Here is a 57,533-nt window from a genome sequence, read left to right on the forward strand (position 1 = left end):
CGCGCAGCCTTTGACCCGGAGGACAATAAATCATGTCTGAGACAGCTTCAGCATCCAAGTCAGGCAAGTACCAACACAGAACCCCTAGGTTTGAGTCAACAGGAGGATGTTGACGGCGGTGTATGCCGTCGAGATGCACGCCATGGCCACTATCCTGAACTAGCCTTATGCTGCGCTCATTGGGGGCGAAGGAAATTTGGCCTTCTTGCTGCTTGAACTGCTGCAAGGGCATTGCGAGCTTGTTCAGCATTTTATTTAACTCTAGGTGCTGTTTTGAAAAACGATTTTAGATATCGACTGCCTTGCCAACTCGAGTACTTGAACGACCATGACTTAATAAGACTAGCAGCAGCATGGCGAACTCGAGTCGACGGCGGATGGGTTCAGGCCGAGCCTATTGCATATTTGTTTGAGAAAGAGCAGCGCCGGCGAAAAAACATGTTTTCACTTACGACAAGATCAATTTCCCCAAATGGCCCACTAAAACTGCTCAGTCAGTTTTGGCGCCTGTTGAGGCTCTCAGTCGTGCTAATTTTGACAAATAAGACAGCAGAATATTTTTTCATTCTCTCTTAATAAAATTATATTTAATAATAGATTACATAATCATTATACGTTTTTGGTGCAAATAAAGGCGTTGTTTGTTTCAGCATAAAATTTGATCTAAAAGAAGCCGCTGTTTTTTCTAAACAGGAGTCACATACTCTCCACGCGCCAACCCATGGCATGTGGAAAGTTTTCGAATCTGATCAAAGCTAATGGCTGGTAAGGTGGCGGTACACAAGCCTTCCGGTGTTCTCAAGATGCTCTTGAGCTAAGCAGCGACAGCGTGTCGCACGTTGCTCGTCGGACAGTTCCTACATCACGGTCTGATTGACGCAAGAAAGCTTTGGTTTTCTTCAAAAGGAGACCAGCCATGTCCACACAACGATCGCCCGCATCAGGTGCTGACGAAGCCGCCAAGGCCAGCGACATTGAGCAACTGTCCGGCCACGGAGGCAATCTGCGCGACGCAGGACCAGGCGCCTAAGCACCGATGCGCAGGCCCGTGGTTGGAAGCAGTGCGCACATTCCAGGACGCGAAGAAGTCATCGGCTCCAGTGCCGCCGATCAGACTGCAAGTCCGGGCGCCGACGCCGACCGAGCCGTCGGCCAGTAGCCAGTCGAGACGGATTCTTGGAGCATTTCACATTGAGCAAACATGTGTCTACGCCCGCGTGCTGATTCGACGATTTCAAAGGTATACGTTCATCCAAAGCGTCCCAGCGCTCATGCATGTAAGAGGTTTATATGAGTTCAGAGATCGAGTTCAAGTTTGAGATCCCAGGCGACCGCATCCAAGCGGTCATGGAGAAGTTGGAGGCACTGGATGCCTCGCAGGTTGAGTTGCGTGCTCACTACTTCGACACGCCCGACGCACTGCTCGCCTCGAAGGGCGTCGTCCTGCGCGTGCGCCAGGAAAGCCCTAGGTGGTTCCAGACGGTCAAAGTCAAGACAGATGGACCCTTGGAGCGAGCCGAAGACAACATCGCGCTGGGCTTGTTGGCCGAGGAACCCGCACCCGACATCACACAGTACAAGAACACGCCAATCGGCGACCTCTTGGGCGACCTGAAAGACACCCAGGCTCGCTTGATTCCTATGTTCTCCACTGAGATCACGCGCCGGCGCTGCGTCATCGAGCATGGCCGCAGCCAAATCGAGATCGCCTTGGACGTGGGCCAGATCAACTTGCCCGATCGCTTGGGCGTCGATCCTCAAAGCTCGCCAGTGCGCGAACTTGAAATGGAACTGGTCGAGGGTCGGGTCTCTGACTTAGCGGTGCTTGCCAAGGAGTGGCTTGCTCGTCATCACCTGTCCGTAAGCACGACGTCCAAGGATGCCCGCGGTCGCAGGCTGCTGGCGGGAAATCCGACGGACGTGGCCGTGAAAGCGGCACCGGTTTTTCGCTCCAAGCCAAAGACTCTGCTGCGAGGTGACGAGATTCAACGGCTGGTGGTCTCGGGATGCCTGAACCAGATCTTGCCCAATGCGACCGAGGTCGCCGCGGGCAACTTCGATCGCGACGTGGTGCATCAGCTGCGTGTGGGCATAAGGCGCTTGCGCACGGCCCTGCGCGAGCTAGATGATCTGCACCCCGGACGCCTTGATTCCCGGTGGGAAGCACCCCTCAAGCAAGCGTTTGATGCCTTGGGCAAGCGCCGGGACTGGGAGTTGTTGGCGACCAAGACGCAGCCGGGATTGGAAAAGCACGGAAGTCCCGAAGTGGATCTGGGCGAAAGGCCAGCGGGTGTGGCGCTCGACACGGCCGTGCGTGAACCGGAACTTCAAACTGCTTTGGTGGAACTGCTCGCTTTTTGCTCGTCGGACACTTCAGACGACGAAGATGAGGTTGGAGCGCATGCGAGTGACGCCAACAATGAAACGCAGGAACCGCCGGTCACTGCCAAGGCAGCTCGGAAGATCCTTGCCAAGCGGCTGAACTCACTCCACAAAAAGATGGTGAAGGGGGGGGTGAATCGTTCGAGTCACTCGCCGCCGAAGAGCAACATCGGGTCCGCAAGCAGCTCAAGCGACTGCGTTACCTTGCAGAGTTCGTCGGGCCCGTCTTCGACAGCAAGGCAGCGGTGCGTTACCTCGAACACCTGACGCCGGCCCAGGATGCGCTGGGCGAGTTCAACGACAAGCACGTGGCCCTGGCGACTTACAAACAGAGCACCGCACACGACCCCAAGGCGTGGTTCGCGGTCGGATGGCTGAGCGCCACAGAAGCGGGCGAAGCCAAGGCTTGCAGGAAATCACTTCTGAAAATCGCAGACGCCAAGAAATTTTGGGCCGCAAAGAGCTGAGATTCTTCGACCCAATCTAGAGGAACGCAACGTGGCTGCACGATCCTGCAAGGCCGGTTTGGAAACATGCATCAGACCTTGCCGCGCGCGAAGTAACGGCGTTGCCGGCTCCTGAAGCCATCGCCATAGTGCGCTTGGGCCCAGGTGCAGTCTTCGTTCAATGGGTTGGCCACGAAAGGCCGATTCGCCTTGCGCGCCGACGCGACGGCCTCTCGAAACGCGTAGTGCGAGTATGAGCGCATGAACTCGCCCAGGTAGATGTCGGCCACCTCATCGTCACCCGCAACGATCAGCATGTTCTCGTCGTTCTGTGTGCACGAGGCCAGGCTGAAATTCGCGGAGCCTGAGATGACTAGCGGCCTGACGCCCAGTGGGTCCACCAACATGAACTTGGTGTGGATGAACTGGACGTGCGTGGCCAGTGTGTTGCTGCGTTCGAGCAGAAACTGATCGAGTGCATTGCCGCGCAGGTAGGCACCGATCGACACGCGCGCCGCTTCAGTGGCACGGATGTCCTTCACCGCTGCGGCGATCTTTTCGACCTGCTTCTTGTTGCCGTTGATGCCGTCCATCAGAACGTAGCGCAATCCATCCGATTCGGTCTTGAAGCTCGCTGCCAGCTTGTCGTCAAGGGAAAAGGCCAAGGTGACGAACACGGCTTCAGCGCCATCAGCACTGCCGATGTAGCGGTCCAGGCCATTGCGAAGAGGCTGCGGGCTGAAGACGGTGGTGCAGCCGTCAGGCCATGCTTCGGGAATGGTGAAGCCATTGTCCAGCGCCTTGCGCAGGTCCTTCGCCTCTGGATCGCCCTTCAAGAGCTTCCAATACGCTAGGTACTGCTTGGCAACGTCGGCGTTCCAGACCTCATGTCCGGCGTTGAGCTGACCGAAGAAACCGTTGGGCGACCAGTTGGTTGAGCCAGAGAACACGGCTTTTGGCTGGCCCTGCTTCACCAGGACGACAAACTTGTTGTGTGCGATGTAGCCAGGGTTGCGGGTTCGGCCTACTGCGCCCTCCAGCAGTTCGTTGTCGTCCAGAAAAGCCACGTTTTCATCGCGCTGGAAGGAAAGCTCGGCGGTATCACCGTTGTCCTTCGCGTCGTAGACGATGTTCACGGTGACACCTCGGTCTCGAGCGCGCCTGAGTGCGTCCAACGGCCCGTTGTGCCGGGCTTCATGGATCGCGACGTAGAGCTCGTCACTTCCCTCCGCAGCGTCGATGAACTTGACAAGGGCTTGGAACAAGCCGCGGCTCAACCACTCGTAAGCGCCGCCGTTGGGCACCTCTTCGGGCGGCACGTTCTTGAAGCGGCGGGCGTATTCCTGTGCCGCTACTGCGCCTCGGTTGAAGTGCACCAGGTGGCCTGTGGTAGTGCGCACGATGGTGGTCACACCCACCGTAGCCTCGGCCAGTTCGACCAACCGGTCCAGCTGGCCGCCCAGCGCCAGCACACGGTTAGGTGTACTCGACCCGGGGTCCACCGTGTAGTCCGCCCACAGGAAGGTCTGCACCGGATGCTGGCGCGTCGAGACACGCTGGCCGATGTCCGTGCCCGGGTCGGTCGATCGATAGCGCTTTTGCGCCTCGATCCAATCGGCACGGCCGGTGCGGTGGTTGGTTCGATGCAGCGCAAAGCCTTGCAACTCGCTAGCCCGCTTCTCGGGCCAATCGAGGCCGAACGTCACCACATGGCTTCCGGCCACTGCGTGAACGTGCAAATCTCCGCCGTCGACTTGGACTCGCATGCTGGTTTCTCACTGGCTTTTTGCATGTCAAGACCGCGTCAGAATTTCACCGAAAACCCGGGGTTCGATGCATGGGCCTGGGTGTAGCTGACGCCATCGACCCGCAGCCCTTGCGCGTTTAGGAGCGTGATCAACCCACCCTTGTTCGGCAGCACGACCGGCGGTGCCAAGGTGATGCGCAGGGTGTCCCCAGCGGCGATCGCGCCTTGCAGCGTCATGGCGTTCTTCTCACGGTCCAGCAGCTTCCAGCCGGCCAGATCGATACGCTGTGCCGTCACGTTCAGCAGGGTGACCGTCTCCACCTCAGGCGTCAGGGTGGCATTGACCAGGGCCGAGACAATCCGCACGCCACCGTCAGGTGCCTCCGGCGTCGGCTGTGCACCGGGCGTGAAAGGGTTAGGCGGATCGGCCGGGTCAGACGGGGGACCGCTCACCCCGCCGTCGAGTCGATGGCCTGTGCGGTCGTCGCTGTGCCAGCTCTGCGACTGGAATTTGAGGAAGATGCCAACCCACTGGTTCTGCGACGGGAACTGGAGCAGCAGCGCACCGTCCTGGTACACGCCATCGTCTTGCGTGAAACGGCCGGAATTGGCCTGGTTCATGTGGATGTCGTGCACCCCGTTGCCGGGCAAGAAACCAAAGATCTTGTCCTTCTTGCCAGCCTCCGGCCCCCAGCGCTCGCCGAACGCATAGATGAAGGCATCCTCGTCGGACATCGCACGCTGAATGTAGTGGTCAATCTTTTCGTTCAGGTCGTTGTCGGGACCGGCCACGCTGAAGGGCAGTGGCACCAGCTTGCGCGGATCGAAAAGGTTCGAGCGAATGAAGTCAAGTGCTGGGCCACCGGGCTTGGCAGGCAAGGCATGCCAGCCCGCCGGCAGTTTTTCTAGTTGCGCGAGGAAAGGATGCTGGAATTGCGACTCCACCAAGTACTCGACCTCGGAAGGTGCCATCTGGGACAAGACGTTGACGGCAAGGCGGTAGTCTCCCGCCTCGTCGATGACGTGCACCTGGTAGTGCGGGTTCTGGCCAGAGCCCAACTGCCGGTTGATGGGACGTCCCTTGAGGACACCGTAGTTCTTGAGCGGCATGAGGTTCTCCTGATTGGCGAAGCTCTTCTTGTCCTCCGGAACCATGACGCGCGGATGACGAACGACGTCTGTGACACGACCTCACACTGTGCGTTGTCTAAATAAGAAGTGCCTCCTTTGATTTAAGGAGAGATCGATATCCAAACTAGCAAACACCCGCAATGAAGCATTTCGTCAATAATGACAGAATCCGCTGATTTCAAATTTCAGCTTTCGCCTCGTTTGCTTCATCGATGTAAGCTCGAATCACGCCTCCACGTCTATGCTTTTCAAAATCTCTTTCTGGTGCCAGTCGCAGGCCTCGAAGATTTCAATCGATCCTCTAAATTCGTGTACATTCAGCATGATATCGTTACTAAAATTCCATAAATTCTTATGCTCCACGACAGAAATTTTATTTCTGAAGAATTAGTGTTAACGCAAGTCGAGGATTCTGTCTTTGGGATTCAAAAGATCCATCGGGCAAACGCAACAGGGCATCACCACTGGTCGCGGAATAATAAGAAGATGATCCGTTTTCCGATCCAAAGATCCGACCGCTGGCACCAATGTTGTGAATCACCGAAATGCGTTCGATCAACGTATGCTGAATACCATGCTGATCCACTGCTTCGAGTCGATTGACCTCTCTGGTGGATTTTCGACGCTTAAAATAGTATTTCATTGGAAATGGTATCAAGCTACTAGCAAAATTGAAAAACAAAAGATTATTTGAGCTTTTCATCCTCACGTTTTGCTTCAGCCATCGCCTCGGGCTCCAACTCTTCGGCATATCGGTTGAGTCGCACGAAGAGTCCCCAAGCCGCCAGTAACACGCCCACGGCCGTAAGGGTGGCAGCCGCGTAAAGCAGAAGCTCAGGATGCTCACGTGCTTTGAAAGTCGCAACCAAGGCTTCGACGGCCACCGCCACGACGATGACCACCATGAAGCGTGAGAGAAACCGGCGCACACGCGTGGGCGCGCTGATCTGGGCATTGCGGACCACTTCTTCTTCGGCGATCGTCTGTGAGATCTGCAGTGCCACCACAGCAGCCGCCAGCAGGCCCATGGCTTCGATGATGATCTCGGCCGCCGACGCGTTCAGATCGGCAATGAAGGCTGACCAGGCCACGCGAGCGGCAATCACGATCAGCATGACTGCGGCCATGCCGAACAGCGCTGCGATGACCGCATGGACCCAGGAGTACAAACCGAGCAGACGTTTCATCCGAATGATTGTCGAGACGTGGTGTCGAACGAGATCTTGGCCACTACTGCTTCTTTCTTAGGCATCGGCGCTCAAGCCAAGCTGGACAACGACTTCGATACTCAGCAGGACCGTTATCCACAACGTTGTGCCCTGCATCGGGGGATAACTCGCCACGGTGATTCAACCCGAGCACTCAAGCGAGCTTGTCGCAAAACACGACATAGTGAGAGCACAGGAGGGACCTGAAGGGGTACATGTGGCGTTTGTGCGCCAGCGACATTGGGTTGCGGGTCAGCCGGACGTAGAGGCTCTGCACGGGATGAACGATCAGTGCCAGCGGCAGCAGCAGCCAGTCCTTCCAGCCCGCCGAGACATACTGAAGGCTGCGCACGCGAAATCCTGCCATCTGCAAGATCCTCAGCAGGTTGTAGAGCGGGATGACTTTCCAGGTCGGCGCCTCCAGGTCCACGAACATCTGAAAACGTCGAGTCTTCCCTAGGAAAAGATACATGAGCCGGTCCCTCATCGCCACGACGTTGTCGTTGGTGACGATGAAATGACCGTCGTCATGCAGGTGCGCGTGGCAGGTCTCGAAGAACTGCAGCGTGTTGTCGAACTCCATGACGCCGCTGACAGAAAGGATGCGGTCGAACTTGCGCTCCGGAAAAACCTGGAACGGTCGGCTGGCATCCACCACCGCGAACTCGTCGTCAGCCAACGCGGTCGGCTTGGCTAAGTCGCATCCGCGCAGCTCTGCATCAGGAAAGAAGCTTCGTAAGGACGACATCAGATCCGCGTTGCCGCAAGGGATGTCAAGGATGCGCTTCTCGGACTTGGGACCGTCCTCGTGCATCAGGTGCTGGATGACGGCCCGATGCACACCTGCACAGGTCATGCCCGTTGGAATCGACGCCATTTCCATCGTGCATCCCCAAAGTTTGTGAATACCATCTTCTTACATAGCGGCTGGTTTCACAACCCATGAATCTGCCGACCTTGGCGAGACGAGATTGTTATGTGGCTGACATGAACACGTGCTATGGCGATTCGAAAGCCGGGCCTATGTCGTCATTCGGAAGTCATTACGGTGGCATAGGGTGCCATCGCCATACCTCAATCCCTTGAGCAAGACTGATGAAATTGATGACTTCCGTATTTGTCGTCGTCTTGGTTGCCGTCTAGGGAAGGTCTGCATAACTTGGCGCGCGACGTGCTTGCAATCTGAGCCATGAAGCGAACTGATCTGGGCCTGAACCTGACGACCAAGCGCACCCGCAAGCGGGAATTCCTCGCGCAGATGGAACACGTCGTGCCCTGGGCGGCATGGGTCGAATTGGTGGCGCCTTACGCACCTGAAGGCAAGAGGGGTCGCCCGCCCTTTGCCGTGGAGACGATGCTGCGCATCCACTTCATGCAGCAATGGTTCACCCTCTCGGACCCGGCGATGGAAGAAGCACTGCACGACGTGCCCTTGTTCCGGGAGTTCGCCAGCCTGGGTTGGGACAGCCGCTTGCCTGATGAGAGCACCATCCTTCGATTCCGTCATTTGCTGGAGAAGCACAAGCTGGCCGATCAGATCCTGGCGCTGGTCAACGATTTGTTGAGCGGCCAAGGCTTGCTGCTCAAGGCCGGCACGGTGGTCGATGCCACGCTGATCGCAGCGCCCAGCTCGACCAAGAACAAGGAAGGTCAGCGCGATCCTGAGATGCACCAGAGCAAGAAGGGCAACCAGTGGTTCTTTGGAATGAAGGCCCACATCGGCGTGGACGCCGACTCGGGCCTGGTGCATACGGTGCGCGGCACCGCGGGCAACGTCAACGACGTGATCGAGGCCAACAGCCTGCTGCACACAGGCGAGAGCGTCGTGTTCGCCGACGCGGGCTACCAAGGCGCAGCAAAACGGCCTGACGCCAGAGCGGGCGTGCGCTGGCGCATCGCCATGCGCCCGGGCCAGCGGCGGGCGCTGGACAAGAACGACGAGATCGACGCCCTGATCGACCAGATCGAGAAGCTCAAGGCGAGCGTGCGGGCCAAGGTCGAGCATCCGTTTAGGGTCATCAAGCGCCAATTCGGCCACGTGAAGGTGCGCTACCGAGGGCTGAAAAAGAACATTGCGCACCTGGTTACGCTGTTCGCGCTGTCGAATCTGTGGATGGTGCGCGGCAAATTGCTGACTGCCCAGACATGAGTGCGTCTGATGCACAGCCAAGACTGCCTGCGTCGTATGCAAAGTCCTCAGGCTGACCTTGCAAAGCGGTTCATCGAGCGCTGAAACGATGACCTGTCAACGTTTGCCATATCAATCGCCCCGGATGCAGCTCTGACATCGCTTTGTTCAGACCATCCCTAGGTCAGTGCATATGAATATTAGCATTTGGCTGAAGCCACAGTTTCTCCAAATATCCAAAGCGAGAATTTGCGAGCATCTAGTAGTTGAGATTTTCTTAGCGCTGCTTCTTCCGAGTCAGTGCCGGTTAGCAAAAGCGCGCACAGCCATTGTCTCTCGGCCATGACAACCTCCTGCTCGGCATGTCCCCAGGCTTGGAAAAGAACATTGAATGAAGACAACGAAACATTTCTTGTCGTGCAGTTCGATATGAGTGCGTAGCTGACCCAGATTGCATGCTCGACAAATACTGGATCAGATCTTACGCAACGACAGTGTTTTTAGTCGTCAGTTCGGCATCATCGTCGCACAATCTATGTCCCGCTTTGCCGTCATGTCGTTGCGGCGCATGTTTTGCGTTCCGATCATGGCGCTTTGTTGACGGCACTGCTCCCGGGTCGACGCCGAAGAACTGCTTGAATTGGAAGAACCACTGGGCATCATTGAACAACCGGCAACGAAAAAACTCGTTGCTGCGACAAACAAAGATGTTGAAAGCAAGCGCTTCATAGAAATCTCCTCAATGATTGATAAAACTTAAAGCAAATAAGGACTGTTATTTTTAGTCCGACACTTTGCACCTGGCTTCGAAAAGCAACGATGGCAGGTCTTTATTGCGCTGCTTCGCGGTCGGCGTCTGCACCGGGACTGGCGCTTTGGTCCGCCACGCCCGACGGAAGCACCACTTCGCTGCCTGGAATGTGGCCGCTGCTGCCGATCACGGGTTTGGGTAATGGATCCCCTGCACGGCCATCGCGCAAGTTGCCTCCATGACCCGTTTCCTGCTCGATATCGCTTGCTTGAGCGACGTCTTCTCGCACCGGCGTTGATGCCTGCTTGATCGTCATGATTGACTCCAATCGTGATTGAAAGCTGAAGCGTTCGTCTAATTACCTAAGTTCTATGTAGGAGCGCACCGCACAACCTTCGTTGAGCCAAGCGCTCTCAACGTTCTATGCAGTCAAAATCGCCTGTTTGATATTTCCGTCCTAACGGAAAGACGTTTCAAAATTATGAAAACTCAGGAGTTTGTTATCCTCTAGTCACAGTCAAGGACGAAATGTTCTCGAATGCACGACGCATGAATCCGAATAATGAGACGGCGCATCAGAATGCGCGTTTTGCTGTGCGTTTTTCCCCTGCCATTGGCAGTCCTTGGTGGGATTTCGGCAGCCGCTGGTTGGGCCAATGCGCGTTCACCGGGGAAACTTTCGTACAGCACGTCATCGAGCACTTGCCCAACGCGCTGCATGAGCGTCTGACGGCGGGTCCACGGCGTCATGGCTGGCATGCCACCCTAAAAGCGCCATTCGAGTTGGCGCGTGGCATCAACACAGCCATCCTGGAGCATGGCGTCGACGCGATCGCCCTGATGTGGCACCCGACCGTAATCCCATCGTTTCGCGTTGAAATCTTCAAGGACATTCTGGCCCTTGTGCCGGCGACACCCTGTGCAGCCGTGGATGCGATCGCCGGTGCCTGCGTCACAGGCTTGCATCCTTACAGCGCGCCCTTGCCTCCTGAAAACCTTCGTCGGTGCCGCGCCTCAGGATTGACAGCCAGGGAAGATGCCTTGCTGCTACGCTGGCGCCACCCTTTTGTCCTGGATCAGTTTTGTTTTCACCTGCCGCTGACAAGCTCACTGCGGGGGTCACGCCCCTTCAGGTCAAGGCACTGATAGACGCTGCCCAACATGCCGTTGAGGATCTGCCTGCTTGTGTTTTTGACGCAATAAGTCTCTTCAAAGAACCTGCACCAGGAGAGAACTTTATTTTCTTGTCCAGATTTGAACTGTCATCCAATCTGGATGTAATTTAGCCAGCTTTTTCGCTTGACGGAAGATCGCGCACTTGCAAAGCCATGTCGAACAATTTGGCCTTGCCCGCATAGTAGCGATCCAGGCGCCACTCCTTCAAAACAGCAATGGCAAGATCGAAAGACTCGATGTCGAGTTCATACAAACGGGCAATATTCAGATTGCCTTCGGATTCGACGGCCAAGACCAAGTCCGAAAGTATTTTTGCGTTGTTGCTCGATGGGTGTTTCGAGATTAGTCGACGTGCTGATTTGATTGCGTGCATGAGATTGCCTTGGGTACAGTGAAAAGCTTGCCGAATTGCGTGCACGGGTAGGTGCATGCAGCCATGGAGCATCATGCCGGGTAGTAATTCCGTTTGCTTTTCACATCATCAGCGAGCGCGTTGCGATGCGAAGTGAGTGAGAAGACGGCGACTCAGATCAATATGCTCTGAGGCTGACCGATCACAGAATGGGTGTAATCAAGGATCAGCAGTCTCACTGCTGGCATGGACGTCACAAGAACGTCTCAATGCAGGTGTTCAATGATGACCAAGCCGACAAAACTGGCACGCACCTTGCACCATCGTTTGGAAGCAGCGGGGTGTCAACCGATGTCCACCGTAGACCTTCTTGACTGCAACTTGCAGAGCGTGATGACTTCTCTCTTCTCTTCCCTCCAAAAACAGGCCATGCGCCACTCCTTTTTCTATCTTCAGCGCCAAGTTGAAGTCAACGTCATGGAGAACGGCGGCACATGGCGCTGGGCGTTCATCATCGATGGATCCAGTCCTTCTGTGACCGACAAAGGACTGACGGACACGGCCGTCCAGGGCCTGCAGGCCGCCTGTCAGGCAGCGCGAACGGTCCTTGCACAGTCCTGATCCAAGCAGTGCAAAACCATGTTTAAAGGCATGTTCAGCATCCGAGTCAGGGCAACACCGGCTCAGGACCACTATGCCTGGGTCATCATGAAGTGGTTGACAGCGGTCGATGCCATTGAGATCGATGCATCACCTGCCATTTTTGATCGACCTTCGGAGGCCTTGATAGCGGGCGAAGCAAGGCTGCTTGCATTGCGGCACTAGGATTGGCGAAGTCCGGTTGAGGAACACCTCTGTCCTCATGCTTGGAAGCTGGGCTACTACTGCTCGATCAGACCGACCGCATGGCGTATCGCGAACCCATCGATGGCTGACTTCGCATCGTGCTTCGCGGCAGTGGCTTCGTTCGCAACGTCCTCCGCACGTCGATACAAACCTGGCCTGATGCACACGGCGCCGATCGCCACCGTCGTACACGGGAAGAACCGCACGACGCCGTGCCGGTCCGCGCCCTCGATGCCACCTGCTTCCTTTGCATCGTCGTCGTACAAGGTCAACGCTTCGGCCGCAAAGGTTTGCATCATGCATGTGCAACGCCGCTGCCAATCCGAGCTTTGAAACAGCAGCATGAAGTCATCGCCGCCGATGTGCCCGACGAAGTCGTGATACGGGTCCACTTGATCGAGTGCCGTGCGAGCAAACAGGCGAATCATCTCGTCGCCGCGCCAGTACCCGTAGTGGTCGTTGAAGACCTTGAAGTTGTTCAAGTCCGCGTAGCAGACAACGAAGCTGCCACCCCCCGTCAGCAGCCGATCAATGTGCAGACTGATGGGAACGTTGCCCGGCAGGAACGTGAGCGGGTTGGCATGTCTGGCGGCCTCAATGCGGGCCTCGGTGACCGTGCGGACCAGCTGTTCACCCGTGCCTAGACCGACGTAGCGTCCTTGGTCCAAGACGATGAAGCCGTCCTTCAGGTAGCGCTGGTCGTTTGACTTTAAAATTTCCAGAAGGCCTTCGACGTTGTCATCGAGTTCCACCACCCGCGGGGACTGGTTGGCATACCCCAGGCAAGCTCGCCGCCCATGCACTTCCCGGAAGTAAAGACGTGCGTAGTCGTCCATGAACGACTGTCGATTGATCAGCGCTACAGGCTGCTCATTTCGCAGAACCGGCAGTGCATGCAAGGTCGGATGTGCCTGAAAAAGCCGTGACACGTCGTCGTTGAGTGTTCGAGGATCGATCGTTGGTGCTTTCGTCAGGATCAAATTCCGCAGCACACCACGTCCAGCCTGTGCCCTGGAATGTGGCCTTACCGCGACCGCATGGTCAACAAGCGACCAAGAAGCGCTTGGAGCAACTGACGCTGCCAGTTCCATCGACGGCCGACCCAGCAGATAGCCTTGCCCGTGACGGATGCCCAGATCACGCAGCACACGCAAGTCTTCTGCCTCTTCGATGCCTTCGGCAATCAGTCGAGTGCCCAGTGTCTGGCCGAGCGTTGCAAGGGCGCGCAAAAACTCCACTTTCTGTGGATTAGACGAGATGTCCTGGGTGAAGAACTTGTCGGTCTTGACGAACTCGGGCTTGAGTTCAGCCCAGAGCCGGAAGTTGGAATGGCCTTCCCCAAAGTCGTCCAGCGCGATCGACATGCCGAGTTCGCGCACTTTGCCAACGGCATCACGCAGCATGGCGAGATCGTTGGTCTTTTCCTGTTCCGTAAGCTCGACCACGATCGAACTCGCGTTGACCTGGGAGCGGACCACGGTCGATTCCAGCCACCTCGGCGCGTTGCCAGCCACGGCTTCAACCAACGCGCCGGCACTTAAATTCAAGAACAAGCATCCCCGGCCGCCGGCCTTGACCCAGCACGAGAGGACCGTCGCGACACAGTGCAACTCGAAATCTACCGAACGCGAGACCGTCGCTGCCAACGCCAGCATGGCCAGAGGAGGATGCCACGGGGTATCCACCGGACCACGGATCAACGCTTCATGTCCCAGGACCGTGCCTTGATGGAGGTCGACAATAGGTTGGAAAACAGCGAACAGAACGTCCTCGCCCATCAAGAATTGCATCCAGTCATCAGGAGAACGCGACGAACTGTCTAGTTTCTCTATTATTTGTTTTCTATGACAAGAAGAGTTAATCATACAACGAGCGCCTTGTATTTGCGGAATAACCAGGCAGCTTTGAAAAAACCCCGTCAACTGCAGTCAGCTTGTACATCGCGATTCCGTGGAGCATGGAAAAAAACCTATGGCCACACGCCTTGCACTTTAGCGACCAGAACTGTGGAGCCTGCGAAAGAACAGCGGCGAAAAAGGCCGCCCTTCTCGCACGCAACCCAAAGTGGCTTGAATGCAAGCTTCTCGCACGGAAACGATGCCACGGATGTTCATAAGTAAGTCCCAATTTAATGAAATTTGACTACTTCGACATGACCTCGCGATGACATGCTTTTTTATACTACTTTGGTAGTATCAAAAGTACTTTGTCCACATCAATCAGAACATATTGAAACACACCGCGCAAATAAATGCCGCACTCAACAGTATCTCAAATGTATTAATACAATACATCAAATTCAAATAACCATCCGATCCCATGCGTTTCTTTATAAACTAAAAAATTTTTGTGATCAGCCATACTGACATCTTCACAAATAAGCCTGGAGAAAATTCAGAATAGCCATTGTTTCTCTCGTAGATATCAATGCCCAGATCCAGAAACTTGAAGCTCAACGCCTCCAGTTGCAAGCCGAAGCCGAAAAGCAGCGCAAGGAAGCCATGGCTTCCGTCATCCAGGAACTGATCGAGAAAATCGACGCCTACGGCATCACGGCCAAGGACCTCGGCTTGCGCGTTGGCAAGGCAGGCGAAGTTGCCAAGCCGCAGCGTGTTCGCAAGCCGTTGGGTGCCAAGGTCGCCGGTACGGGCAAGACCTTCACGGGTCCCAACGGCCAGACGTGGAGCGAAGGCACACGTGGTCGCAAGCCGGCTTGGTTGACACAGCAGTTCGCCGAAGGCGGCGCTTCGGACAAGGCCGAAGGCAAGTGATTTCGCACTCTTGAGGAAATGGCCGCGCAGCTTGCCCTGGCTGGCGCGGCCCGTGCCGTCTGACTAGCCGGCGACTTTCCGGGCGTTGTAGTCCAGCACGCGCGCCCGCAGCCAGCTGTCGAAGGTGCCCTGGCGGGACGATGCCGGCCCATGCCGCAGCATGGCCGCCAGCATCGCGATGCCCTCTTCCTCCGATTTCACCAGCACGGCCGAGCAACCCAGCATCAGGTTCAGCGGCATCCCGAAGTCCTCAACGGCCATCTGGCTGTCGCACTCGCGCAGCATGCCGAGCGGGTCGCGCTCGCAATCCCGGGTCTGCGCCACGCGATCGGCGTAGCAGTCCACCGGCGCACCGTATCCCACGATGGGCAGTTCCAAGGCAGCGGCAAAACCGACCTCGAAAGCGGTGCCCGAGTCGGGTTCGTGGCCACGCCACTCCTGCAAGTCCGCCAGCACGCCATCGGCGCTGCGCAGCATCTGGGTGTTCGATTCGTAGATGCGCCGCGCGAGCGGCGCATCGGCCGCGCCGGCGCAATCGTCGGTCGGCAGCAGCGGTGTCAGGCCGTGTCGCTCGCACAGGGCAGCGAGGCTGGCCAAGTGCGCCTTGGCATTGGGTCGGAACACGCTGGGTCCGGCGAGGTAGACCCGGGGTCGTCGCGTCTGCAGGTTCTGGATGTTGGTCGTCACTGTTTTTCCTCCACTTCAAAATTCTTTGCCTGCTCGCTCGATGCGGGACTGGGTACCCTGCGAATCTCTCGTTAGGTGTGGACCTAGTCTAGAACGGCGTCGGCACGCATCCCCGTTCGCGCGATCCCACCGGGCGGGAGCGCCATTGCGCCGAGCGCGGCGGCGCCGGGTAGATCTCGCGACGCACGACCTCCGCGGCGGCCGTGCCCGTGCGCGCGCGGACGTAGACGGTCTGGCGGTAGCTCGGCCGTCACGGTGGCCCGGCCTGGACGTCCACCGCCCCGGTCTTGAACTCTCGCCCGCGCCAATAGGCGATCGCGTCGCCTTCGTTGGGGAAAAATGAGGCGCTGTGGTGTGAGGATCATTGGGGTTCCGCGTCCGTGAAAAACTCGCATGCAGTCTGGTTGCAGCGCAGTTTGGGCCGATGCCTCATCAGGCCTTCAGACGGCGCAATTCCTCGGCCAGCATCCACTGCGCCCGGCTGACCTTCACCAACGAATCGATTCCAGCCTCGGCCCGCGTGCTCATGGACCGACCGTTTATAGATTTCATAGTCAATCCATCTCGCAATCATTTTTATATATGATTCATACATGTTTCATATAAAGCACGTTCAATGGGCATCGTCAAGATTTCAGACCTCATGCACGCCAATCTGCGCACTGCCGGCAACGCACTGAGCCGTTCAATCAATGCACAAGCAGAACACTGGATGCGCGTGGGCATGTTGTCCGAGCTCCACCCGGACCTCAACCATCGCGACATCAGTTTGCTTCTGATCCGTGCAGAGCAGTCAGGCGGCTTCGATCTGGAATCGCTGGTGGATCTTGCGAAAGCGCCTATGCACGCGTCAACAGGCGTTCAATGATGAACAGCAAGGTCGTTGTAAAAACACCCGCACAGATCGCACTCTCCCGCACTGCAGGCCGGTTGGCTGCAGAAGTGCTCAGCGTGGTGGCACCGCACGTCAAGCCGGGCGTCAGCACCGAGGAGCTTGATCGCATCTGTCACGACCACATCGTCAATGTTCAAGGTGCGATCCCCGCCAACCTTGGCTATCTCGGCTACCCCAAAACGATCCTCACGTCAGTCAATCAAGTGGTGTGCCACGGCATTCCATCTCCTGACAAGATTCTTAAGGACGGGGACATCGTCAACATCGACGTTGCAGTGATCAAAGACGGCTGGTTCGGCGACACGAGCCGGATGTACTTCGTCGGCAAGCCCGGCATCTTGGCGCGTCGGTTGGTGGCAACGACTTACGAGGCTCTGGTGGCGGGCATTCGACAGGTGCGTCCGGGCGCGACGCTTGGCGACATCGGTTATGCCATCCAAGCCATCGCAAACCGTGAGAACTTCGCCGTGGTGCGCGAGTTCTGTGGTCACGGCATCGGCCAGATCTATCACGAAGACCTCCAGGTGCTTCACTATGGCCGTCGTGGTGAGGGCCTGCTGCTTGAGCCTGGCATGGTTTTCACAATTGAGCCCATGCTGAATGCGGGCCGGCGCGAGACCAAGACCCTGGCCGATGGCTGGACCGTGGTGACCAAGGACCGGTCTCTGTCAGCGCAGTGGGAACACATGGTGGCTGTAACAGCCGATGGCTTCGAGGTATTGACACCCTGGCCCGACGGCCCCTGTGACTACGCTGCCATCCATTCAAGTGGTTGAGCTTGCACCATCGAGTCAATTACTGGGGGGCGTGAGCATCACGCCTCCCACGTCTGTAGCACCACAGGCGCTGCCTGTTCCGAGCGGCGCGCTGATACCGCCATTGGCTCCGAATTCAGGTGCTGCCTGTCGATCTGCAATCTACTGTCCTCGCAGCCGCGCCACCACATCGGCTGCGAACCAGCCGTTGCACGACCAGGGCGAAGGCCACATGGGTGTCGCGGGCCAGCGCGGCTTGCAGGGCCGCCGTGCGATAGGCCCTGAGGTCCAGCATCAGGCGCGCGGAATGCACAGCGCGTTCACCCTTGGCCGCGTCGGCACCTTGCAGGCTGGCGGGGACGGGCTGGCCGGCCTCCTTCAAGCTCTGGACGTGGGCCTTGCGGTCCTCTGGCCGCATAAGGCCACGCCGGACGTCGATGCGGCCCTGGTGATCGATCGTCATAATCACACCACACGTCGCGCGCCGTTCCGGTGCCCATTCGACCAGCAACCCTTCCAGCGCGGTCTTCATTTCGCTCAGGTTCTCGGTGGCCGTCTCGGCGTCGTCCAGTTGCGATGCCAATGCGGCTTATTGGGCCCTCCCTTAATCTGCAGCCGCAGACGCACGCGACAGGGCCTTCATCGGATTTTCAAGGGTCCTTGCGGCAAGTCTTCATGGATTGAGCATATCTTCCATCCATGTATAGATGCCAACTCCAAAATGGGCCCAAACCTCCTGAGCCGCGTATCACGCTCAACCCGTTTCACGTTCCAATGATCAAAATCTGCGCCCGCATTACTCGACGCTCGTTTCCCCACTAGCTTACTTTTATGCGACAATTCAACAATAATTGAATTATGGAAGAAGAAACCGTTGTGAGGTCGCTGGCAGCGCTGGCCCAGGCCAGCCGCCTGCGCGTGTTCCGCGCCCTGGTCGTGGCCGGTCGAGAAGGCGTGACGCCCGGTGCGCTCAGTGGAGCCCTGGACTTGCCAGCAACCAGCTTGTCTTTCCACCTCAAGGAATTGACGAACGCAGGCTTGGCCTCTCAGGAGCGCCAGGGGCGCTATCTCGTCTATCGGGCATCGTTCGACCAGATGAACGCGCTGCTTGGCTACCTCACTGAGAACTGCTGCCAAGGCGAGGCCTGTGCGGTGGATGGCGGGCCCTTGGCTTGCGACTGCTGACGGCTTCGCTTCATCTTTTCCCGCCACGACATGCCCATGCTGACGGCGCTTCTGATCTTCATAGTCACCCTGGTGCTGGTCGTCTGGCAGCCGCGTGGCCTAGGCATCGGCTGGAGCGCATCGCTGGGTGCCGTGCTGGCGCTGCTGACGGGGGTCGTGCAGGTCGCCGATATCGCGGTGGTGTGGCATATCGTCTGGAACGCCACGGCGGCTTTCATTGCCGTGATCGTCATCAGCCTGCTGCTGGACGAGGTGGGGTTCTTCGAATGGGCCGCCCTGCACGTCGCGCGCTGGGGCCGAAGCACCGGCCGAGGCCTTTTCGCCTGTATCGTGCTGCTGGGTGCGGTGGTGTCGGCCCTGTTCGCCAACGACGGCGCTGCACTGATCCTCACGCCGATCGTGCTTGCGATGCTGATCGCTCTGGGGTTCTCACCTGCCGCGACGCTCGCTTTCGTGATGGCGGCGGGCTTCATCGCCGACACCGCCAGCCTGCCGCTGATCGTCTCCAACCTTGTCAACATCGTCTCGGCCGACTTTTTCGAGATCGGCTTCGCCGACTACGCCTCTGTCATGGTGCCGGTGAACATCGCCTCGGTGGTGGCCAGCCTGGTCGTCCTGCTGCTGTACTTCCGCCGTGACATTCCGGCGCGCTACGACATGGCGCAACTCAGAGCCCCCAAGGATGCCATCCGCGATCCGGCCACATTCAAGGCCGGTTGGGTGGTGCTCGGGTTGCTGCTGGTGGGCTTCTTCGGCCTGGAGCCGCTGGGCGTGCCGGTGAGCGCCGTCGCTGCGGTGGGTGCGGTGGTGTTGCTGGCGGTCGCGGCGAGCGGCCCGGCCATCGACACCCGCAAGGTGCTCAAGGGCGCGCCCTGGCAGATCGTCATTTTTTCGCTGGGCATGTACCTGGTGGTCTATGGCCTGCGCAACGCCGGCCTGACCGATCAGCTCGCGTCCCTGCTCGACGTCTTCGCCCGAAGCGGTGTCTGGGGAGCCGCCCTGGGCACGGGTTTCCTGACGGCCCTCCTCTCGTCGGTCATGAACAACATGCCCACCGTGTTGATCGGCGCGCTGTCCATCGATGCGTCCGGCGCGACCGGTGCCGTCAAGGAAGCGATGATCTACGCCAACGTGATCGGCTGCGACCTCGGCCCAAAGATCACGCCCATTGGCAGCCTCGCCACGCTGCTGTGGTTGCATGTGCTCTCGAAGAAGGGCATCACCATCGCCTGGGGTGCGTACTTCAAGGTGGGCATCGTGCTGACCGTGCCCGTCCTCGCCATTACCTTGGCCGCGCTGGCGATCCGACTGAGCGTGGGCTGAGCGAGGTCCGACTTCACAACGCTGGAACCGACATGAGCGACATCACGATCTATCACAACCCCGACTGCGGGACCTCGCGCAACGTGCTCGCGCTGATCCGCAACACTGGCGAGGAACCTGCTGTCGTCGAGTACCTGAAGACGCCACCCGACCGCGCGACGCTGAATCAACTCATCGCGGACATGGGTGTGCCTGTGCGCGAGTTGCTACGTCAGAAGGGCACGCCCTATGACGAGCTCGGCCTGAGCGATCCAAGGTGGAGGGACGAGCAGCTTATTGACTTCATGCTGCAGCATCCCATCCTCATGAACCGGCCGATCGTGGTAACACCCGTCGGCACCCGACTGTGCCGGCCATCCGAAGCGGTGCTCGACCTCTTGCCGGCGCTGCAGCGAGGCCCGCTCACCAAGGAAGACGGTGAAGCCGTGATCGATGAGAAAGGTCAGCGTGTCGCCAGGCCGTGACCCGTCCGACCTGCCCAACGTCGATGCTGGGCAGTTTCACCAGCCCGACCTTCAGCGCTTGCATCCCAAGGCACGGACAACCCACCCGCCGCGCATCCTGCTGCTCTACGGGTCCTTGCGCGAGCGGAGCTACAGCCGGCTGCTGACCGAGGAAGCGGCCCGCCTGCTGCAGGCCTTGGGGTGCGAAACGCGCATCTACGACCCGAGCGGCCTACCAATGCCTGACGCCGCACCGGAGGACCATCCGAAGGTGCGGGAATTGCGCGACCTCGCGCAGTGGGCTGAGGGCATGGTGTGGACATCCCCGGAGCGCCACGGCGCGATGACGGGAATCCTCAAGGCGCAGATCGACTGGATTCCCCTGGCAATCGGCTCGGTGCGACCCACGCAAGGCAAGACGCTGGCGGTGATGGAGGTCTCAGGCGGCTCGCAGTCCTTCAACGCCGTCAACCAGATGCGCGTGCTCGGGCGCTGGATGCGAATGATCACGATCCCCAACCAGTCGTCCGTGGCCAAGGCATTCCTGGAGTTCGAGGAGGACGGGCGCATGAAGCCCTCGCCGTACTACGAGCGGGTGGTGGACGTGATGGAGGAGTTGGTGAAATTCACGCTGCTCACGCGCGACTGCGCGGATTACCTGGTGGACCGCTACAGCGAGCGGCGGGAAAACGCGGAAGCCCTGTCGAAGCGGATCAACCTGCGCAGCATCTAATCAGGACGACAGGGCGCTGATCGAGTGAAGGTCGTTTCGCGCTCGGACCGGTCACCAGGGGATGTCACGGCGAAGACACCGTTTGCTCCTACCCTGCAACGTTGCCAGACATCGACACCGCCATGCGAACGCCTTTCACCGACCGTCCATCTCCCGCCGCCCTCGGGCACCTTAGTCTGAGGGCGTTGTTACTCGGCGCCGCGTTCGCCGTCACCGCCTGTGGCGGGGGGGAAGACGACGCCGTGGCCGCGACAACGCCGACCTCGCCGGCCGTGACGACACCGGTCACGCCTCCGACGACCGGCGCCGTCGCTGCGGTGCCCCTCGGCGTGCCGGCGCTGTCCTTCGTCTCGCCACAGGAGAGTCTGGACCTTGCCAACTACACGCTGACGAGCCGGGTGACCCTGCCGATCAACGGTGCGCCCGGAGCCAACCAGATCGCGGCGGAAGTCTCGGCCGTCACCTACAGCGAGGCCACCGACAGCCTTTTCATCGTCGGCGACGAAGGCACCTACATCACCCAGCTTTCAAAAGCCGGCACGGTCATCGACACGATGAACCTGCCCGCTGGCCTGTTCGGCGACCCGGAGGGTCTTACGTGGGCCGGTGGCAACACCTTCGTGGTAGCGAACGAGCGCGAGCGCACTGCCAACCTGTTCACCTACACGGCTGGCACCACGCTAAGCGCTGCCAGTGTGCGCACCGTCAAGCTCGGCACCACGGTGGGCAACATTGGCTTGGAGGGCGTCACGCGCGACCCAGCGACGGGCGGCTACATCTTCGTGAAGGAAATGACCCCGCAGGGCATCTTCCAGACCGGGATCGACTTCACGGCGCAGACCGCCACCAACGGCTCGGCCACCACTGTCGATTCGACCAACCTGTTCGAGCCCGCGCTGATGGCCCTGGACGACATCGCCGACGTGCATGCCCTGTCCAACACGCTGGCGCCCTCCGCGCCGGACCATCTGCATCTGATGGTGCTCGGTCAGGAAAACGGTCGCATCCTGAAGGTCGACCGCACCGGCAGGGTCTACGGCCGCCTCGATCTGCCCAACGCGCCGCTGAACCTGGGGCACGAAGGCATCACCTTGGACAAACAGCTCAACCTGTACGTCACCAACGAAGCCGGTGGCGGCAGTCAGCTGTTGCCACAGTTGTGGGTCTACACCCCCACCCGATCGGCCGCACAGGTGGGCCTGTCCAGCAACCTGTACCTGACCTTCACCGGCGCCGTGGCTGCAGGTGCCGGCAACATCATCCTGACGGGTGGCAACGGCGACACCCGCACCATTGCCGTCACCGACGCCACCCAGGTAAGCATCACCGGCAGCACCGTCAGGATCAATCCCACGGCCGACCTGAGCCCCGGCATTACCTACCGCGTGCAGTACGCCGCCGGCGTCTTCAAGGACGCTACCGGCGTGGCGGCCATGGCGGTCAACGGCGCACTGAGCTTTACCAGCGTGCCCGACACCACCGCGCCGGTGCTGCAGCGTTCGACACCGGTCGACAACGCCGCCGGCGTCGCGCTGGGCGCCAACCTGTCGCTGACCTTCAGCGAACCCGTACGCGCCGGCACGGGCACCGTCACCGTCACCAATGGCTCGAATGACACGCGGGTGATCAACGTGGTCGATACCTCCCAGATCATCATCAGCGGCGCGACCATCACCCTCAATCCGGCGCTCGACCTGGCTGCCGGCTCCCCGTATGCCGTGCAGATCTCCCCCGGTGCCTTGGTCGATGCCGCCGGCAACGCTTTCGCGGGGATCACGGACAGCACCACGCTCAACTTCAGCACCGAAGGCACCGCGGCGAGCCCGGCGCCCATGTTGTTCATCACCGAGGTCAACTCCAACGCTGCAGCCGGTCCCGACTTCTTCGAGATCTACAACTACGGCGCCACCACTGCCAACCTGATCGGCTGGAAATGGGACGACGACTCGGCCAGCACCACCGACGCGGCGAGCGTCGCGCTGCCCAACATCACCATCCCCGCCGGCGCGCGCGTCGTGGTCGTGGCGGATGCCGACAGCACTGCTTTCCTCAACGCCTGGGGCCTGCCCGCGACCTTCCCGGTCGTGGCGGCGGGCGGACCGGGTCTTGGCCAGAGCGACGCGGTGGTGCTCTTCAACGCGACCGGCATGGTCGCGGCCAGCTTCAGCTACAAGGCCACGGCCATTACCGCCACCGACGGCACAGTGATCAATCGCGCCGCTGCCGTGACCGACGTTACACCGCTCGCGGCTGGCCACGCCGGTGCCGTGTTCGGCGGTAACGCGGCCTCGTCGGTCGTATGGGACGGCATATCGACCTCCGCGCCGACGTACCGCGCTGCCGCGGTCGGCGTTTCAGGGGGCTTCGCCCAGCCAGGGTCGCCGACATCGGTCGGCTCTCCCGGCCAATGAGAGTGATGGAAGTCGAATCCGAACGCAACTTGACCACTACCCGAAGCTGCACCGGGACCATCGACTCTCCTGATATCGCCATCGGCGGCTGGACGGGCCAGCACCGCAAGTGATACGGCGGGAGCGAGCTTGAGAACCGTGTTCGAACCGGCCAGACGGACCAACTGCGAACGCGCGGCTACTGTGGACGCTCACGGGTCGGCACGCGTGTCTCAAGCGCACCGGGCGTGTAGCCGGATGCGAAAGAGCAACCCATCCCAAAACGGGCTTCATTGGCAGGGCATGCCGCAGCGATGCTTGCAGGTGTTGGCTTGTTGCCCTGCTCCACCCAGCCCAGCAAGGCCGAGACCAAGGTGGGATACGTAGGCCCGCTGATGTAGCTGTGGGTACCGCTGGTTGTGAAGGTCTGCACCAGGCGATCGCCGCTGCCGCCTTGCTGCATGACAGACTTGAAGTGTGAATCCAGTTCGACGAAGGCCGTCGGATCGCTGATCCATTTGACCGTGAGCACCGGCACGGGAATCCTGCCGGTCGGATCGCTGTCGGCGGAGAAACGCCGGTATGCCGCGGGATCTGCGGCATACCGCGCGACCCCAGCGTTCAAGGCGACGTCGTTGCTTGATCCCACATAGGCAACGCCTGTGTTGCCAAAGGGGCTCGCCCCGCCCGTACGCTTGCTCGTGATGTCCTGGAAGTGAAACGTTCCCCAGTTCAAATGCGACTGGATCGCGCTCGACGGGATCCTGATCACCTTCTCGATCGTCTGCACCCGTGCCTGCTGTTCCGGGGTGCGATCCCCAACTGCCTTGTTGAGCGCGAGACATTCATTGACGCGCGATGTGAGGTCCGCCTGGGTCATCGTGCGATCGCCAGGCAGGCCCAGGTTGAGTGCGTACGGCGTCTCCGTGGGCCGTGGATGGTTGTTGCACAGGTATTGATATACCGCGCGAAGGTCGGTTCGGAAATCGTAGGAGCGGGTACCGCCAGCCAGCACGCCACTCGAGAGAAGCACGCCGTCGTACGGCTGCTCGCCCACGGTCTCGGCAGTAAACATCTCAGCTGCCTTCACGGCAACGCCAGCACCCCATGACTGCCCATGAAGAATCGTGCGCGTCGGCTTGCCGACATGCTGGCGGAAGATGCCTCTGAGCCGCTCGGTGTCTTCGGCGGCGGCCGTCACTTCGACGCCGCCTTGGCGGAAGGTGGAACCGGCCCATGCATAACCTGCATCGACCATCACCGCCCAGCGCGTGAGGTCCTCCGTCGCCCGTTCTGCCGTCGGTGCATCCAGGCTGGGGCCACCGTGGGCGTGCAGCACGAGCCGGCCGTTCCAGACTGCCGGCTTTGCAATCAGATAGTAGGCACCCTTCGAATCGACGCCTGCCAGACAGCCCGCGGTGGCAGGCACTGCCTCGGGACAGGCCACTGGTTTGGGCGCTGCCTCGGTCGACCCAGGTATCGGGGCGGCAGGTGGCGCTGGCACGGGCTGCGCAGGGGTAGACGCGCTGGCGGGCGCAGGACCTTGCACAGTCTCGTCAGAGCCACCGCCGCACGCCGAGAGCGCCAACAGCGCAACCACAGCCAAGCCGACCGAATCAGAACGTACTTTCATTCCATGTCTCCTTCTTTAGGTATGCGGTCGATTTTGGGAACACCTGGGGAAGATGGCAAAGATGTTTAAGATCTCGGCTGCATACGAAATGAATATAGAGATCCGTCACCTTCGGTACTTTCTTGCGGTGGCGGAATCTGGACACATCACACGGGCCGCTGAGACCCTCGGCATGCAGCAGCCGCCTTTGTCCCAGCAGATTCGCGCGCTGGAGACTGCACTCGGCACGGCACTGTTCATTCGTCACCCCAAAGGCGTGGCACTCACCAGCGCGGGCCGGGTTCTGCAGGTCGAGGCCGAGCGTTCGCTGAAAGAGTTCTCAGCCATGCAGGAGCGGATGGTGGCCTTTGTTCAGGGCAAGCGCGGTCGCATTTCGGTTGCTTTCACCACCTCTGCGGCAGCACACGCTTTCACACCGGCTTGCCTTCGTCAGTGTCGCAATCTCCACCCCGACATCCAGATCGATGTCAGCGAGAAAAACGCCGCGGAGATCACTGACGCCGTTCTGTCATCGCGCCTCGACTGCGGTTTTTTGCGCGTACCCGTGGCACGCCCTGCTGGCATCGCCTTCGAGCCGGTGCTCACCGAAGAATCGGTCCTTGCCATACCCATGGATCATCGGCTCGCAGCAGATGAAACGGCGCGCGTGGCACTGAAAGAGCTCGAGGGCGAACCGCTCATCCTCGTGCGCCGGCCTGGAGCGCCTGGCCTGTACGCCAACCTGCTCATGGCATGCGTCCGCGCCGGGGTGCATGTGGAGCCAGCGGTCGAAGTCGAACGCATGATGACGGGCCTCAACCTGGTTGCAGCCGGAGTTGGCCTCTCGATGGTTCCGTCCTCCATGCGAGGCGTGCATGCCCATGCTGTGAAGTACCGGCGTTTCGAGGACGCTTCGCAACTGGAATCGCCCCTCACCATCGTCTATCGGGAAGCCGATTGCAACGGACCCGCGGCCACATTCATCGCGTTGGTGCGAGAGCTTGCTGTCGATTACCGTGCCTGACCGGATGGTCGCCGGTACCGCCTCCACGTCTCAGCATCGCCGGTCCCTGGCCGTGCTGCCGTTGGCGGTCGCGCTTCCACACCTGCTCGGCGCTTCGACACCGGTGCCGACGCCCTGGCCCCGGCAACCCATCCAGATCACGGTGGCCTATCCACCGGGCGGCATCAGCGATCAGGTGGCTCGCATGCTGGGCGCGCTCCTGGCTGGCCAACTCGGCGTTGCTGTCGTGGTCCAGAACCAGGCGGGCGCGAGCGGAACGCTGGCGCTCAACCTGCTCGGCCAACGCGAACCGGACGGACACAGCCTGTGTTTCGTTGCCGCTACTGCGCTGGCGCTGAGTGCGCGTGCGGCGCGCAGGCATGGCAATGCAATCCGCGCGCCGGTGCCCGTGGCCGGTGTCATGCGCACGCCGATGCTCGTGGTGGGCACGCGAAGTTTGCGCGCCAACACTTTCCCTCAAATGATCGAGCAGGCACGCGCTCGGCCGAACAGCCTTCGGTGGGCGACGACCGGCGAGGGAACGACCGGCCACACGGTGCTCGACCGCATACGCAATGCAAGCAGCACCGAAATCATTCACATCCCATACAAAGGGGGAGGTCAGCAACTCACAGATGCGCTCGCGGGTCACTTCGAGGTGCTGTCCACCAACGTCGCCAAAGCACAGCTCGAGGACATTGCGGCGGGCCGCCTCGTCGCTTTGGCAGTGGGTTCGCCAGAGCGCCTGAAAGTGCTTCCAGACGTTCCTACGCTGGCAGAGCTTGGCTACCCAGAGGCCAACCTCGATTCCCTCTTCGGTTTCTTCGCACCTGCTGGAATGCCTGGGGGACTGGTTGAAAGGGTGAATCGCGCCATTTCTGCGGCCTTGGACGATCCAAGCCTGCAGCGCAGATTGCATGCGATGAACAACTTGCCCTTCAGTGGAAGCGCGACCGAATTTTCGCAGCACGTTGCACGAGAGTCACTGCGTTAGCGAAGCACAGGCAAATTGTTGATCCCTGGATCTCTCATCGGCCCCTTTTCATTGGTCTGCGGATGCCCGGGGCCGACCTGATCATGTGAATGATGGACGTGTGCACCATGCTGGATCTTATGGCGGCGACCGAAAGCGTTGAAACCAGGCGACAGCTCACGATGCTCCTCGAGGACAAGGGCCTTTTAGTCCAGGACTTCACTGGTACAGCCCATGGCGACAGCACAACTGGCCGTGCTGTCGAAGACAGACCATGCTGTCGTCGGCTTCAAAGAGGCGCGATTTGCCTGCCTTTGCACCTTGTTCCACCGTGGGCGACAAGCTCCGCTGCAGCGCGGCTCCTTTCCAATCCACCGCTGTCCAAGCGCTGGTGCCCGCTGACAAGTCGATGACCCCAGCGCCCCACCACGGTCACGATCGTCGCGACCCGCGCGCGTGGGCGCAATGGGGAACCGCTTGAGTCGCACGATCCCCTACGCCCTTGGGAAATACAGCCAGGGCCGCAGACGCTCAGTGCGAACCGACTGACACCATGACCTGGATGGGTCCGGACTTCTCGAAGACCAGTGTCATTTCGTAGCTGCGCCCCCACTGCAGCGGCGCCTTCAGATCGTGCAGCACCAGGTGCGGGCGGTCTTTGCCGAAGTCGAGTTTGTCGGCCGGCTCGATCTCGATGGCTTTCAACGCCTTGGCCGACGGCGTGCTGCCGCTGCGGAACTCGACCCTGCCGGCCAGTGGCGTGCTGGCGCGCACCAGACGGTCCTTGCTGCGTACCGACTCCATGGTGAAGTACACCGGCGCGGTGGCAAGTTCGCCTGCCGCCGTTGCATCAGCCCATGGGTGAACGAGCGTGAAATCGCCGCCGTAGTACTCGTGCGACGCACCCACCGTGGGTCCGATGGCGAACGCGAGGAAGAGCGCATGGCGCGTGCGGCAGAGAAAACGACGAAGGTGCTGGGAATTGATCATGAACAGGCCATGGAAAAAGAGAACGCTGTGACTCAGCTCGCGAACGACATCGTGTAGCCCCAGGCATCGAGCCGGTGCGGCATGGCGTTGAAAGCGAGCGTGGTGCGTGTCGCGCCGCGATGGACGGGCACTTCGTGCAACAGGTAGCTGGGGAACAGGACGAGGTCGCCCGCCGAGGGCGTCGGCCCGATCCATCGCTCGGCGTTGTAGGGGCCGGTCGTGCTGCGTGGATTGGCGTTGCTGAACACATAGTCACGCCCACCCAAGCTGCGGACAAAAGCGGTGTTGCTTTGCGGCTCGCAATCGCTCAAGTAGAGGACGCCGGAGACAAAACTGTTTGCGTGGTTGTGCACCGCCTGCTGACCGCCCGCCTGCATGGCATTGAGCCACATCTCCTTGATCTGCCACTGCAGCGTTTCGCCAAAAAGCAGTCCGCCGAAGTCTCGCAATGGCCCGTCCAGCCGCTGCGCCACCTCGCGCAGCAACGGGGCGTCCTGTGGCGCGAGCAGGCGGCTGTGCGTCAGCGCGTCACTGCGGTGATTGTCCTGCGAGCACGCTGCACCCAACTGCGCGTGCAGCCCTGCCACCAGTGCCAGGTCGATGAACGCTTCCACGCGCATGACCGGCGTCGGAAAAAGGTCGAACACGTGGGTTTTTGACGCCTGGGAGGTCATCGCGCATCCCCTCGGCGGTCAGCCCGCGATCGCGACGATGCGCGAGAGCGTCCAGAAGCTTGCCAGCGCGCCAATGCCATAGAGCGCCGGCCGCTTCACCGCACGCGCCAGAGGGAGCGACCAACGCCGCACCAGCACCGTCGCGGCCCAGGCCAGTCCCACCACCATCAGCTGCCCGGCTTCAACGCCCAGATTGAAGCTCAGCAGCGCCAGCGGAACGTTCTGCTGCGGCAAGCCGATCTCCTTGAGCGCACCCGCGAAACCCAAGCCGTGAATCAGCCCGAACAGGAACGCGACCAACGCCGGCCAGCGACGACTCCAGGTCTGCCGGTCGTGCAGCGCCTCGGCGGCCACCAGCACGATCGACAACGCGATGGTGGCCTCCACGGGTGGGGACCGCAGGGTGAACCAGCCGAGCGCACTGGCCGCCAAGGTGAGGCTGTGCGCCAGCGTGAAGGCCGAAATGGTGGCCACCAGCCGCGCGTTCAAACCCACCAGAAACAGCAGACCAACGACGAACAGCAGGTGGTCGACGCCGCTGAGGATGTGCTCGACGCCCAGGACGCCATAGACCTTGGCCAGCTCGAGTCCTCCCCGCTCGTCCGTGGCAGCGCCGAAAAGCTGTACATCGGGCTGCGCGCTGCTGACGGTGTGGACGCTGCGCTGGCCATTGCGCCAATGAATGGTGACCAGCGCGGCCGAATACGCCTTGCCGACCCCGTCGACGGACAACGTGCCAACCATGGGCCCGGGACACTGCACGGTCTGCGCATCGCCGACGCACCCCTGCGGCCATTTCGGGGTGAGTTCCTCGGCGATCGGCTTGCTCTTGCCCGGAGCGCCCCACGACCAGACGAATTGCCCTGAACCCACCTCGCGCACCGTCATCTCGGCAATGCTCATTTCATGCGCCGCCGCATCGACCGCGTGCCAGCCGAGAGCCATCATCAGCAGCAGGCGCATCACGTGCCGCCATCCCGCGCTCATGGCGTCGCACCCTCGATGCGGACGACGTACTTGCGAGCCATCTCGTGCACGACATCGGAAGTGAGCTGTGCCATCGTGTCGTCCTTCCAGTCCTGATGGACGGTGTCCTTCATGGCATCGAACTCGGCCTTCGCTCCGGGCTTGACGGCTTCCAACCGGACCACGTGCATGCCCGCGCTGCTCGCAACGGCTTGCCACTGACCCATCGGCAGTCGCTCCAGGCGCTCGGCGAAATCACGGCCATAACTCTCGACCAGATTGTTGCGCGGGCGGTCTCTGAAGATCCTCAGGTCGCTTTGCGTGTCGCTCTTCGCCGTGCCATTGAGGGCGGCGGCAAACGTCTCCAGCCCCAGCGGGGTGCTGTCTCCCACCACCATCGCTTCCATGAAGTCGTAGCGCGTCGGCGTGTCATAGCGGTCGTGCCGCGCATCGAACCACGCGCGCAGGGTTGGCTCATCGATCGTTGGCAAGCTGATGCCGCCGCGCGCGATGCTCATGGCTTTGAAGATCACCCGCTCGCGAATGGTGCTGTCGCCACGGTCCAGACCGAGCGCAAGCCCTTCGCGGTAAAGCATCTCGTTGTCGACCCAGCGGCCCACGAGCTTGTTCATGTCGCCCGCCGACGGCTCGCGCTGCATGCCGGCCACGAAGATCTCGCGCACTTCTTTCTGCACGTCAGTGCCCACGGTAATGGTTTGTGGGTCATCGCGGCGGGCGTTGATCAGATGGTCAGCGCCGAACAGGATCAACCCGAGACACAAGAAGTGCAGCAGCGGCTCGCGCGCAGCGCGCTGCAGGATAGGAAAAATTTGCATGGGAGCAGTCGTCGATCGGGACGTGAAAGTGGCGGGTTGATGGATGGGTGCTCAGGGCATGGACAGGGGGGCTGCAGCGGGCCCGGCGGCAACGCAGCGTGCGCCGACCTGCTCGAGGTCGGCCAGGATGGTCCGTGCGCGGGACGGATCGCTTTCGCGCAGGGCATGGGCCATTGCCACGAGCGGCTCGCACGCGGGGCGGAACTCGGGACTGTCGCGCAGTAATGCCATCAAAGGTGCCTGCACGAGCTGCAGCATTTCCCCTGGGCGGGCGCTGGGACGCACCGTGGCGCCCAGTTGAAGGTAGCGGCGCCGCGCGTCCCAGTACGCCTGCATGCGCTCGGCGTCCGCCCCCCATGGTGCGCGCAGCAGTTCGTAGGCATGCGGCTGCAACGCCTGCAGGAGGTCCAGGAGCCGCGCGCGCGGCGCCGACGGCGGCGCATAGGTGGTCCACGGTGCTTGGTGCACGACGATCGGTCGATCGTCGGTGTTCGGTATGGCACCCTGGGAAAAACGCGCCAGTGCCAGCGGACCGGCGATCACGCTGCCGACCACCGCATATTCGTCTTCGAGGTGCGCAGCGGAGAGCCGCGACGCACTGCCTTTGTGGCCGAGCCGCTCGCGCACCGCCGCCAGGTCAAGGGTCGGCTCGTCCGGCCGTGCGATCAGTCCGAGCACCGGCGTGTCGAGGCTGTTGCCCGCCAGCACCGCGATCGCATCCGGATAGACCGCAACGAAGGCGGCCACGATGCTGCGCAGGGTCGCAAGGTCCATCTGGTGCAGCGCCAGCCACTGGCAGAAAACCCCACCCGGAGCCAGGCGGGCGCGCACCGCCGCGAACTGCGCCTCGGTGTAGAGCGCGCCAGCCCCGCTGCGCGCCGGATGGAACAGGTCGGCCACGATGACGTCGTAGCTCGCGGTGGACGCCTGTGCAAAGCGACGCGCATCGCCCGCCACGGCATGCACCGGCCGCAACGGCACGGGCGCCGCCGACGCCTTGGCAAACCACGTCGACGCGGCGATCACTTCGGGCAGCAGTTCGACGGCATGCACCTGCAGCCCCGGCTCCTGGGCCGCCGCCGCCGCCGTGAAGCCGGTTCCCAAACCCAGGAACAGGGCCTCCCGGGGAGGCGACGTGTGAAGCAGCAGGGGCAGTTGCGCCAGGCGCCATTCGATTTGGCCGCTGGCGCTGCTGCCTTCCTGCGCACGGTTGTTGATGCGCAGACGAGCCACGCCATTCGCATCGGCCACCACGCTCACGGCAGCCATGACACCGTCGCTGTAGCTGAGGATCTTGCCGCCCTCGGGCACGTCGATGAAACGCAGGTCCGCGCCCCAGAGTGCCACGGTGCCGGCCAACGCTGCGACCCCCAGGCTCCCTGGGCGATGCCAGCGCGCCGGGGACCGCAGCAACAGATAACCCGCCCCTACGACGGCCAGCCCGGTGGGCGCCCCCACCAGCGGGATCAGCCCGATGCCCACCAGCGCGGGTGCGATGGCAGCGCCCGCGGTGTTCAGCGCCAGGGCACGGCCGAGCGGCCAGCCCCTGGACTGCGCCTCGGTGCACAGGTGGGTGAACAGTGCGCCCATCACCAGGGTCGGCGCCCACATGGCCGCCGTGGCGGCCAGTGCCTCACCGGCCAATGCGCCTGCTGCGCCGGGCCCCCACCAGCGCGTGGGCAACGCACGCAGTGCGTCGGCCCATCCCAGCGACAGACCGGAGAGCAGGACGGCGCAAGCCAGGGCCAGCAACAGCCGGTCGCGCCATCGCTGCGCGTCTCGTTGGCGATGAGCCTGTCGCTGGTACAGCGCCGCACCGATGGCCGTGCCGGTGAGGTAGACGGCCAGCAGCAGCGCATAGGTGTAGACCGTGCTTTCGGTCACCTGCCCGAGCACGCGCATGGCAAGCACCTCGTAGCCAATGCCGAGCAGACCGGTGGCTGCCAGCAGGAGCGGGATGCCGTGAGCAGCGCGCGGTGCTGGCGCAGCAGCGCGCACGCCGGGTGGCGGCACCGGCTCGTTGCGCCACAGCCACCAAGCCAGCACGGCGCAACCGAAGTTGGCGGCGGCGCACAGGATGGCGGTGCGCAGCAGGCCTCCCTGCGGAATGACCACGAAGACCGCGATCAGCAGACCGAACACCGCCCCGGCGGTGTTGGCGGCGTAGAGCCCGCCGAGCCGACGGCCCGTGGCGCGGAGTTGGCGCTCGAGCGCAGGCAACGTCGCCCCCATGGACGCGCTTGCAGGCAACAACAGCACGAAAGGGAAAACGAAAGCGACCGTCCAGTGCCACGCCGTCGATGGTTCAGGCCCGATCACAAGCGCCATGGCCCCGGTGAGCAAGGGCATGGAGAGCGTGACGCTCAGCCCCCAGAACGCCAGCAGGACCTCGCAGCCGGCGTACCAGCGCCCCGGCCACATGCTGCGCGCGACCGCGGCGCCCAGCCACTGCGCACCGAGTGCCAGGCCGCCGAAGAAGGCCGCCAGCACGGCCAGCACGGCCACGATCTCGTGTCCCACTGCAGCGCCCAGCTGCACCGTCCAGACCATCTGCCAGGCCAGCGCGGCGGCGCCAGACAAGGCCATGAGCCAGTGGGCAGCCCGGACTCGCGAGCCTCGACCCCATGCCTTGCCCTGCAAGGACGTGTCATGCGAGGCCATGGCACCCGTCGTGGCGCTCGGCATTTCTTCAGCCATCGTTGCAGCAAAGGTCCTTGGTCAACCTGTAGCGAAATGGCACGGCGGGCATCGCCTGCCCACCGTGCCCGTCAAGGACCGCGCCTCGTCTGCTTACCTGATGCCCGCCACCCGGGTCGTGTTCACGACCTCGACGAACACCGGGTTGCTGTAGAACCACAGGTCGGCCCATCCGGCGACGTCATAGCTCGCGTACTTGACACCTGCGAGGGTGCGCATGTGCGCCGGGCAGGCGGTGTCGCTGCAGGGAATCTTGCCGGGCAGGGTGCCATCGGAGGGATTGGAGATGAAGTCGAGCAGCGGGTTGCCGTTCGCATCGGTCTCGAATGGCACGGCCGCAGGCAGGTTGCTGCCGCGCAGGCGGAAGTACTGCGAGGTCTTCGCGGCCGGAACGACATAGCTCATCGACCGCGTGCCGTCCGGCTGAGCGGTCCAGTTCGTGGCGTTGAACACCTTGGTGACCTTGGCCGAGGCGTTGGTGGCCGCCTTCGAGCCCAGGGCGCCCGCGTAGCTCGCCGTGTCGACCGGGTCGACCAGGCCGGTCACCGTCCCGTTGATCACGTCCACATGGTCGAGCACGGGTGCGTTGAGCGGCTGCGTGATGTTGACCTGCTTGAGCGAAGGATTCGCAAACCCGTAGGGCGAGTTGTTGGTGCCCTGCGGATCGCGCAGCGCCACCGTGACCACCAAGTCGGTGCCCGGACGCACCACCAGCTTCTCACCCATCGTGGCGCAGCCGTTGATGCGCACATCGCCATTGGCCGCGGCGGCGTTCTGCCCCGCTTTCTCGTACAGCGCGCTGCCCGCACTGCGCGGCAGGCCCGGGTTGGCAGCGCAGACCGTGAACGACAGACGGTCGATCAACTGGCCGTTGGCCACGAAGCTGTTGCCGCTGCGCAGGCCTTCGATGATGCCTTCGGCCGTGAGGTTGCTGGCGCCCTTGCGGACCATCACGTGGTCGCGGGTGTACTCGCCGGGAAAGAAGTCGGACGTGGTCTCGCGCTGGTCCGCACCGAAGCTGCCGCGGTTGTGATAGTCGGAGCTGGCGAAGAAAAACCAGTTGCGCCCTTCGCCCAGCAGCGCATCCCACACGCCGCCGACCGCTGCTGCATACACGCCGGTGCCGCCAAAGGTGCCACCGCCCACCGCGCTCGTTCCGTAGCTGCCGCGATTGCCTTCCGCCTGGTGGCCCGGCATCGATTCGAAACCGAAAGCGATCTTCGGCGCCGCATTGTTGAAATTGCGCAAGTGCTCGATGTTGAAGCCGTTGCTGCCCGTCGGGTTGTAAGCACCCGCGCGCTCCAGGTGAGCAGGCACGAAATAGCTCGCCGTGGGCGCCTTCTCGTTCATCCACTTGATGCCTTCGACCGTCTTGAGGTGACCCAGGTTGGGGGTGGCCGCACTGTTGTTGCCAGTGATCTTGCGGGCGGTGGGGTTGATCAGGCTGTTGTTGTTGCTGCTCGCCACGCTGCAGTCCCATTGGTTCTCCGCGCCACGGCTGGTGTCGCCGTCACTGCGGTCGAAGCAGTATTCGTACTGCGCTTGCAGGGCCGCGTTGCCGCCGGCGACGGCCGATGGCCAGGGTTGCTGCCCTGGAAGCACGTTGGTGGAGACATGCTCGTGGCCCGGCGCGTTCTGCTCCAGGCCGATCCAGATGGGCTTGTTGCGCGCGCGACTTTCCGCTTCGATGACCGGGTACTGAAACTCCTTGATTTCCTGCCAGCGCCACATCGCCTTGGGGGTGGCGGTGCCGTCCCCCTTGATGCCCGCGCGACCGCTGGGCAACGTGGCTTCCCAGGTCTGGTTGGGGCCTTTGCCGGTGATCGCGGGCTGACCCCCGCTCGGGTACGTGTTGGGGGGATAAGGTCCGGTGCTGCTGCTGGTCAAGCCCGTCCCTGCCGGCACCGGCTCGAACGGATCTTCGGCCAGCGTGCAGTTGCGTGTGCTGCTGCCGCCATGATCGGCCTGGACGAACCAGTCGAGGCCGAAGGTCTTCACCGACTTGTCGACCAGCTTCTGCACCGACAGGGCACCGTCCGAGCAGGTCGTGTGGTTGTGGAAGTCGCCCGTGACATACGTGCCACCGGCCTTGGTCTCCGCGCGGTCGGCGGCCCGGGTCGTGGTCATGCCCAGGGTGCCCATGGCGACGAGCGCCACCACCGCAACGGCCGATTCGCGCAAAGGAAAAGGAGTCTTCATGAATGGAATCTCGTGATCGTCTGTGAAGAAACGGCGCGCCTCAAGCCTGCTTGCCGTCGCCGAGGAGTCGGAACTTGCCGCCAACGAAGACCACGCGCGTGGCGAAAGCCACGGCGGTCGTGTCCACATCGGAATTGGTCAGCGTGGCGTTGAGCGTGCACACGTTGGCCGCGTCGCACGCGCCGATCGTGACGGCCGACAACCTGACCGCCGGAAAAGACGACAGCTGCGTCGGGAACAGCAGCTGGGCAGCCGCCTCCTGCGACAGGGCATCACGCACTTGCGCCTTTGAGTAGCCGTTGTCGAGGAAGGCCTCATCGAAGTTGTCGAGGAAGGCCGAATTGGTCAAGCCACCATAGGTGTTGAGCGCGGCAAGACCCGAGGCATAGTCGGTCGCGAATTGCGCCTGCCGCGTCGCGTCGTTCGGGGTGGCCACCGCCGGCGGCGGCGTGGTCGCGACGTCGTCGTCGCCTCCCCCACCGCAGGCAGCCAGTGCGGCCAGCACACTGCTGGCAAGCAAAAAACGAAAGCGATGAACTGGGCGCATGGCGAATGCCTTTTCAGTGTTTGAATGAAGTTCTCGAAGGGCGGGGTCATTCCGGGCGCCAGGGAAAGCTCCGAAAAATTCATCTTATTTTTCAGTTATTACATGTTCGTGAAACCGGCGTGACAGAGCGCTTTCTCCATCCGCCATTCAATGACATGAGCCGCGCGGCGTGCGCTTGCGTGCACGCGCCATGACCGCCGCCGCGCCGACAAGCGATCCGTCGCACGTCGTCGTCGGAATCACGTGGGAGGAACGAGGCTCGGTCGCGTGCAGGTGACCATCGTCTGCGGCGGCGACCTCATTCACCAGAGGCCTTTCATGGTGGCGATCGGTAGCCAAGTCCTCGCGGTTGGTGAGATCGACGCTTCCAACTGCGATGCGGAGGTCTTGTCGATTCACCAGCGGCCCCGGCCGTGGCGCATGGCGGTGGCCGATGAACGCATGCGGTTGTGCCCGACCATCGGACGCGAGCCGAAGCAGCGCTTTTGCACTATCGACCTGCAGGTCCGAGTGAAGAACCCGGCCAACCGCGAAACGGTTCATGCTTGATGCGTCCGCGGCTCCTCGGAGCGTTTCGCCTGGAGACGGTCGGGGTGTCTTTGCCAGCGTGGGTTGGCGGCTCTGATCGGCGTCAGAATTTCCAACGTGCGCTGACCCGCACCGTGCGCGGCTCCATCGGGTGGATGTGTCGACCCTCGATGCCACCGCCGCACGTCCCGCTTGCGACCTCGCGTGCCGTACACGACGCGTAGAAATACTCGATGTCGTTGCCCTTGCGCCCGGCCAGATTGAAGACATCCAGGCCCAAGGTCAGCTGCCGGTTCACCGCATAGCGGGCGCCGACGTTGAGCAACGTGACTGGGCGCGATCGGACCGAGTCGTTGGTGTCCAGCGCACGAGGTCCGAGGTAGCGCAGCCGCACCGACGCGCTCAACGGCCCTTCGGCGTAGGTCACGCCAGCGGCCAGCACGCGCTCCACGGCGTTGTCTACGTCGTTGCCTTCCCCCTCCGGTGCGTTGCCTTGGAAGCGGGCCCGCGAGAGCGCGCCGTCGAGCTCCAGGCGCCAGGACCGCGCCAGCTTCCAGCGCAAGGTCGCCTCGATGCCGCGGCGATTGCTGGCACGTCCTGGCTCGGTCGATCCCGCATCACCGATGTAGACGAGCTCGGAATCCAGCTTCAGCTGCCACAGCGCCAGCGTGGCGGTGAGGGTTTCGTCGGGCTGGAAGCGCCAACCCAGCTCCGATCCCCGACCCTTGACCAGTGCCGGGACCCGCTCGGCGGCCTGACCCGACTGCGGATCGAAGGTGATCGTGGCGCCGCGCACATCGTTGCTGTGGAAACCGACGCCTGCGTTCAGGTAGAGCTCATGGGCGGGCGTCAGGGTGTACGCCATGCCCAGCTTGGGACTCGCCAGCGAATCCCTTCCGCGACCGCTGTTGCCAGCGCCATAGACCGCCTCCCGGCCTTGCACGTCGTAGCGCAGCACATCGCCACGCACGCCGACGTAGCCGCGCCAGCGGTCGCTGAAGTTGACCAGTTGCTGCCCGTAGACCGAAAACAGATCCTGCGACACCTTGTCGTCGCGCACGGTGGACAGGCGCTCGCGCTCCTGGGTGTTGTAGAGACCGACCTGCCCGATGCGATCGCCGCGCCACTGGCCGCCGAAGGTCAGCAGACCCTCGAGTCCCGCGATCTTGTTGGCCACCGCGTGCGAGGCCTGGGCGCCGAACACGTTGCGCCGGTCGACCTGCTCGAACTGGTCGCCATTGACCGGGTTGTTGAGGAAGTAGGTGAAGTCAGAGAACAGGTCGAAGCGGTAGTTGATCGCATACAGGCTGACCTGGGTGTCGCCTTGCGGCCCCTTGTCGAACCACTTGGCCGACAGGCTGAGGCGCCGCGTCTTGCCGCCATCGCTCGGGTTCAACGAGCCGAAGCGCGACAGTTCTCCGCTGTCGATCGCCCGCTCGGGTACCTGGTCGGTGGAGGTCCAACGGCTCCTGTAGGCCATGCCGGTGATGCTGAACCCCCGCGAGGGGGAGCCTTGCGAGTAGCGCAGGACGGCGTTGACCTTCCTCAGGTTCTCCGCCACGTCCCAGGGACCGTCCTTGCCTTCGATCTCGATCGCGCCGAGCCAGGTGCGATCGTCCAGCGTGCGCGATCCGGCAGCCAGCAGGCGCCGGAAATCATGGCTGCCCAGCGTGACCTCGGCGAAAGGCGCATCGAGCGCGCTGAAGTAGTCGAGGTTCGCGCTGCCGGCCAGCGAGAAGTCACCGCCCTCGGCAAAGTACGGTCCCTTGCGATAGCGCACGCCCGAGACGAGCTCGGGGATGAGGAAGTTCAGGTCGGCATAGCCCTGGCCGTGCCCGTGCGTGGGCATGTTGACCGGCATGCCGTCGACCGTCACGGCGAAGTCGGTGCCATGGTCGAGGTTGAAACCCCGCAAGAAGTACTGGTTGGCCTTGCCGTCGCCCGAGTGCTGCGTGGCCACCACGCCGGGCACGGCCTCGACGATGTCGCCGGGCCGGAGTTTGGGTCGCGACTGGTAGGACTCGCGCTCCACCGCACCTTCACTGGCGCTGTCGGCCGCGCCGATGGACGCATCGCGCGGACCACGCACTTCGACTTCGGGCAGGTGATTTTCCTGCGCGAGCGCCGCGCCGCCGCAAAAAAGGCCGAGCAGGACCGGACGGCGCAGCCGTGGAAACAATGGCGTCATGGCACAAGCAGTTCAGGATTTGTAAGAAGAATCCTGGATTATTCATACGAGCATGTCACTTCGGTGTACGCCGTGTGGGGCGACGGGCCTCAGTTGATGGGCTTGAAGTGGTCGTGGACCGGCAGATGACCGTGCGAGTGGCGCGCTGAATCCGCTGCTGCCAGTGGTACCAGATGAACGTTGCCGTGCCGGATGCCGCGCAAGGCGACCAGTTGCTCGGCGCACGCGCGAACATGGTCCAGCGGCCCGCGCAGTACCACCGTCTCCAAGCAGTGATCGTGATCCAGATGGGTGTGCGAGCTGGTTATCACCAGGTCGTGGTGGTCGTGTTGGAGGGCCAGCATGCGCGAGGTGATGGTCTGCTCGTGGTGATCGTAGACGTAGCTGACATTGGCGACGCACCACGCGGGTGGCGCTGCAGGATCTGTCGTGATCAGCCGCTCCCGACCCAGGCCGGTACGGATGAGGTCTCGCACGGCCTCGGACCGGTTGACGTAGCCCTTGCTGGCGATCAATTTGTCGAACTGGGCAGCGAGCTCGTCGTCGAGCGAGATGGTGAATCGTTGCATGGATGGGATTCTGGAACACCCAGGTGACTCCACCGCGAGTCCAGAGAGAAAGTCTTCATGCCCCAGGCAAGGCAACAGGTGACCGTCCTGCTCGTCTCGATCGAGACCGCCGCGACCGCACCGGCGGGCGTGATCCATCCGGATTCGTACACGCAGCACGGCCTCGGTGTCGGGGACGGCTGCGCTTGCCTGCCGAGCCCTTGTGCAGTCGTTGTCCAGTGGCGATGGTCGAGCACCCAGACCCCCTGCAGGTGACGGCGGACGCGCCCGACCCGAGCGGCCACGCCACGGTCGACGGCGCCACGGAGGCGATCGATCGTGCATCGATGCAGGCCGACAAGAAGCTGATGGCCGCAAAACGCACCCTGCTGGAGGACGATGTGACGAAATGCAGGAACAGCACGGGATCCTCGGGGGATGTAGCGGCGAAGAAGCGCCACCACGCAGGCCGGTCCGATGCATCTGCTTATTCCTCGCGGGGCCGCCGCAGCGGCGCAGACGACGTCGCAAGCAAACGTGCATGGCCCCTTGCCCCTTCGATGATGGAACGGACCATCTCGAACATCACATCGGGACACCGCGCTCCACCGGGAAATGCGGTTCGAACGTCACCCTGCGATGCAGTTTCTCTCATGCCCGCGTCGATCGACATCGAGCCGCCAACGGGCAACGACAGGCTGTCGCCGTCGAAGGATCGCTGGAAATCGAGCTGGATGCCAGAACGCGACATGGCGTTCGAGAAGACTGACCCTGCCACGGAAAACGTCCGTCACATCAAAGTCGAAGGCGATCCGATGACGCGCGCTCACTCGCACGGGCACAAACTCCTTCGACAAGGGGCATTGCGCCTGTTCTGTCTTGCTGTTGCCGGCAGTCTTCGAAATGCCCTGTCTATAAAACGAATGCTTGCAAATCGACTCAATGCAAAATTTTCCGATTTCCTGACAATTTTTTCGTCAAGGAGACAGCGGCAGCGCATTGGTGACAATCACGCTCATCGGCATCAGGCTTATTAATGGTTGACGGACAAACGTTCAGGAGATCGCAGCATTCAGACCGCGAAAATATCGCCGGACCATGAATCCATTTTCTCGCGGCATGCGTACGTTCAGGTGCGCTCATGCGTTGTCAAAACCCCAGGCACCTGCGCCACCGTCTGGGCGTGAGCTCGAAAGATAAAAACACGTTTCCTGGAATTTTCACCAATGCCAAAACAGTTCGTGGTCGCCACCTCGGATGCCTCCAGCGACATCATGGCTTCGACCATCACCGGCTTGCTTCACGACGCACGTGTGCTCCTCGGCATGGACATCGTTTTCGTCAGCGAGTTTGCTGAAGGTCGACGATTGGTTCGCTGGGTCGATAGGTCTGCGGATGCCGATGAGACGATCAGAGAGGGACAGTCCAATCTTCTCGAAGAAACCTACTGCCAGCGCGTGGTCGATGGTCGCCTCCCGTTGGCAATTCCCGACGCTCAATGCCTGCCGGAAGCGGACCGGCTTGAAATCACGAAAGCACTCAAGATTCGAACGTACTTGGCTGCTCCCATCATCATGTCCAATGGTCGGCTGTTCGGAACGTTGTGCTGCATCAGCCATCAGCCGCGCACGGCGCTGGGAAATCGACAGGTCGATGCGCTGCGCATCGTTGCCGAGCGGGTTTCAGCGGAACTGCAAAAGAACTTCCCGGACTTGGCATGTTCGGACAGCGGTTGAGGCACCGTTTCACGAGAAACCAAACGAAGGTCTCGACTTGATCAGACGTTGATCAATCGCAAATTCTTGCGATAGGAATCTGTCAGCCAAGCATTGTGAATCGTGCACAAGCGCTTTTCATAAAACGATCGGGAGGTTCGCCAGCACTTTCATTCAACCGCGAGCGGTCACGAACCCTGATTTACAGGCGTTCTGCTGGCGAACCTCAGTGGACGGAACGTCGCCGCCATGCCCATGCCCACTCGAACTGGTTAGGCCATGCGCCTGGAGTCAGATTCACACGGCTCCGCGTCGCGACCGGCGTCCAAGTCGCACGACGCCCACGTCGAAGACCCGGACGATCCGGGAATCCACCGGGCGACGTTCGACCGTGGCCAGCCGGTCCACGTCGAAGCGCGCCATGACGTTGCGCGCGGATCGTCCAAGGATGACGCGCCCCGGATCCATGTGGCAGAAGCACGGGACTGGCGAAAGCCATCAGCGCCTCTGGCCGCAATGGCAGGGTCGAACGGTAGCGCGTGATCAGACGAGATGGACGCGACGTCGGGGGAGATGAGGCCCTGTGGTGGGTTCATGTCGGCGGCCGGCTCGCGACCCTGTTCGGGCAGCACGCGCTGCTTCTCAGTAGCATCGACGTTTCACCGAAAGCCGGTCCATCGCGCGACGGGCCCCTGCACCCCCATGACCCTCGCTCCCCGGACCACCCACCGGCCCTTCGTCATCGCTGCGGTCATGGCTTCCATGGCCATGGTCGCCATCGAAGCCACCATCGTGTCGACCGTGATGCCCCAGATCGCCACGTCGCTGGGGGGTCTGCATCTCTACAGCTGGGTCTTCGCCTCGTTTTTGCTGGCGCAGACGGCCATGACGGTGGTGTTCGGCAAGCTGTCGGACATCTACGGCCGCAGGCCGGTGATGTTCGTCGGCATCGCCATTTTCCTGCTCGGGTCGATCCTGGCGGGTTTCGCTTGGTCGATGCCGGCCATGATCTGTTTCCGCATGATCCAGGGCGTGGGCGCGGGCGCGATCCAGCCCGTTGGGATGACCATCGTGGCCGACCTCTATCCGGTGCGCGAACGTGGCAAGGTGCAAGGCTACCTCGCGAGCGTGTGGGCTGTCTCCGCGGTGCTCGGGCCGATGCTGGGTGCGCTGATCGTGCAGGAACTCTCCTGGGCGTGGATCTTCTGGATCAACATCCCGATCGGCCTGCTCGCGGTGCTCGGCTTCTGGCGCTTCCTGCGCGAAGCGCCGTTGGCGCGCCGCAGTTCGATCGACCTGGTCGGTGCGCTGCTGTTCACGATCGGCATCGCCGCGCTAATGACCGCGCTGACGGAGATCGGTGTCGGCCACGCTGGATGGGCACTGTTCTGGGCTGTCGTTTTCGGGGTGGCTGCGGTGCTTTTCGTCCGACAGGAGCGGCGTGCGCCCGATCCGATGGTGTCGTTCCGCCTGTGGGGCGCACGGATGATCGCGACTTTGAACAGCGCCTCGATGCTCGTGGGCATGTCGCTGATCGGCATTACGACCTTCCTGCCGATGTACGTCCTGGTGGTCCTGGGTCGATCGTCGGTCGTCGCCGGGCTGGCGTTGACCATGGTCATGCTGGGCTGGCCATTGGGCGCCACACTGACGTCGCGGACCTTCCACCGCGTGGGCCTGTGGCGCTTGGTGCTTATCGGCTCGGCCTTGATGCCGCTCGGCGCCGTCGCCTTCGCCCTGCTGCGACCCGACGGCTCGCCTGTCCTGGCGGGCGTCGGATCCTTCGTGATCGGGTTGGGAATGGGCGTGCTCAGCCTCAGTTCACTGATCCTCATCCAGGAAGCGGTCGACACGCCGGAGCGTGGGGTGGCGACGGCATCCAACATCTTCGCGCGCAACCTCGGAAGTGCGCTGGGCGCCACGTTCTTCGGCGCCATCTTCAACTTCGGTCTCAGCCGCGCCAACGGCGGCACGATGATCTCCGAAGACCAGCTGCATCGACTGCTGCAGGGCGCGCATGGCAGGGAGATGGTGACGGTTGCCGACGCCGCCCTCCGGAACGCGCTCGCCGGGTCGCTGCAGTTCACCTTCCTGGTGATGCTGTTCGTGACACTGGGCATCGTGGTGCTGGCCCTCGTGTTGCCGCGCCGAGGGTTGGGCATCCGGATCGCGGACTCATCGTCCGAAGGTGACGGTGCGATCCCGCAGAACCTTCACTGATCGCGCACCGGCCGGGATGCGGCTCCGCATCGTCGGCGGTCCAATCAGGCCAGCGATCGATTCGAGTCCGCGCCTTGAATCGCTCACGGGCCCTGGCGACACGAGCGTCTGAGTCGCGCCTCGCACTTCGGCCGCATCCCGTGGCCGATGTTCAGGCTCTCGCTGCGGGTCGCGCAGGATGTCTTTTCAGGACCTGATGCTCGGGTTTGCTCATGTCCAGATTGAAACGCTCGTCGCCTGTGGTGTGGACCCCCGCGAAATTCCAGGTCGCCGACGCCGGACCCCCCGGCAGATGGACATACCCGTCGAGCTGATTCGTGCACCGTCTCGTGATGTCCGTGACAGCCGCGCGAAATCCACCGAGGGTGGTGGTTTGTACGGAAGCATTGAGTTTGGCCATGGGAACGTCATCACAGGTCTCGGGAATCACCTGCGCCGCAAGAAAGATGCCGGCATTGTTCGCGGTCTTTGTGAAGCGTCGATGAAGCGCTGTCGTTAAGATCGACGCGTGTCGGCGTCGTGGGGCCACGGACCAAGCATGTTCGGCAGACTGACAATCGTCCGGACAGGCCGTTCACCCGCAATGGATCAGGCGATGACTTCAGTTCAGACCGCGCTGACATCGCAGGTCCTGGATCGGCGAGGAACGCCAAAGGCAGAATAAACACAATCGCCGGCGCGAACCTTCGAAAATCAGGTTTCCCGGCACTAATCGTCTTGTCGTGCCAAGCTTAAATGCACAGACTCGGTGCATGCTCGAAGCAATCACTCACCACGACGCGACATACGTTCCTTACGCTCGACAGCGGGCAGCGGGCGGTCAATGGGAAGGCGCGGTCGACATCGTTTGCGACGACCGCAAGACCGTCCACGTGTGCGATCGATTTCATGCCGATTCGGCGGATGCGGTCTTGGACGCTGCGGTCGACGCCATACGACTGGCCGGTGTGTTCTAGTCCTGGCAGTCCATGCGTCTCGGCCGTGCTACAGGATCGTTTGGGCGTCACCGCTCGTGGCGCTTCGCCTTGCGTTCTCCTCGATCGAGCGGATGATGCGGCTTCCATCCGACTTCAAGGCCACAGGCCATGGACTATCTGGACCTTGCTTGCGCAGTGCTGGCTGCTATCGCCATGGCTTCGCTGGTCTACGCGGGCACGGTGGTGCCGGGCCCGAAGGACTTCACCAGCATGGACATCGACATGGTCGTTGTGACCGCGGTCGCCACGTTCGTTTCGATGATGGTCGCCCAGCATCCAGAGTGGCTTTCGTAAGGATGGCGTGATCCGGTCCACCGGCCAGAGGGTCGGTCGATGCGCCGACGCGGCCTCCGATCCGACGGCAATGTTCCAGCGATGGCGACGTCACCTACGGCAATGACGCCATCCGAGGTTGAGGGTGGCATGGCCAAGGCGTCTGCTCGCACATTCAGCCTGACACGAACCGATATCGCCAGGGAGTCGTCGATGGCCAGAGGAAATCCAAGCATGGGCGGCCGCCGGCTCCATACCGACCATTGGGAGCGCCATGCACACGCTGGCGCTGAATCCAGCATGACCAAGAAGATTCAGCACAGCCATGGATGCGCGGGGTCTGCATGCCCTGCAATCCGATCTACCAGTTCAAGTCAGTGTGCAAGCACACGTTCTCAGCCTCCCCCACTCTGCCCATGAAGTCCTGCGATCAGCAGCGGATCAGCCCTTGCGCGTCACCCGGCAGGATCTCGCGGACCGGCCCCAGCTCTCGCTCCACGTCGTCCAGCGTGTAAGCCAAGCTGCGCCCGGCAGGCATGTCGGGCATCAATTGGGCAACGGCGTATTGCCGCTCCAGGTTTCCAATCTGTTGACCGAGGATCTCGTTCAGGTAGAAGTCGCTGCTCAAGCCGGTTTGAGCAGCGATGTCTTGCAAACGACCGAACAACTCATCCGAAAGTTGGATGGAAATGGTAACCATGTAGCCTTCAGCGATTGAGCTTCGAAATCAGGATTGTCACTCATCCATACGCAATCAAGGTCCGGTTTCGTTATTGCGATAACTCATCGCACGGTGTGGACGATGTCAATCGCTCAAACTCAGGCGCAGCAGGCGATGGCACGAGTTTCCTGTTTCGACGACCTCGATACCCGGCGTCAGTGGCTCAGGGCGCAGCGCACACAAGCTGGCGCCAATCCTGGGCGCAGTGAGACGAGACCGAGACTTCCATTGGGCAAGGATCGATCGGAAGTTGGTTGCCTTCCCGTTGCCAGTGCTGCCGAGAACCTCTGCCCGAGCACTCGCAGGGACGTTGAAACGAAGCGCGCTCACTAGGCGATGCTCAAGCCCCAACCGGCTCAATTTATCCCGATGGGCCTGAAACGTTCTTGGATATGGCGGTCCGACGCTTCACCGCCGGACACGCCAGACAAGTTTGGTGCAGCCACATCGAGCGCGTGCATCGACGATGCGCATCGTCCCACCTTGCGCGCAAGGCCCTGCCACCTGCCCCCAGCTTTGAGCGCGATCGATTCGGTCGGGAGCGATGGCATTGAACGAGGCGACCGCTGCCGCTGGACGGGCCTCATGGCACGCGTTTTGATGACGTCACCGGGGGGTGCGTCGACGCGTTTGCTGGTGGTTCAGGATTGGTGAACTCAACCAACCGCACATATCGAAATTTTCCGAAGTCTGAATCGACCCAGAGGAATTCACGGTCTTGACGTGCGAGGGATGTCGTGCGCTGACACGAGGACCGTGACGTTGACACCCAAACACACGACGAGCCAACAACCGTGCCTGCACGGGTTCCTATCGACGCGTGCTCGGCCTGCCGTGCAGGCAAGACATCGCTTGAAGTTATCCACAGGAGGCACGGGTTCCTATCGACACGCCTATCGGGTTCCTATCGACGCTGGGGAGTGAACAACGGGTAGCTATCGACGGTCGGCACGGGTAGCTATCGACGCTGGCACGGGTAGCTATCGACAGGCGTCGATAGCTACCTTGAACAGAAACAACGGTCTAAGTGACTTATGCACACCCTTTAATCTTTTCTTAATCATTTTTCTTAATAAAGGGAAGCTGCGTCGATAGGAACCCGTGCTTTTTCAGCTTCGGCTGGAGCGTCGATAGGAACCCGTGCCTCAGAAACCATGACGTACCGGCACAAGGATCGGATGCGAAAACCGGTTTGGCAAGAACACTGCTGCTGACGATTCTTGACATTCCGGGCTAACACAAGTCCACGAACAGCCTGTTCACCAAGAAAGTGCCTGAAAAGGCCTGCAATGATTCCAGCAACGCCAAGACATGGAGTGTCGATAGGAACCCGTGCTTCAGGGGGACAGCCCAGAACTCTGAAATCCATGACGTAGACGTTGAAACGATGGAACAGGAACGTCCGGCGCGCTTGAAGTACTGTGAAACCTCTGGTTCTGATCGTTTTGTAGACCTCGCATCTCCCTCGTTCCAGAGACCTCGTAGACCGAAGCGTCGATAGGAACCCGTGAGATGTCGATAGGAACCCGTGCTTTTGAACGCAGAAGGTGGAGATCGGAGGTTGTGGCGTCTGCAAGCAGCACTGATACTTTGTGCAACCCAAGCTCTTGCCCTCCATACATGGCCACCCGACCCAGGTCTCGTCCTTCCGCCGCGCCAGCGACCCAGCCCATGCTGCCGCTGTGGGCCAACGATGTGCGAGGGTTGCCTAATGCGATGGCCAGGTCGGCGCTGTTCAATGTGGCCGGTCACCGGGCCGGCAAGCGCGAACTCCTCAAGCAGAAGCCGATAGAGGCCCTGTCGGGAATCGCTATGACCTACACGGGCGAAGAACTACGTCAGGACGACGAGGATGTCTTCCTGCAGCTGCTGCACATCGGACGTTCTCAGGACCTGGGAACAGTGGTTCGTTTCACGGGCTACGCCATGATCAAGGACTTGGGCTGGGACAACAGCAGCAAGGGATACAACCGCCTGATCGAATGCATCAGTCGCTTGAAGGCGACCTCGCTGGAACTCAAGGTGGCCGATCCGAATGGAACCGACGGCGTGATGGGTTACGGCGGCGGCTTAATCGACAAGTTTCACTACCGCGACATCGCGTCCGGCTCACCCATGCGCGAATGGGAAGTGTTGTTGGACGCAAAGATCGTGGCGCTGTTCACACCCAACAGCTACAGCCGCCTCGACTGGACCACGAGGCTGAGGCTCAAGCCCATGGCCAAGTGGCTGCACAGCTTCTATCACACGCACCAGACACCTTTCCCCATGAAGGTGGCCACCTTTCACAGTTTGATGGGCAGCAAGGCCAAGCAGCTGCGGCAGTTCAGAGCGTCGTTAAAAGAATCGCTGCAGGAGTTGGTGGATTGCGGCTTTCTCGATTCAGCGGCGATCGATCAACGCTTGGACATGGTGGTGGTCGAACGCAAGGGACGTTCTGCGGCACGGCTGGATTGGATCCAGGAAGACAGCCTCAGTCGATGACGGTGTGCGACCGGCGCATGGCGGCTTCGTCGCGACGTTCCCATCCGCCCTCCCCTGCCCTCAGACCTGGACCCAGAATCATCCAGCTTAAGCAAGGAACCGTCATCTGCGGACAGCAAACGGGTTCAAGGAGTGACGACATCTCGTGCGGCCCCGCTTAAGCCGAGGCCGGTCACTGCTTGGAGAAAAGCGTCAGGATCTTCGATGCGAGTTCCTGCGACGCCTGCGGACTCAAGCCTTTGAGAACGAGCTCGAGCCGACCTTCGTCTCCGAATGACTTGAGTTCTCCTTTCGCACCCTGGTAAGTGACAGGTTCGCGCAACGAACGGGTCCGTTTCACCGGACCCTGCTCGGCCGCCTTGCGGCGGGCGGCCACGTCACGGTAGCCCAAGCCGTGCTTGGCGACCTCCAGGATCAACGAGAGCGTGTCGTCGTCGCCCTTGAGCGACCAATACTCGCGAACGGCATTGAGCATCTTGTGGGAAAGCAACTCTGGATGGTCGGCCACGGCGTGGACGATGCGAAGCGGCAGATTGGCCAGCGACAGCGTCCTGCTGACATGATCCTCACCCAGTTGAAGTGCCTGCGCGAGGGCGCTCTGCGTGGGGTAGACCTTCTTGGCCAGCAATTCCTTCCACTTGATCGCGTCGTCGAGAGGTGACTGGTCGCGCCGCTCCACGTTCGCTGCACGGGCTTCCTCATAAAGGGCGCGGTCACTGGCAGGAGACGGACGAATCTCGACGCGCAGGGTGGGAAGTCCACCCGCCCTTGCACCGCGCAGCCTCGTCTCACCTTCGATCAGGACCACCTCGCCGTCGGGATTCACGTAAGCGGTCGCGGAAACGCGTTGTCCGCCGGACAGCATCGAGTTGGCCATGTCGGCGACGGCCGACGAGGTGTAGACGACACGCGGGTTGAACGGGTTCGATCGGATTTCTCCCAAGGGGATGTCGTAGACCATTCCCGTTAGATAGGCATCGATGGTGCGTCGAACCGGAGCAGGTCGGCTCTGATCCGGCGATGTCGTTGCTGCGGAAGCGAACACTTCCATGGGTGCTTCCGGTGCACGAGCCTCGCCGCCAACCAGTGGCGTAGCGTCCACGGCCTCCCGGACCTGAGCGATCCGATCCGGAGACACCGGCTTCTTCTTGAAATTTGCCATTATTTGCCTTCTTCCTGGGCATTGATTCGTGCAATGATTTCTTTGTAGACCCGCTGCATCTCGTCGATGGCCTTCTGCGAGCGGTCCTTGCCTTTCAGCTCATGCACCGCACGGCCGCTCTTCCCGGTCGCCAGCCAGGATGCACGTTGCGCGATCTGGGCGTCGAAGACAGAGATGTCCTCGCTCGCGAAATAGCCTCGCAACTCCGAAGTGGATTTGGCGTTCTCTAACGGAGAAACCCGGGTCAGCACGACATGAGCCGGGATGCGGCCTTTCTCATGGCGTGGGCCCATTTCTTTCAGGGTATCGAACACCTTCAGTGTCGACTCGACTTCCTGTTGGTCCGCACCGCACGGTACCAGCACGAGATCCGACAACAATGCGCATTCGAGCATGGTGCGGTAGTTCTGAGCACCGATGTCGACTACTACCAGCGTGAACTTGGACGCGAGATTGGCGAGTTCGCGAGCGGGGCTCAACGGCAGGGTCAGCACGGGAATCGAGGGAACGACACCCTCTTCATTGCGAATGCGGGACCAACTGGTCGCGGACCCTTGCTTGTCGGTGTCCAGAAGGACGACGTCTACCTCTTCCGCTGCAGCAAGGGCCGCGATGTGCGTCGCCAGCCGGGTCTTCGCTACCCCTCCTTTTTCCGCTCCGATGGTGATCACCATGTTCGATCCTCAAATTCTTGATTGATACCGCTCGTCAGAAAAATGACTCGACGCCTCTTGCCAAGGCCTTCCCACGTCTGATTCAGGCCTTCTTGGCTCGAGCCAAGACATGGATCTTCCGTGCATTGTATGTTCATTATCTTCTGATTTGAAAGAAAGACATATACGAAATTCAATCGCTATTCAAGAAAATTTAGCAAAGATTATTTGCGCGATGGCGATGGCCCACAAGGCAGTTCTGGGTCCTGTGGTTCCATGTCAAATTCGCCAGTCATTCTTTTCCTGCGCTGACGAACGCTGGCGATGTGGTTGGCAGCAGTGTTCAGTACAAAGTGCGCACTTTGCTGGCTCGAGCGACACGAAATGTGAGGTCGGACTCTGCCGAGTTGGCTCGAGCCAACCTTGCTTCTGGCGATGGAAGTTTGGCTCAGTCTGTAAAGACCAGAGCGCGGATGTTTGGGAAAAGCGCCGACGCTTTTACAACCGAAAGTCAGAATTTTCCAAAAATGATGATCGAATGAAAGGCGTAATCGGGGTGTTTCTCTAAAGCGGGAAATGTGGCGTGGCACGCACATGAGACTATTTTCAATCCACGCGCGAACACTTTTCCAGCACAACGGCACACCGAGCTGAGGCCAATTTCAAGGACTCGACGGTATGATAAAGCCGTGAAGTGATCATAAGAAGATCTGGCATACCCCTGAGACACTTGTGCAAACGAGCCGGATCGAGGTCTCCAGCAGCGACTCCGGCATCGGCTGTGGACCTTCTAACCCTTCGAGTCCTTCTGGCCCTTCTGGCCCTTCGGCTTGTACGCCACAACGTCGATCTCCACCTTGGCATCGACCATCAAGCGGGCTTCGGTGGTCGATCGGGCAGGGCGACCCTCACCGAAATAGGACATGTAGACGCGATTGAATGCACCGAAATCGCGCGCGTCCTGGAGCCAGACGGTCGCCTTGCAGACGTCGTCCAGGGTCGCGTCCGCAAGGGCGAGAACGGTCTTCAGGTTTTCCATCACCTGGCGCGTCTGGGCTTCGATCCCGCCCACGACGATCTCGCCATCCGCGTTCGCGGGCACCTGCCCCGACACGTAGATGAAGTCGCCGGCGCGCACGGCGGGGGAGAAAGGTCGTACCTGACGGTCGGAGGCGGTGGGCGAGATTCCAAGGTATTCGAGGGGCATGGCAGCGGTTCCAGTTGAGGTCGAAAAAGGAAGGGGAGGAGCGCCCGATGATGAACGTTGATCCGATCAAGTGAAAGTATTTTTCACAAGACTTGCAGAAAATCAGGGTTTGCACGCAAGACTTGGCATGCAACATGCGAGATCTTTGGTTGGAAAGAAAATATTTTTCACCAAACCTCCTTGATGAAAGTCCTGCTCATGAAACGCACTCTTGTCCATCGCGCTTGGTCGGCGCCAAGACGCCAGGTTCTCGGCGCCATCGCCCTGGTCGTGGCTGCCGTTGCCGCGCCGCTGCCCGCGCTCGCGCAGGCTTCGCGAAACCATGCGACCCTGGCGATGGTGGCCGAGCCCCAGACGCTCGACCCGATGGCGTCGAGCGCCGACCTCATCGGCACGGTCATGCAGCATGTCTACGAACCGCTGTTCACCTTCGATGCCCAGTGGAGCGTCGTGCCGATGCTGGCCGAGGCGATGCCCAGGATCTCCAATGGGGGCAAGACCTACGACATCGCCCTGCGCAAGGGGGTGATGCTGCACAGCGGCCGCGAACTCACGGCCGACGACGTCGTGGCCAGTCTCCAGCGCTGGATCGAGCAATCGCCGCGCGGCAAGGCCGTGGGCAAGGTCGTCGACAGCCTGAAGGCGAAAGGTCCGCTGGCCGTCGAGATCGTGCTGAAAGAGCCCTACGCGCCGCTGGCGGCCCAGCTCGCGCTGCCCAGCGGCATGGCCGCCGTCATGGCCAAGGAATCGATCGCCTCCCCGCTGAAGGATTTCGTGGGCACCGGTCCGTACCGCTTCAAGGAACGCAAGCCCGACCAGTACGTGCTGTTGAACCGCTTCGACAAGTACAGCGCCCGCAAGGAAGCGGCCAATGGCTACGGCGGCCGGCGCGAAGCGGTGATCGAGGAGTTGCGCTTCGTGCCGGTGCCCAACGCCAACACGCGCGTCGAAGGCGCGCTGGCCGGCCAGTACGATTTCGCCGACCTGCTGCCGGTCGAGGCGCTGGCCCGACTGGACAAGGCCGCCGGCAAGACGGTGCCGATCATGACGCCGGCCTTCGGCTTCCCCTACCTCGTCCTCAACACCAAGGAAGGCGTGGCCGCGAGCCTGCCGGTGCGCCAGGCGATCCAGATGGCGCTGGGCGAGGGCGAGATGCTGGCCGCCGGCTTCGGCGACACGCGCTTCTTCGTGGCCGAGGGCAACCACTTTCCGAAGGGTTCGCCGTTCCATTCGACCGCCGGCACCGACCAGTACAACCAGCGCAACGCGCCCAAGGCCAAGGACGCCGCCGTCAAGGCCGGCTACAAGGGCGAGCCGATCCGCGTGCTGACCAGCCGCCAGTACGACTTCCACTACAACATGGCGCTGCTGATGGCCGAGCAGCTCAAGCGCGCCGGCTTCAAGGTCGACCTGAACGTGGTCGACTGGGCGACGCTGGTCCAGCGGCGCAACGATCCGAAGCTGTGGGACATCTACGTGACGCACTCGGGCCAGTTCCCCGAGCCGATGCTCTCGCCGCCGCAGCTCGGCGACGGTGCGCCCGGCTGGTGGGACACGCCGGCCAAGAAGGCCGCGCTGCAGGCCTTCAACGTCGAGAGCGACCCGGCCAAGCGCGGCGCGCTGTGGGGCCGCGTGCAGCAGGTGGTCTACGACGAGGTGCCCTACATCAACGTGGGCAAGTTCAGCGGCCTGTCCGCCCGGAGCCCGGCGCTGGACAACTACCAGCCCGCGACCTGGCCGTTCTTCTGGAACGCGCGCATCAAGTAGGCGGACGTCGCCATGCTGCGTTTTCTCGCGTCCCGCGTGGCCGGCATGCTGGTCGTGCTCGCCATCGTGGCGGTGCTGGTGTTCGTGCTCACCCGCGCCGCTTCCGGCGACCCCGTCGCCGTGATGCTGGGCGACCAGGCGACCGCGGCCGACATCGCCCGCGTGCAGGTCGAGTACGGGCTGGACAAGCCCCTGCCCGTGCAGTTCGGCTACTGGCTGCGCGAGGTGCTCCAGGGCAACCTGGGGCAGTCGATCTTCCTGCAGCGCCCCGTCACCCAGGCGCTGTGGGAGCGGGCCGAGCCGACCACCCTGCTGTCGCTGATGGCGGTGGCCATCGCCGCGCTCATCGGCCTGCCGTGCGGCATCGCCTCGGCGGTGTTCCGCGGGCGCTGGATCGATTCCCTGTTCACGGGCCTGGCGATGCTGGGGGCCAGCGTGCCCAGTTTCTGGCTCGGCCTGGTGCTGATCCAGGTCTTCGCCGTCTCGCTGGGCTGGTTCCCGGTCTCCGGCTATGGCGCGCCCGACGCGCCGCTGCTCGACCGCCTGCACGCGCTCATGCTGCCGGCGGCGGTGCTGGGCCTGCTGAATTCGGCGCTGATCATCCGCTTCACGCGCGCCTCGATGCTCGACGTCCTGGGCGAGGACTACGTGCGCACCGCGCGTTCAAAGGGCCTGGGCGAGGGCACGGTGGTGCTCAAGCACGCGCTGCGCAACGCGCTGGTGCCCATCGTCACGGTGCTGGGCCTGACGGCCGCGCTGATGATCGGCGGCGCCGTCGTGACCGAAACGGTCTTCGGCCTGCCCGGCGTCGGCAGCCTGGTCGTGAACGCCGTGCTGCGGCGCGACTATCCCGTCATCCAGGGTGCGCTGCTGGTGATCGCCGCGATCTACGTGCTCATCAACTTCGCGATCGACCTGCTCTACGCCGTGGTCGATCCGCGCGTCAAGGTCTGAAGGGCCCGCCATGACACTCCGGATTCCCAGGCTGCCCCTGGCCCTGCGCCAGCTGCTGCACAACCGCATCGTGGCGGTCGCGCTGGTGGTGCTGGCGGCCGTGGCCGTGCTGGCGCTCGGCGCGCCGCTGTTCGCCTCGGCCGACCCCAACGACACGGCGGTGCTCGACCGCCTGAAGCCGCCCAGCGCGCAACACCTGCTGGGCACCGACGAGCTCGGCCGCGACCTCTACGCGCGCATCGTCCACGGCGCGCGCTATTCCCTTTCCATCGCGGCCGCCACCGCGCTCGGCGCGGTCGTCTTCGGCACCTTCCTGGGCCTGGTGGCGGGCTTCTTCCGCCGGCTGGACGCGCCGATCATGCGGGTGGTGGACGCCATGATGGCGTTCCCCGACATCCTGCTGGCCATCGCGCTGGTGGCGATCCTGGGGGCCTCGCTGGGCAACGTGGTGCTGGCGCTGGTGCTGGTCTACACGCCGCGCGTGGCGCGGGTGGTGCGGGCCTCCACCCTGGTGGTGCGCGAGCTGCTCTTCATCGAGGCGGTGCGCGCGCTGGGCGTGCGCACCTCGCGCATCCTGTGGCGCCACGTGCTGCCCAACCTGATGTCGCCGATCCTGGTGCAGGTGTCGTTCATCTTCGCCTATGCGATCCTGGCCGAGGCCGGGCTGTCGTTCCTGGGCGTGGGCGTGCCGCCGGAGATTCCCACCTGGGGCACGATGGTCGCGGGCAGCCAGCAGTACGCCGACCGTGCGTTCTGGGTGGTGCTGTTCCCCGGCGTGGCGATCATCCTGACGGCCCTGTCGCTGCAACTGGTGGGCGACGGCGTGCGCGATCTGCTCGACCCCAAACTCAAGAAGGCGGCCTGAGCCATGAACGACCTCCACGACGCCGCCGCCACGCCGCGCCTGTCGGTGCGCCAGCTGAGCACGAGTTTTCCGACCCAGGACGGCCTGGTCCGTTCGGTCGGCGACGTCAGCTTTTCCATCCTCCCGGGCCGCACGACGGCGCTGGTGGGCGAGTCGGGCTCCGGCAAGTCGGTCACCAGCCTCACGCTGATGGGCCTGCTGCCCAGGACCGCCAATGCGCACGTCACCGGCGAAACCGCGTTCGTGCGGCGCGACGGCCGCACGGTCGACCTGCTGAGCCTGCCGGCGGGGGACCTGCGGCGCCTGCGCGGCAACGAGCTGGCGATGATCTTCCAGGAACCGATGACCAGCCTCAACCCGGTGTTCCGCATCGGCGAACAGATCGCCGAGAGCGTGCGGCTGCACAAGGGGCTCCATCGCAAGGCGGCGATGGCGCACGCGCTGCGGATGCTCGACCTGGTCGAGATCCCGGCCGCCGCGCAGCGCCTGAACGACTATCCGCACCAGCTCTCCGGCGGCATGCGCCAGCGCGTGATGATCGCCCTGGCGATGGCCTGCGACCCGGCGCTGCTGATCGCCGACGAGCCGACGACGGCGCTGGACGTCACCATCCAGGCGCAGATCCTGCGGCTGCTGCGCCGCCTGCAGGCCGAGACCGGCATGAGCATCCTGTTCATCACGCACAACCTGGGCGTGGTGGCGCACCACGCCGACGACGTGGTGGTGATGTACGCCGGCCGCGTGGTCGAGCACGCCCCGGTGCGGCCGCTGTTCGCGCAGCCCCTCCATCCCTACACGCGCGGCCTGCTGGCCTGCCTGCCCGGCAAGGCCGAGCGTCCGCCCGCGAGCGGCGACGGCCCGCCCGCGCGGCGGCGCCTCTTCGCCATTCCCGGGCAGGTGTCGAGTCCGCTCGCGCCGCCGCCGGGCTGCGCCTTCGAGCCGCGCTGCGACCAGGCGATGCCGGCCTGCCGCGCGGCCATGCCACCGCTCATGGACACCGACACCGACGGCGCCCGGCAGGCCCGCTGCATCCGGGTGCCCGGGGCCCAACGCAGGGAGGCCGCATGAATCCGCTCGACATCGGCGCCGACATGCCGCTCATCGAGGTGCGCCACCTCAAGAAGTACTTTGGTTCCGGGGCGCGACCGGTGCGTGCGGTGGACGACGTGTCCTTCGCGATCCGCCGGGGCGAGACGCTCGGCCTGGTGGGCGAATCCGGCTCCGGCAAGAGCACCATCGGACGCACGGTGCTGCGCCTGCTGGAGCGCACCGCGGGCGAGGTGCGCTATCGCGGCGAGGACACCGCCGGCTTCTCCGGCGAGCGCATGCGCAAGCTGCGCAGCCAGCTGCAGATCATCTTCCAGGACCCCTACGCGAGCCTGAACCCGAAGATGCGCATCGGTGCCATTCTGGCCGAGGCGCTTTCGACGCACGGCCTGCACAAGGGCGCGGCGGCGCGCGCGCGGCGCATCGCCGAGCTGCTGGAGACCGTGGGCCTGCGCCCCGAACACGCGAGCCGCTTCCCGCACGAGTTCTCAGGCGGCCAGCGCCAGCGCATCGGCATCGCGCGCGCGCTGGCCGTGGAGCCGGAATTCATCGTCGCCGACGAGCCGCTGTCGGCGCTGGACGTGTCGATCCAGGCCCAGGTCATCAACCTGCTGGGCGATCTGCGCGAGCGCCTGTCGCTGACCATGCTGTTCATCTCGCACGACCTCGACGTGGTCGAGTACCTGTGCGACCGGGTGGTGGTGCTCTATTTGGGCAAGGTGATGGAGGTGGCGCCCACCGCCGCGCTGTTCGCGCATCCCGCGCATCCCTACACCCGCGCGCTCCTGGCCGCCAGCCCCAAGCCCGATCCGCTGCTACCGAGCGAGCCCGTGGTGCTCGGCGACGACATCCCCAGCCCGCTCGCGCCGCCCTCGGGCTGCGTCTTCCGCACGCGCTGCCCGCACGCCATCGACGCCTGCGCGCGGACCGTGCCGCCGCTCGAGGAGGTCGCGCCAGGGCGGTTCGCCGCGTGCATCCGTCGCGACACGTTCGCTGTCCCCGCCGCCTGACATCCCGATCCCCAAAAGAACATGACGATCCGAGACCCCGACCTTTCTATCGCCTCGCCCGGCGCCGCCGACGCGCTCGACCCCGTCCTGCACGCCGGCTTCAAGGGCTTCCCGCTCGCGGCCGCCCCGGTGCGCCGCAGCGCCATCGCAGCCCTCGGCTGGAACGTGCTGGCCGGGGACCTGCCGTTGCCCGTCGCACTGCTGCGGCGCGAGGCGCTGGACCACAACCTCGCCTGGCTGCAGGCGCGCGTCGACGACTGGGGCATCGACCTGGCGCCGCACGGCAAGACGACCATGTCGCCCCAGCTGTTCCGCCGCCAGCTCGACGGCGGCGCATGGGGACTGACCTTCGCGACGGTGGGCCAGCTGGCCGTGGGCGTGGCCGCGGGGGCGCGCCGCGCGCTGATCGCCAACCAGGTCGTGAGCGGCCCGGACTTGGCCGGCCTCCAGCACCTGCTCGCGCGCCATGCCGACCTGCGCGTCGTCTTCCTGGTCGATTCGACCGCCCAGCTCGACCTGATCGAGGACTGGGCGCGCCGCCACCCGCCGGCGCGGCCGTTCGAGGCGATGGTGGAGATCGGCGTGGCGGGCGCGCGCACCGGCTGCCGCACGCACGACCAGGCCATCGCCCTGGCGGCGCGGCTGCGCGCCAGCGCGGCGGTCCGGCTGGTGGGCATCGAATGCTATGAAGGGCAGGGCGCCACGGGCGAGAGCGGCCCCGATGCCGCCTACACCGACGCGCTGATGGACCGCGTCGACGCGGTCGCCCGCCACGCCGTCGCGCACGACCTGTTCGAGGGCGACGAGGTGCTGGTCTCGGCCGGCGGCTCGGCGCTCTACGACCTGGTCGCGCGCCGGCTGCGGCCCGCGCTCGGCCGGCCGGTGCGCGGGCTGCTGCGTTCGGGCTGCTACGTCACGCACGACCACGGCACCTACCAGCGGCTGCAGGTCCCGATCGACGCGCGCCTGCGGTGCGCGGCCGGCGAGAGCCTGCGCCCGGCCCTGGAGGTGTGGGCGACCGTGCAGTCGCGCCCCGAGCCGCGCCTGGCGATCGTGGCCATGGGCAAGCGCGACATCTCCTTCGACCTGTCGATGCCCGTGCCGATCGCGCGTGCGGCGGCTGGCGCGCGGCGGACCTCGCCGGTGCCGCCGAGCTGGGAGATCGGCGCGCTCAACGACCAGCATGCCTACCTGCGCTGGAGCGACGCCGACGACGCCCTCGCGCCCGTGGTGGGCGAGCGCATCGGCTTCGGCATCTCGCACCCGTGCACGACCTTCGACAAGTGGCACTGGATGCCGGTGGTCGATGACGACTACGGCGTCGGCGACGCGGTGACGATGCATTTTTGAGGCCACCGTCGGACGCCA

54 protein-coding genes (1 of these 54 running past the window's edge) are annotated in these 57,533 nt (G+C 62.4%); 30 read left to right on the forward strand and 24 right to left on the reverse strand.

Translation table 11 applies throughout. The annotated features are described in order from the left end of the window. Positions 1-1,290: 1,290 nt before the first annotated feature. Complete coding sequence (locus NF681_02160; GenBank protein ID UST52743.1) at positions 1,291-2,649, forward strand: CYTH and CHAD domain-containing protein; 1,359 nt, start codon at positions 1,291-1,293, stop codon at positions 2,647-2,649. Further along, positions 2,577-2,849, forward strand: a complete 273-nt coding sequence (locus tag NF681_02165) for a CHAD domain-containing protein (protein UST52891.1) — start codon at positions 2,577-2,579, stop codon at positions 2,847-2,849. The genes NF681_02160 and NF681_02165 overlap by 73 nt, the downstream gene beginning before the upstream one ends. Positions 2,850-2,920: 71 nt before the next feature. Here NF681_02165 and NF681_02170 read toward each other — a convergent pair whose 3' ends face one another. From NF681_02170 to NF681_02185, 4 genes are all read right to left on the reverse strand, one after another. Then, positions 2,921-4,594: a phospholipase D-like domain-containing protein gene (locus tag NF681_02170; protein UST52744.1), complete on the reverse strand. Its 1,674-nt coding sequence runs from the start codon at positions 4,592-4,594 to the stop codon at positions 2,921-2,923. 38 nt (positions 4,595-4,632) lie between these two features. Beyond that, a complete protein-coding gene (locus tag NF681_02175) occupies positions 4,633-5,685 on the reverse strand; it encodes a DUF2278 family protein (GenBank protein UST52745.1) in 1,053 nt (350 codons plus the stop codon). Between the two features lie 707 nt (positions 5,686-6,392). Then, positions 6,393-6,893: a hypothetical protein gene (locus tag NF681_02180; protein UST52746.1), complete on the reverse strand. Its 501-nt coding sequence runs from the start codon at positions 6,891-6,893 to the stop codon at positions 6,393-6,395. Between the two features lie 175 nt (positions 6,894-7,068). After that, positions 7,069-7,797 (reverse strand): class I SAM-dependent methyltransferase, encoded by a 729-nt coding sequence (locus NF681_02185; GenBank protein UST52747.1) that lies wholly within the window; start codon positions 7,795-7,797, stop codon positions 7,069-7,071. Positions 7,798-8,103: 306 nt separating this feature from the next. Here NF681_02185 and NF681_02190 point away from each other — a divergent pair, with 306 nt between their 5' ends. Next, positions 8,104-9,063, forward strand: a complete 960-nt coding sequence (locus NF681_02190; protein UST52748.1) for an IS5 family transposase — start codon at positions 8,104-8,106, stop codon at positions 9,061-9,063. Between the two features lie 486 nt (positions 9,064-9,549). On the opposite strand, the gene NF681_02195 is transcribed toward NF681_02190, so the two are convergent. Next, on the reverse strand, positions 9,550-9,771 hold the full coding sequence (locus NF681_02195; protein UST52749.1) for a hypothetical protein: 222 nt from the start codon (positions 9,769-9,771) through the stop codon (positions 9,550-9,552). 101 nt (positions 9,772-9,872) lie between these two features. After that, on the reverse strand, positions 9,873-10,109 hold the full coding sequence (locus NF681_02200) for a hypothetical protein (GenBank protein UST52750.1): 237 nt from the start codon (positions 10,107-10,109) through the stop codon (positions 9,873-9,875). 233 nt (positions 10,110-10,342) lie between these two features. On the opposite strand from NF681_02200, the gene NF681_02205 reads away from it, so the two are divergent. Continuing rightward, on the forward strand, positions 10,343-10,939 hold the full coding sequence (locus tag NF681_02205) for a DUF1045 domain-containing protein (GenBank protein UST52751.1): 597 nt from the start codon (positions 10,343-10,345) through the stop codon (positions 10,937-10,939). A gap of 136 nt (positions 10,940-11,075) precedes the next feature. On the opposite strand, the gene NF681_02210 is transcribed toward NF681_02205, so the two are convergent. Continuing rightward, positions 11,076-11,342, reverse strand: coding sequence for a hypothetical protein (locus NF681_02210; GenBank protein ID UST52752.1), 267 nt, complete (start codon positions 11,340-11,342; stop codon positions 11,076-11,078). Positions 11,343-11,606: 264 nt separating this feature from the next. Here NF681_02210 and NF681_02215 point away from each other — a divergent pair, with 264 nt between their 5' ends. Then, positions 11,607-11,942: a hypothetical protein gene (locus NF681_02215; GenBank protein UST52753.1), complete on the forward strand. Its 336-nt coding sequence runs from the start codon at positions 11,607-11,609 to the stop codon at positions 11,940-11,942. Positions 11,943-12,202: 260 nt separating this feature from the next. Here NF681_02215 and NF681_02220 read toward each other — a convergent pair whose 3' ends face one another. Next, positions 12,203-13,957: a phosphodiesterase gene (locus tag NF681_02220; protein ID UST52754.1), complete on the reverse strand. Its 1,755-nt coding sequence runs from the start codon at positions 13,955-13,957 to the stop codon at positions 12,203-12,205. A gap of 675 nt (positions 13,958-14,632) precedes the next feature. On the opposite strand from NF681_02220, the gene NF681_02225 reads away from it, so the two are divergent. Continuing rightward, entirely contained in the window at positions 14,633-14,938 is a 306-nt protein-coding gene (locus NF681_02225; protein UST52755.1) for an H-NS histone family protein, read from the forward strand. Between the two features lie 63 nt (positions 14,939-15,001). Here NF681_02225 and NF681_02230 read toward each other — a convergent pair whose 3' ends face one another. Continuing rightward, on the reverse strand, positions 15,002-15,625 hold the full coding sequence (locus tag NF681_02230) for a nucleoside 2-deoxyribosyltransferase (protein ID UST52756.1): 624 nt from the start codon (positions 15,623-15,625) through the stop codon (positions 15,002-15,004). Positions 15,626-16,241: 616 nt separating this feature from the next. Here NF681_02230 and NF681_02235 point away from each other — a divergent pair. Both NF681_02235 and map read left to right on the forward strand, forming a co-directional pair. Next, positions 16,242-16,493: a ParD-like family protein gene (locus NF681_02235; protein ID UST52757.1), complete on the forward strand. Its 252-nt coding sequence runs from the start codon at positions 16,242-16,244 to the stop codon at positions 16,491-16,493. Beyond that, on the forward strand, positions 16,493-17,296 hold the full coding sequence (map, locus tag NF681_02240) for a type I methionyl aminopeptidase (protein UST52758.1): 804 nt from the start codon (positions 16,493-16,495) through the stop codon (positions 17,294-17,296). The genes NF681_02235 and map overlap by 1 nt, the downstream gene beginning before the upstream one ends. Before the next feature lie 115 nt (positions 17,297-17,411). Here the strand turns inward: map and NF681_02245 are convergent, their stop codons facing one another. Continuing rightward, positions 17,412-17,858, reverse strand: a complete 447-nt coding sequence (locus NF681_02245; protein UST52759.1) for a hypothetical protein — start codon at positions 17,856-17,858, stop codon at positions 17,412-17,414. Positions 17,859-18,133: 275 nt separating this feature from the next. Here NF681_02245 and NF681_02250 point away from each other — a divergent pair, with 275 nt between their 5' ends. The 5 genes from NF681_02250 to NF681_02270 all read left to right on the forward strand — a co-directional run bounded on the left by NF681_02250 (position 18,134) and on the right by NF681_02270 (position 23,370). After that, positions 18,134-18,460: a helix-turn-helix domain-containing protein gene (locus NF681_02250; protein ID UST52760.1), complete on the forward strand. Its 327-nt coding sequence runs from the start codon at positions 18,134-18,136 to the stop codon at positions 18,458-18,460. 36 nt (positions 18,461-18,496) lie between these two features. Then, on the forward strand, positions 18,497-19,783 hold the full coding sequence (locus NF681_02255) for an arsenic transporter (protein ID UST52761.1): 1,287 nt from the start codon (positions 18,497-18,499) through the stop codon (positions 19,781-19,783). 32 nt (positions 19,784-19,815) lie between these two features. Then, positions 19,816-20,247 carry an arsenate reductase (glutaredoxin) gene (arsC, locus tag NF681_02260; protein UST52762.1) on the forward strand — a complete coding sequence of 144 codons (432 nt, stop codon included), beginning with the start codon at positions 19,816-19,818 and terminating at the stop codon, positions 20,245-20,247. Continuing rightward, complete coding sequence (arsH, locus tag NF681_02265; GenBank protein UST52763.1) at positions 20,216-20,959, forward strand: arsenical resistance protein ArsH; 744 nt, start codon at positions 20,216-20,218, stop codon at positions 20,957-20,959. Before arsC ends, arsH begins: the two co-directional genes overlap by 32 nt. Positions 20,960-21,060: 101 nt before the next feature. Continuing rightward, positions 21,061-23,370: an SdiA-regulated domain-containing protein gene (locus NF681_02270; protein UST52764.1), complete on the forward strand. Its 2,310-nt coding sequence runs from the start codon at positions 21,061-21,063 to the stop codon at positions 23,368-23,370. A gap of 178 nt (positions 23,371-23,548) precedes the next feature. On the opposite strand, the gene NF681_02275 is transcribed toward NF681_02270, so the two are convergent. Beyond that, the gene (locus NF681_02275; GenBank protein UST52765.1) at positions 23,549-24,982 is read right to left on the reverse strand and encodes a hypothetical protein; all 1,434 of its coding nucleotides are present in this window, start codon (positions 24,980-24,982) and stop codon (positions 23,549-23,551) included. Positions 24,983-25,076: 94 nt separating this feature from the next. Between NF681_02275 and NF681_02280 the strand changes: the two genes are divergently transcribed. Together NF681_02280 and NF681_02285 are read left to right on the forward strand one after the other, a co-directional pair. Beyond that, positions 25,077-25,985, forward strand: coding sequence for a LysR substrate-binding domain-containing protein (locus NF681_02280; GenBank protein UST52892.1), 909 nt, complete (start codon positions 25,077-25,079; stop codon positions 25,983-25,985). Beyond that, positions 25,963-26,958 carry a tripartite tricarboxylate transporter substrate binding protein gene (locus tag NF681_02285; protein ID UST52766.1) on the forward strand — a complete coding sequence of 332 codons (996 nt, stop codon included), beginning with the start codon at positions 25,963-25,965 and terminating at the stop codon, positions 26,956-26,958. Before NF681_02280 ends, NF681_02285 begins: the two co-directional genes overlap by 23 nt. A gap of 510 nt (positions 26,959-27,468) precedes the next feature. On the opposite strand, the gene NF681_02290 is transcribed toward NF681_02285, so the two are convergent. From NF681_02290 to NF681_02320, 7 genes are all read right to left on the reverse strand, one after another. Next, positions 27,469-27,927, reverse strand: a complete 459-nt coding sequence (locus NF681_02290; protein ID UST52767.1) for a copper chaperone PCu(A)C — start codon at positions 27,925-27,927, stop codon at positions 27,469-27,471. Between the two features lie 32 nt (positions 27,928-27,959). After that, complete coding sequence (locus tag NF681_02295; protein ID UST52768.1) at positions 27,960-28,601, reverse strand: 2OG-Fe(II) oxygenase family protein; 642 nt, start codon at positions 28,599-28,601, stop codon at positions 27,960-27,962. A gap of 18 nt (positions 28,602-28,619) precedes the next feature. Then, complete coding sequence (locus NF681_02300) at positions 28,620-29,564, reverse strand: HupE/UreJ family protein (GenBank protein UST52769.1); 945 nt, start codon at positions 29,562-29,564, stop codon at positions 28,620-28,622. Positions 29,565-29,584: 20 nt separating this feature from the next. Further along, the gene (locus tag NF681_02305) at positions 29,585-30,403 is read right to left on the reverse strand and encodes a peptidylprolyl isomerase (protein UST52770.1); all 819 of its coding nucleotides are present in this window, start codon (positions 30,401-30,403) and stop codon (positions 29,585-29,587) included. 51 nt (positions 30,404-30,454) lie between these two features. Next, positions 30,455-33,064 (reverse strand): spermidine synthase, encoded by a 2,610-nt coding sequence (locus NF681_02310; GenBank protein UST52771.1) that lies wholly within the window; start codon positions 33,062-33,064, stop codon positions 30,455-30,457. A gap of 129 nt (positions 33,065-33,193) precedes the next feature. Further along, the gene (locus tag NF681_02315) at positions 33,194-35,299 is read right to left on the reverse strand and encodes a hypothetical protein (GenBank protein ID UST52772.1); all 2,106 of its coding nucleotides are present in this window, start codon (positions 35,297-35,299) and stop codon (positions 33,194-33,196) included. 40 nt (positions 35,300-35,339) lie between these two features. Further along, positions 35,340-35,846: a hypothetical protein gene (locus NF681_02320; protein UST52773.1), complete on the reverse strand. Its 507-nt coding sequence runs from the start codon at positions 35,844-35,846 to the stop codon at positions 35,340-35,342. 267 nt (positions 35,847-36,113) lie between these two features. Between NF681_02320 and NF681_02325 the strand changes: the two genes are divergently transcribed. Continuing rightward, on the forward strand, positions 36,114-36,395 hold the full coding sequence (locus tag NF681_02325; protein ID UST52774.1) for a hypothetical protein: 282 nt from the start codon (positions 36,114-36,116) through the stop codon (positions 36,393-36,395). 82 nt (positions 36,396-36,477) lie between these two features. On the opposite strand, the gene NF681_02330 is transcribed toward NF681_02325, so the two are convergent. Both NF681_02330 and nikR read right to left on the reverse strand, forming a co-directional pair. After that, complete coding sequence (locus NF681_02330) at positions 36,478-38,562, reverse strand: TonB-dependent receptor (protein ID UST52775.1); 2,085 nt, start codon at positions 38,560-38,562, stop codon at positions 36,478-36,480. 89 nt (positions 38,563-38,651) lie between these two features. Next, entirely contained in the window at positions 38,652-39,131 is a 480-nt protein-coding gene (nikR, locus tag NF681_02335; protein UST52776.1) for a nickel-responsive transcriptional regulator NikR, read from the reverse strand. Positions 39,132-39,382: 251 nt separating this feature from the next. Between nikR and NF681_02340 the strand changes: the two genes are divergently transcribed. From NF681_02340 to NF681_02365, 6 genes are all read left to right on the forward strand, one after another. Next, a complete protein-coding gene (locus NF681_02340; GenBank protein UST52777.1) occupies positions 39,383-40,147 on the forward strand; it encodes a hypothetical protein in 765 nt (254 codons plus the stop codon). A gap of 189 nt (positions 40,148-40,336) precedes the next feature. Beyond that, complete coding sequence (locus NF681_02345) at positions 40,337-40,846, forward strand: GAF domain-containing protein (protein ID UST52778.1); 510 nt, start codon at positions 40,337-40,339, stop codon at positions 40,844-40,846. A 681-nt stretch (positions 40,847-41,527) separates the two neighbouring features. Then, on the forward strand, positions 41,528-43,045 hold the full coding sequence (locus NF681_02350; protein ID UST52779.1) for an MFS transporter: 1,518 nt from the start codon (positions 41,528-41,530) through the stop codon (positions 43,043-43,045). Positions 43,046-43,223: 178 nt separating this feature from the next. Beyond that, complete coding sequence (locus NF681_02355) at positions 43,224-43,544, forward strand: hypothetical protein (GenBank protein ID UST52780.1); 321 nt, start codon at positions 43,224-43,226, stop codon at positions 43,542-43,544. Positions 43,545-43,797: 253 nt separating this feature from the next. After that, entirely contained in the window at positions 43,798-44,001 is a 204-nt protein-coding gene (locus NF681_02360) for a hypothetical protein (protein ID UST52781.1), read from the forward strand. Between the two features lie 129 nt (positions 44,002-44,130). After that, positions 44,131-44,316: a hypothetical protein gene (locus NF681_02365; protein ID UST52782.1), complete on the forward strand. Its 186-nt coding sequence runs from the start codon at positions 44,131-44,133 to the stop codon at positions 44,314-44,316. Positions 44,317-44,725: 409 nt separating this feature from the next. Here the strand turns inward: NF681_02365 and NF681_02370 are convergent, their stop codons facing one another. Continuing rightward, complete coding sequence (locus NF681_02370; protein ID UST52783.1) at positions 44,726-44,995, reverse strand: hypothetical protein; 270 nt, start codon at positions 44,993-44,995, stop codon at positions 44,726-44,728. A gap of 1,692 nt (positions 44,996-46,687) precedes the next feature. Here NF681_02370 and trfA point away from each other — a divergent pair. Next, positions 46,688-47,500 carry a plasmid replication initiator TrfA gene (trfA, locus tag NF681_02375; protein UST52784.1) on the forward strand — a complete coding sequence of 271 codons (813 nt, stop codon included), beginning with the start codon at positions 46,688-46,690 and terminating at the stop codon, positions 47,498-47,500. 172 nt (positions 47,501-47,672) lie between these two features. Here trfA and NF681_02380 read toward each other — a convergent pair whose 3' ends face one another. The 3 genes from NF681_02380 to NF681_02390 all read right to left on the reverse strand — a co-directional run bounded on the left by NF681_02380 (position 47,673) and on the right by NF681_02390 (position 50,522). After that, the gene (locus NF681_02380; protein UST52785.1) at positions 47,673-48,662 is read right to left on the reverse strand and encodes a ParB/RepB/Spo0J family partition protein; all 990 of its coding nucleotides are present in this window, start codon (positions 48,660-48,662) and stop codon (positions 47,673-47,675) included. Next, positions 48,662-49,336 (reverse strand): AAA family ATPase, encoded by a 675-nt coding sequence (locus tag NF681_02385; GenBank protein UST52786.1) that lies wholly within the window; start codon positions 49,334-49,336, stop codon positions 48,662-48,664. Before NF681_02385 ends, NF681_02380 begins: the two co-directional genes overlap by 1 nt. 769 nt (positions 49,337-50,105) lie before the next feature. Then, the gene (locus tag NF681_02390) at positions 50,106-50,522 is read right to left on the reverse strand and encodes a RidA family protein (GenBank protein UST52787.1); all 417 of its coding nucleotides are present in this window, start codon (positions 50,520-50,522) and stop codon (positions 50,106-50,108) included. Between the two features lie 183 nt (positions 50,523-50,705). On the opposite strand from NF681_02390, the gene NF681_02395 reads away from it, so the two are divergent. The 7 genes in view from NF681_02395 to NF681_02425 are tightly spaced (at most 21 nt apart) and all read left to right on the forward strand, a layout consistent with a single transcriptional unit that may run on beyond the window. Then, a complete protein-coding gene (locus NF681_02395) occupies positions 50,706-52,289 on the forward strand; it encodes an ABC transporter substrate-binding protein (GenBank protein UST52788.1) in 1,584 nt (527 codons plus the stop codon). Positions 52,290-52,301: 12 nt separating this feature from the next. Then, positions 52,302-53,243: an ABC transporter permease gene (locus tag NF681_02400; protein UST52789.1), complete on the forward strand. Its 942-nt coding sequence runs from the start codon at positions 52,302-52,304 to the stop codon at positions 53,241-53,243. A 10-nt stretch (positions 53,244-53,253) separates the two neighbouring features. Further along, the gene (locus tag NF681_02405; protein UST52790.1) at positions 53,254-54,108 is read left to right on the forward strand and encodes an ABC transporter permease; all 855 of its coding nucleotides are present in this window, start codon (positions 53,254-53,256) and stop codon (positions 54,106-54,108) included. A 3-nt stretch (positions 54,109-54,111) separates the two neighbouring features. Beyond that, positions 54,112-55,176 (forward strand): ABC transporter ATP-binding protein, encoded by a 1,065-nt coding sequence (locus tag NF681_02410; protein UST52791.1) that lies wholly within the window; start codon positions 54,112-54,114, stop codon positions 55,174-55,176. After that, positions 55,173-56,165 carry an ABC transporter ATP-binding protein gene (locus NF681_02415; GenBank protein UST52792.1) on the forward strand — a complete coding sequence of 331 codons (993 nt, stop codon included), beginning with the start codon at positions 55,173-55,175 and terminating at the stop codon, positions 56,163-56,165. Before NF681_02410 ends, NF681_02415 begins: the two co-directional genes overlap by 4 nt. A 21-nt stretch (positions 56,166-56,186) precedes the next feature. Then, positions 56,187-57,515 carry an alanine racemase gene (locus NF681_02420; protein ID UST52793.1) on the forward strand — a complete coding sequence of 443 codons (1,329 nt, stop codon included), beginning with the start codon at positions 56,187-56,189 and terminating at the stop codon, positions 57,513-57,515. Positions 57,516-57,532: 17 nt separating this feature from the next. Continuing rightward, position 57,533, forward strand: partial view of a MurR/RpiR family transcriptional regulator gene (locus NF681_02425; GenBank protein ID UST52794.1) — a 1-nt sliver only. The gene runs 944 nt beyond the window's last position; a 1-nt sliver of its 945-nt coding sequence is all that appears in the window; its start codon straddles the right edge of the window (only 1 of its three bases is visible, at position 57,533); the stop codon falls past the right edge of the window.

The sequence above is a fragment of the Comamonadaceae bacterium OTU4NAUVB1 genome (assembly GCA_024372625.1).
GTDB lineage: Bacteria > Pseudomonadota > Gammaproteobacteria > Burkholderiales > Burkholderiaceae_C > Variovorax.

What these genes read in the sequence shown, in the direction of transcription:
- NF681_02345 (UST52778.1), top strand. Translation starts at nt 40,337, where the DNA reads ATGCCAAAACAGTTCGTGGTCGCCACCTCGGATGCCTCCAGCGACATC.
- NF681_02360 (UST52781.1), top strand. Translation starts at nt 43,798, where the DNA reads ATGCTCGAAGCAATCACTCACCACGACGCGACATACGTTCCTTACGCT.
- NF681_02205 (UST52751.1), top strand. Translation starts at nt 10,343, where the DNA reads ATGAATCCGAATAATGAGACGGCGCATCAGAATGCGCGTTTTGCTGTG.
- NF681_02255 (UST52761.1), top strand. Translation starts at nt 18,497, where the DNA reads ATGCTGACGGCGCTTCTGATCTTCATAGTCACCCTGGTGCTGGTCGTC.
- NF681_02175 (UST52745.1), bottom strand. Translation starts at nt 5,685, where the DNA reads ATGCCGCTCAAGAACTACGGTGTCCTCAAGGGACGTCCCATCAACCGG.
- NF681_02275 (UST52765.1), bottom strand. Translation starts at nt 24,982, where the DNA reads ATGAAAGTACGTTCTGATTCGGTCGGCTTGGCTGTGGTTGCGCTGTTG.
- NF681_02220 (UST52754.1), bottom strand. Translation starts at nt 13,957, where the DNA reads ATGCAATTCTTGATGGGCGAGGACGTTCTGTTCGCTGTTTTCCAACCT.
- NF681_02170 (UST52744.1), bottom strand. Translation starts at nt 4,594, where the DNA reads ATGCGAGTCCAAGTCGACGGCGGAGATTTGCACGTTCACGCAGTGGCC.
- NF681_02330 (UST52775.1), bottom strand. Translation starts at nt 38,562, where the DNA reads ATGACGCCATTGTTTCCACGGCTGCGCCGTCCGGTCCTGCTCGGCCTT.
- NF681_02415 (UST52792.1), top strand. Translation starts at nt 55,173, where the DNA reads ATGAATCCGCTCGACATCGGCGCCGACATGCCGCTCATCGAGGTGCGC.
- NF681_02395 (UST52788.1), top strand. Translation starts at nt 50,706, where the DNA reads ATGAAAGTCCTGCTCATGAAACGCACTCTTGTCCATCGCGCTTGGTCG.
- NF681_02180 (UST52746.1), bottom strand. Translation starts at nt 6,893, where the DNA reads ATGAAACGTCTGCTCGGTTTGTACTCCTGGGTCCATGCGGTCATCGCA.
- NF681_02405 (UST52790.1), top strand. Translation starts at nt 53,254, where the DNA reads ATGACACTCCGGATTCCCAGGCTGCCCCTGGCCCTGCGCCAGCTGCTG.
- NF681_02185 (UST52747.1), bottom strand. Translation starts at nt 7,797, where the DNA reads ATGGAAATGGCGTCGATTCCAACGGGCATGACCTGTGCAGGTGTGCAT.
- NF681_02195 (UST52749.1), bottom strand. Translation starts at nt 9,771, where the DNA reads ATGAAGCGCTTGCTTTCAACATCTTTGTTTGTCGCAGCAACGAGTTTT.
- NF681_02200 (UST52750.1), bottom strand. Translation starts at nt 10,109, where the DNA reads ATGACGATCAAGCAGGCATCAACGCCGGTGCGAGAAGACGTCGCTCAA.
- NF681_02215 (UST52753.1), top strand. Translation starts at nt 11,607, where the DNA reads ATGACCAAGCCGACAAAACTGGCACGCACCTTGCACCATCGTTTGGAA.
- NF681_02210 (UST52752.1), bottom strand. Translation starts at nt 11,342, where the DNA reads ATGCACGCAATCAAATCAGCACGTCGACTAATCTCGAAACACCCATCG.
- nikR (UST52776.1), bottom strand. Translation starts at nt 39,131, where the DNA reads ATGCAACGATTCACCATCTCGCTCGACGACGAGCTCGCTGCCCAGTTC.
- NF681_02385 (UST52786.1), bottom strand. Translation starts at nt 49,336, where the DNA reads ATGGTGATCACCATCGGAGCGGAAAAAGGAGGGGTAGCGAAGACCCGG.
- NF681_02320 (UST52773.1), bottom strand. Translation starts at nt 35,846, where the DNA reads ATGCGCCCAGTTCATCGCTTTCGTTTTTTGCTTGCCAGCAGTGTGCTG.
- NF681_02290 (UST52767.1), bottom strand. Translation starts at nt 27,927, where the DNA reads ATGATCAATTCCCAGCACCTTCGTCGTTTTCTCTGCCGCACGCGCCAT.
- NF681_02410 (UST52791.1), top strand. Translation starts at nt 54,112, where the DNA reads ATGAACGACCTCCACGACGCCGCCGCCACGCCGCGCCTGTCGGTGCGC.
- NF681_02295 (UST52768.1), bottom strand. Translation starts at nt 28,601, where the DNA reads ATGACCTCCCAGGCGTCAAAAACCCACGTGTTCGACCTTTTTCCGACG.
- NF681_02235 (UST52757.1), top strand. Translation starts at nt 16,242, where the DNA reads ATGGGCATCGTCAAGATTTCAGACCTCATGCACGCCAATCTGCGCACT.
- NF681_02380 (UST52785.1), bottom strand. Translation starts at nt 48,662, where the DNA reads ATGGCAAATTTCAAGAAGAAGCCGGTGTCTCCGGATCGGATCGCTCAG.
- NF681_02355 (UST52780.1), top strand. Translation starts at nt 43,224, where the DNA reads ATGTCTTTTCAGGACCTGATGCTCGGGTTTGCTCATGTCCAGATTGAA.
- arsC (UST52762.1), top strand. Translation starts at nt 19,816, where the DNA reads ATGAGCGACATCACGATCTATCACAACCCCGACTGCGGGACCTCGCGC.
- NF681_02390 (UST52787.1), bottom strand. Translation starts at nt 50,522, where the DNA reads ATGCCCCTCGAATACCTTGGAATCTCGCCCACCGCCTCCGACCGTCAG.
- NF681_02370 (UST52783.1), bottom strand. Translation starts at nt 44,995, where the DNA reads ATGGTTACCATTTCCATCCAACTTTCGGATGAGTTGTTCGGTCGTTTG.
- NF681_02300 (UST52769.1), bottom strand. Translation starts at nt 29,564, where the DNA reads ATGCGCCTGCTGCTGATGATGGCTCTCGGCTGGCACGCGGTCGATGCG.
- NF681_02365 (UST52782.1), top strand. Translation starts at nt 44,131, where the DNA reads ATGGACTATCTGGACCTTGCTTGCGCAGTGCTGGCTGCTATCGCCATG.
- NF681_02305 (UST52770.1), bottom strand. Translation starts at nt 30,403, where the DNA reads ATGCAAATTTTTCCTATCCTGCAGCGCGCTGCGCGCGAGCCGCTGCTG.
- NF681_02190 (UST52748.1), top strand. Translation starts at nt 8,104, where the DNA reads ATGAAGCGAACTGATCTGGGCCTGAACCTGACGACCAAGCGCACCCGC.
- NF681_02250 (UST52760.1), top strand. Translation starts at nt 18,134, where the DNA reads ATGGAAGAAGAAACCGTTGTGAGGTCGCTGGCAGCGCTGGCCCAGGCC.
- NF681_02350 (UST52779.1), top strand. Translation starts at nt 41,528, where the DNA reads ATGACCCTCGCTCCCCGGACCACCCACCGGCCCTTCGTCATCGCTGCG.
- arsH (UST52763.1), top strand. Translation starts at nt 20,216, where the DNA reads ATGAGAAAGGTCAGCGTGTCGCCAGGCCGTGACCCGTCCGACCTGCCC.
- NF681_02315 (UST52772.1), bottom strand. Translation starts at nt 35,299, where the DNA reads ATGAAGACTCCTTTTCCTTTGCGCGAATCGGCCGTTGCGGTGGTGGCG.
- NF681_02310 (UST52771.1), bottom strand. Translation starts at nt 33,064, where the DNA reads ATGGCCTCGCATGACACGTCCTTGCAGGGCAAGGCATGGGGTCGAGGC.
- NF681_02160 (UST52743.1), top strand. Translation starts at nt 1,291, where the DNA reads ATGAGTTCAGAGATCGAGTTCAAGTTTGAGATCCCAGGCGACCGCATC.
- NF681_02420 (UST52793.1), top strand. Translation starts at nt 56,187, where the DNA reads ATGACGATCCGAGACCCCGACCTTTCTATCGCCTCGCCCGGCGCCGCC.
- trfA (UST52784.1), top strand. Translation starts at nt 46,688, where the DNA reads ATGCTGCCGCTGTGGGCCAACGATGTGCGAGGGTTGCCTAATGCGATG.
- NF681_02400 (UST52789.1), top strand. Translation starts at nt 52,302, where the DNA reads ATGCTGCGTTTTCTCGCGTCCCGCGTGGCCGGCATGCTGGTCGTGCTC.
- map (UST52758.1), top strand. Translation starts at nt 16,493, where the DNA reads ATGAACAGCAAGGTCGTTGTAAAAACACCCGCACAGATCGCACTCTCC.